52 protein-coding genes and 2 tRNA genes (1 of these 54 running past the window's edge) are annotated in these 57671 nt (G+C 32.0%); 35 read left to right on the top strand and 19 right to left on the bottom strand.

Annotated elements, in window-relative coordinates; translation table 11 throughout:
* The 6 genes in view from Q0050_RS01005 to Q0050_RS00980 are tightly spaced (at most 17 nt apart) and all read left to right on the top strand, a layout consistent with a single transcriptional unit that may run on beyond the window.
* Window positions 1-421: the final stretch of a DUF4178 domain-containing protein gene (locus Q0050_RS01005; protein ID WP_298391769.1), read on the top strand. Its footprint begins 782 nt before the window's first position; only the last 421 of its 1203 coding nucleotides appear in the window; its start codon lies off the left edge, out of view; the stop codon is at window positions 419-421.
* A 12-nt stretch (window positions 422-433) separates the two neighbouring features.
* Window positions 434-616 (top strand): hypothetical protein, encoded by a 183-nt coding sequence (locus Q0050_RS01000; RefSeq protein WP_298391767.1) that lies wholly within the window; start codon window positions 434-436, stop codon window positions 614-616.
* 17 nt (window positions 617-633) lie between these two features.
* Window positions 634-843: a DUF350 domain-containing protein gene (locus Q0050_RS00995; protein WP_298391765.1), complete on the top strand. Its 210-nt coding sequence runs from the start codon at window positions 634-636 to the stop codon at window positions 841-843.
* Entirely contained in the window at window positions 836-2353 is a 1518-nt protein-coding gene (locus tag Q0050_RS00990; protein WP_298391763.1) for a polyamine aminopropyltransferase, read from the top strand. The genes Q0050_RS00995 and Q0050_RS00990 overlap by 8 nt, the downstream gene beginning before the upstream one ends.
* Window positions 2331-3938 (top strand): NAD(P)/FAD-dependent oxidoreductase, encoded by a 1608-nt coding sequence (locus tag Q0050_RS00985; protein ID WP_298391761.1) that lies wholly within the window; start codon window positions 2331-2333, stop codon window positions 3936-3938. Before Q0050_RS00990 ends, Q0050_RS00985 begins: the two co-directional genes overlap by 23 nt.
* Complete coding sequence (locus tag Q0050_RS00980) at window positions 3938-4951, top strand: hypothetical protein (protein ID WP_298391759.1); 1014 nt, start codon at window positions 3938-3940, stop codon at window positions 4949-4951. Before Q0050_RS00985 ends, Q0050_RS00980 begins: the two co-directional genes overlap by 1 nt.
* A 1-nt stretch (window position 4952) precedes the next feature.
* Here the strand turns inward: Q0050_RS00980 and Q0050_RS00975 are convergent, their stop codons facing one another.
* The 7 genes from Q0050_RS00975 to Q0050_RS00945 form a co-directional block, all read right to left on the bottom strand.
* Window positions 4953-5660, bottom strand: a complete 708-nt coding sequence (locus tag Q0050_RS00975; protein WP_298391757.1) for an SGNH/GDSL hydrolase family protein — start codon at window positions 5658-5660, stop codon at window positions 4953-4955.
* Window positions 5657-6559 carry a metallophosphoesterase gene (locus Q0050_RS00970; protein WP_298391755.1) on the bottom strand — a complete coding sequence of 301 codons (903 nt, stop codon included), beginning with the start codon at window positions 6557-6559 and terminating at the stop codon, window positions 5657-5659. The genes Q0050_RS00975 and Q0050_RS00970 overlap by 4 nt, the downstream gene beginning before the upstream one ends.
* Before the next feature lie 90 nt (window positions 6560-6649).
* Window positions 6650-7432: a DUF3050 domain-containing protein gene (locus tag Q0050_RS00965; RefSeq protein ID WP_298391753.1), complete on the bottom strand. Its 783-nt coding sequence runs from the start codon at window positions 7430-7432 to the stop codon at window positions 6650-6652.
* Window positions 7433-7737: 305 nt separating this feature from the next.
* Window positions 7738-8916, bottom strand: a complete 1179-nt coding sequence (locus Q0050_RS00960; protein ID WP_290832800.1) for an acyl-CoA dehydrogenase family protein — start codon at window positions 8914-8916, stop codon at window positions 7738-7740.
* Window positions 8917-9148: 232 nt separating this feature from the next.
* Window positions 9149-9811, bottom strand: coding sequence for a methyltransferase (locus Q0050_RS00955; RefSeq protein ID WP_298391749.1), 663 nt, complete (start codon window positions 9809-9811; stop codon window positions 9149-9151).
* A 114-nt stretch (window positions 9812-9925) separates the two neighbouring features.
* The gene (rimM, locus tag Q0050_RS00950) at window positions 9926-10450 is read right to left on the bottom strand and encodes a ribosome maturation factor RimM (protein WP_298391747.1); all 525 of its coding nucleotides are present in this window, start codon (window positions 10448-10450) and stop codon (window positions 9926-9928) included.
* 12 nt (window positions 10451-10462) lie between these two features.
* Window positions 10463-11026: a 30S ribosomal protein S16 gene (locus Q0050_RS00945; RefSeq protein ID WP_298391745.1), complete on the bottom strand. Its 564-nt coding sequence runs from the start codon at window positions 11024-11026 to the stop codon at window positions 10463-10465.
* A gap of 176 nt (window positions 11027-11202) precedes the next feature.
* Here Q0050_RS00945 and Q0050_RS00940 point away from each other — a divergent pair, with 176 nt between their 5' ends.
* From Q0050_RS00940 to Q0050_RS00915, 6 genes are all read left to right on the top strand, one after another.
* Window positions 11203-11949 (top strand): DUF6252 family protein, encoded by a 747-nt coding sequence (locus Q0050_RS00940; protein ID WP_298391743.1) that lies wholly within the window; start codon window positions 11203-11205, stop codon window positions 11947-11949.
* Window positions 11950-12082: 133 nt separating this feature from the next.
* A complete protein-coding gene (locus Q0050_RS00935; RefSeq protein WP_298391741.1) occupies window positions 12083-12457 on the top strand; it encodes an RNA-binding protein in 375 nt (124 codons plus the stop codon).
* Between the two features lie 374 nt (window positions 12458-12831).
* The gene (dnaE, locus tag Q0050_RS00930; protein ID WP_298391739.1) at window positions 12832-17394 is read left to right on the top strand and encodes a DNA polymerase III subunit alpha; all 4563 of its coding nucleotides are present in this window, start codon (window positions 12832-12834) and stop codon (window positions 17392-17394) included.
* Between the two features lie 109 nt (window positions 17395-17503).
* On the top strand, window positions 17504-17821 hold the full coding sequence (gene trxA / locus Q0050_RS00925; protein WP_035128033.1) for a thioredoxin: 318 nt from the start codon (window positions 17504-17506) through the stop codon (window positions 17819-17821).
* Window positions 17822-18073: 252 nt separating this feature from the next.
* Complete coding sequence (locus Q0050_RS00920; protein ID WP_298391737.1) at window positions 18074-19000, top strand: DUF58 domain-containing protein; 927 nt, start codon at window positions 18074-18076, stop codon at window positions 18998-19000.
* Window positions 19001-19129: 129 nt separating this feature from the next.
* Window positions 19130-19203, top strand: a tRNA-Asp gene (locus Q0050_RS00915).
* 196 nt (window positions 19204-19399) lie between these two features.
* On the opposite strand, the gene Q0050_RS00910 is transcribed toward Q0050_RS00915, so the two are convergent.
* Complete coding sequence (locus tag Q0050_RS00910; protein WP_298391735.1) at window positions 19400-19891, bottom strand: DUF456 domain-containing protein; 492 nt, start codon at window positions 19889-19891, stop codon at window positions 19400-19402.
* A gap of 32 nt (window positions 19892-19923) precedes the next feature.
* On the opposite strand from Q0050_RS00910, the gene Q0050_RS00905 reads away from it, so the two are divergent.
* Both Q0050_RS00905 and Q0050_RS00900 read left to right on the top strand, forming a co-directional pair.
* Complete coding sequence (locus tag Q0050_RS00905) at window positions 19924-20295, top strand: hypothetical protein (protein ID WP_298391733.1); 372 nt, start codon at window positions 19924-19926, stop codon at window positions 20293-20295.
* Between the two features lie 70 nt (window positions 20296-20365).
* Window positions 20366-20779, top strand: a complete 414-nt coding sequence (locus Q0050_RS00900; protein ID WP_298391867.1) for a hypothetical protein — start codon at window positions 20366-20368, stop codon at window positions 20777-20779.
* Window positions 20780-20950: 171 nt separating this feature from the next.
* Here Q0050_RS00900 and Q0050_RS00895 read toward each other — a convergent pair whose 3' ends face one another.
* Entirely contained in the window at window positions 20951-22078 is a 1128-nt protein-coding gene (locus Q0050_RS00895; RefSeq protein WP_367277137.1) for a glycosyltransferase, read from the bottom strand.
* 226 nt (window positions 22079-22304) lie between these two features.
* Window positions 22305-23255 (bottom strand): hypothetical protein, encoded by a 951-nt coding sequence (locus Q0050_RS00890; RefSeq protein ID WP_298391732.1) that lies wholly within the window; start codon window positions 23253-23255, stop codon window positions 22305-22307.
* Window positions 23256-23337: 82 nt separating this feature from the next.
* Between Q0050_RS00890 and ruvC the strand changes: the two genes are divergently transcribed.
* From ruvC to Q0050_RS00825, 13 genes are all read left to right on the top strand, one after another.
* Window positions 23338-23892 (top strand): crossover junction endodeoxyribonuclease RuvC, encoded by a 555-nt coding sequence (gene ruvC / locus Q0050_RS00885; protein ID WP_298391730.1) that lies wholly within the window; start codon window positions 23338-23340, stop codon window positions 23890-23892.
* Window positions 23893-24290: 398 nt separating this feature from the next.
* On the top strand, window positions 24291-25418 hold the full coding sequence (hemW, locus tag Q0050_RS00880; protein WP_298391728.1) for a radical SAM family heme chaperone HemW: 1128 nt from the start codon (window positions 24291-24293) through the stop codon (window positions 25416-25418).
* A gap of 74 nt (window positions 25419-25492) precedes the next feature.
* The gene (locus Q0050_RS00875; RefSeq protein ID WP_298391726.1) at window positions 25493-25777 is read left to right on the top strand and encodes a GIY-YIG nuclease family protein; all 285 of its coding nucleotides are present in this window, start codon (window positions 25493-25495) and stop codon (window positions 25775-25777) included.
* Between the two features lie 62 nt (window positions 25778-25839).
* Window positions 25840-26628, top strand: a complete 789-nt coding sequence (locus Q0050_RS00870; protein WP_298391724.1) for a cyclase family protein — start codon at window positions 25840-25842, stop codon at window positions 26626-26628.
* 56 nt (window positions 26629-26684) lie between these two features.
* Window positions 26685-27095 carry a GNAT family N-acetyltransferase gene (locus tag Q0050_RS00865; RefSeq protein WP_298391723.1) on the top strand — a complete coding sequence of 137 codons (411 nt, stop codon included), beginning with the start codon at window positions 26685-26687 and terminating at the stop codon, window positions 27093-27095.
* A 55-nt stretch (window positions 27096-27150) separates the two neighbouring features.
* Window positions 27151-27513 carry an MmcQ/YjbR family DNA-binding protein gene (locus Q0050_RS00860; RefSeq protein WP_298391721.1) on the top strand — a complete coding sequence of 121 codons (363 nt, stop codon included), beginning with the start codon at window positions 27151-27153 and terminating at the stop codon, window positions 27511-27513.
* A 297-nt stretch (window positions 27514-27810) separates the two neighbouring features.
* Window positions 27811-28224 carry a response regulator gene (locus Q0050_RS00855; RefSeq protein ID WP_298391718.1) on the top strand — a complete coding sequence of 138 codons (414 nt, stop codon included), beginning with the start codon at window positions 27811-27813 and terminating at the stop codon, window positions 28222-28224.
* A gap of 1 nt (window position 28225) precedes the next feature.
* The gene (locus Q0050_RS00850) at window positions 28226-28768 is read left to right on the top strand and encodes a heme NO-binding domain-containing protein (protein ID WP_298391716.1); all 543 of its coding nucleotides are present in this window, start codon (window positions 28226-28228) and stop codon (window positions 28766-28768) included.
* 1 nt (window position 28769) lies between these two features.
* Window positions 28770-31067: a PAS domain S-box protein gene (locus tag Q0050_RS00845; RefSeq protein WP_298391715.1), complete on the top strand. Its 2298-nt coding sequence runs from the start codon at window positions 28770-28772 to the stop codon at window positions 31065-31067.
* Window positions 31068-31077: 10 nt separating this feature from the next.
* Entirely contained in the window at window positions 31078-32211 is a 1134-nt protein-coding gene (locus Q0050_RS00840; protein ID WP_298391713.1) for an FIST signal transduction protein, read from the top strand.
* A complete protein-coding gene (locus tag Q0050_RS00835; protein WP_298391711.1) occupies window positions 32211-33236 on the top strand; it encodes an ATP-binding protein in 1026 nt (341 codons plus the stop codon). Before Q0050_RS00840 ends, Q0050_RS00835 begins: the two co-directional genes overlap by 1 nt.
* Window positions 33236-33553, top strand: a complete 318-nt coding sequence (locus Q0050_RS00830) for an Hpt domain-containing protein (protein ID WP_298391709.1) — start codon at window positions 33236-33238, stop codon at window positions 33551-33553. Before Q0050_RS00835 ends, Q0050_RS00830 begins: the two co-directional genes overlap by 1 nt.
* A 14-nt stretch (window positions 33554-33567) precedes the next feature.
* The gene (locus Q0050_RS00825; protein WP_298391708.1) at window positions 33568-34281 is read left to right on the top strand and encodes a LytTR family DNA-binding domain-containing protein; all 714 of its coding nucleotides are present in this window, start codon (window positions 33568-33570) and stop codon (window positions 34279-34281) included.
* On the opposite strand, the gene Q0050_RS00820 is transcribed toward Q0050_RS00825, so the two are convergent.
* Window positions 34273-36339: a tetratricopeptide repeat protein gene (locus Q0050_RS00820; protein ID WP_298391707.1), complete on the bottom strand. Its 2067-nt coding sequence runs from the start codon at window positions 36337-36339 to the stop codon at window positions 34273-34275. The two genes, Q0050_RS00825 and Q0050_RS00820, sit on opposite strands and share 9 nt — an antisense overlap.
* A gap of 162 nt (window positions 36340-36501) precedes the next feature.
* Between Q0050_RS00820 and Q0050_RS00815 the strand changes: the two genes are divergently transcribed.
* The 3 genes from Q0050_RS00815 (at window position 36502) to Q0050_RS00805 (ending at window position 39399) form a co-directional block, all read left to right on the top strand.
* Complete coding sequence (locus Q0050_RS00815) at window positions 36502-36804, top strand: STAS domain-containing protein (protein WP_298391706.1); 303 nt, start codon at window positions 36502-36504, stop codon at window positions 36802-36804.
* A gap of 18 nt (window positions 36805-36822) precedes the next feature.
* Window positions 36823-38109 carry a sugar isomerase gene (locus Q0050_RS00810; RefSeq protein WP_298391705.1) on the top strand — a complete coding sequence of 429 codons (1287 nt, stop codon included), beginning with the start codon at window positions 36823-36825 and terminating at the stop codon, window positions 38107-38109.
* 87 nt (window positions 38110-38196) lie between these two features.
* Window positions 38197-39399 carry a glycosyltransferase gene (locus tag Q0050_RS00805; RefSeq protein WP_298391704.1) on the top strand — a complete coding sequence of 401 codons (1203 nt, stop codon included), beginning with the start codon at window positions 38197-38199 and terminating at the stop codon, window positions 39397-39399.
* Here the strand turns inward: Q0050_RS00805 and Q0050_RS00800 are convergent.
* The 3 genes from Q0050_RS00800 to Q0050_RS00790 are packed head-to-tail and all read right to left on the bottom strand — an operon-like array spanning window position 39382 to window position 45243.
* The gene (locus Q0050_RS00800; RefSeq protein WP_298391703.1) at window positions 39382-40935 is read right to left on the bottom strand and encodes a glycoside hydrolase family 2 TIM barrel-domain containing protein; all 1554 of its coding nucleotides are present in this window, start codon (window positions 40933-40935) and stop codon (window positions 39382-39384) included. The genes Q0050_RS00805 and Q0050_RS00800 overlap by 18 nt on opposite strands.
* A complete protein-coding gene (locus tag Q0050_RS00795) occupies window positions 40919-42154 on the bottom strand; it encodes a hypothetical protein (RefSeq protein ID WP_298391702.1) in 1236 nt (411 codons plus the stop codon). The genes Q0050_RS00800 and Q0050_RS00795 overlap by 17 nt, the downstream gene beginning before the upstream one ends.
* Window positions 42154-45243: a hypothetical protein gene (locus tag Q0050_RS00790; protein WP_298391701.1), complete on the bottom strand. Its 3090-nt coding sequence runs from the start codon at window positions 45241-45243 to the stop codon at window positions 42154-42156. Before Q0050_RS00790 ends, Q0050_RS00795 begins: the two co-directional genes overlap by 1 nt.
* Window positions 45244-45424: 181 nt before the next feature.
* Between Q0050_RS00790 and Q0050_RS00785 the strand changes: the two genes are divergently transcribed.
* Together Q0050_RS00785 and Q0050_RS00780 are read left to right on the top strand one after the other, a co-directional pair.
* Window positions 45425-46603 (top strand): glycosyltransferase, encoded by a 1179-nt coding sequence (locus tag Q0050_RS00785; protein WP_298391700.1) that lies wholly within the window; start codon window positions 45425-45427, stop codon window positions 46601-46603.
* 123 nt (window positions 46604-46726) lie between these two features.
* The gene (locus tag Q0050_RS00780) at window positions 46727-47434 is read left to right on the top strand and encodes a PH domain-containing protein (RefSeq protein ID WP_298391699.1); all 708 of its coding nucleotides are present in this window, start codon (window positions 46727-46729) and stop codon (window positions 47432-47434) included.
* A gap of 136 nt (window positions 47435-47570) precedes the next feature.
* Here Q0050_RS00780 and Q0050_RS00775 read toward each other — a convergent pair whose 3' ends face one another.
* The 4 genes from Q0050_RS00775 to Q0050_RS00760 all read right to left on the bottom strand — a co-directional run bounded on the left by Q0050_RS00775 (window position 47571) and on the right by Q0050_RS00760 (window position 53012).
* Complete coding sequence (locus Q0050_RS00775; RefSeq protein ID WP_298391698.1) at window positions 47571-48671, bottom strand: DUF4407 domain-containing protein; 1101 nt, start codon at window positions 48669-48671, stop codon at window positions 47571-47573.
* A gap of 168 nt (window positions 48672-48839) precedes the next feature.
* On the bottom strand, window positions 48840-50870 hold the full coding sequence (locus Q0050_RS00770) for an N-acetylmuramoyl-L-alanine amidase (protein WP_298391697.1): 2031 nt from the start codon (window positions 50868-50870) through the stop codon (window positions 48840-48842).
* Window positions 50867-51238 carry a BlaI/MecI/CopY family transcriptional regulator gene (locus Q0050_RS00765; protein ID WP_298391696.1) on the bottom strand — a complete coding sequence of 124 codons (372 nt, stop codon included), beginning with the start codon at window positions 51236-51238 and terminating at the stop codon, window positions 50867-50869. The genes Q0050_RS00770 and Q0050_RS00765 overlap by 4 nt, the downstream gene beginning before the upstream one ends.
* Window positions 51239-51623: 385 nt before the next feature.
* The gene (locus Q0050_RS00760) at window positions 51624-53012 is read right to left on the bottom strand and encodes a dipeptidase (RefSeq protein ID WP_298391695.1); all 1389 of its coding nucleotides are present in this window, start codon (window positions 53010-53012) and stop codon (window positions 51624-51626) included.
* 156 nt (window positions 53013-53168) lie between these two features.
* Here Q0050_RS00760 and Q0050_RS00755 point away from each other — a divergent pair.
* Together Q0050_RS00755 and Q0050_RS00750 are read left to right on the top strand one after the other, a co-directional pair.
* Window positions 53169-53250 (top strand) — tRNA-Leu (locus Q0050_RS00755).
* Between the two features lie 169 nt (window positions 53251-53419).
* Window positions 53420-54169: a hypothetical protein gene (locus tag Q0050_RS00750; protein ID WP_298391694.1), complete on the top strand. Its 750-nt coding sequence runs from the start codon at window positions 53420-53422 to the stop codon at window positions 54167-54169.
* A gap of 44 nt (window positions 54170-54213) precedes the next feature.
* Here Q0050_RS00750 and Q0050_RS00745 read toward each other — a convergent pair whose 3' ends face one another.
* On the bottom strand, window positions 54214-55110 hold the full coding sequence (locus Q0050_RS00745; RefSeq protein WP_298391693.1) for a NifU family protein: 897 nt from the start codon (window positions 55108-55110) through the stop codon (window positions 54214-54216).
* A gap of 123 nt (window positions 55111-55233) precedes the next feature.
* Here Q0050_RS00745 and Q0050_RS00740 point away from each other — a divergent pair.
* Window positions 55234-57671: choice-of-anchor L domain-containing protein (locus Q0050_RS00740; protein WP_298391692.1), on the top strand; the 2438-nt coding region annotated here is incomplete at its 3' end.

The following is a 57671-nucleotide window of genomic DNA, read 5'->3' as shown; positions in this document are numbered from 1 at the left end:
TGTAAGTCCTTCTTTTGAATTAAAAGGCAGTTCAGCACCATTAAATATTACTGTTTCCTCTAATGTTGATAATTCTTGGGCAAATGTTCAAGTAGCATTAATCAATGAAAAAACTAATGAAGAGGTTTATGCATCTAAAGATGTTGAATATTATCACGGTTATACCGATGGAGAAAGTTGGTCAGAAGGTAGTACATCCGAAGATTTTAATATTTGCGGAGTAGCGGCCGGAAAATATCATTTTACGATAACACCGTTAAAAGCGCCTGAAGATCTTTCAAATAGTTTTGTTAACGTCAGCGCCACTTGGAATAAACCATCCTTAAGAAACTTCTTTATGACTCTTGTATTTATGGCTGTTTTTGTTGTAATAGTTTATTATGGCTCAAAATACTTCGAAGAAAAAAGATGGAACGGATAAATTAAATTGACTATGGAGAAAGTACTAAATTTTATTAAAGAAAATTATATTGCCTTAGCAATTGGTTTGTGTTTCTATGGATTATTTCTTTACTATACAACGCAAGGAAATAGTTTGTGCGACTGTGAATCAACAGAGAACTATAAACCTACCAATTCAGGGCGCAATTCTGTAAATCGTTTTTATCATAAATAATTAAAAAATATAATATCATGCATATATCACAACTTGTTATCAATTCATTAATATTTTCAGGTGTTGGAATAGCCATACTTTTCATTGCTTACTTCATAATAGAGAAAATCACACCCGAAAATACTTGGAAAAAAATTACTCAAGAAAATAATACAGCTGTTGCCATAGTTTTTGGTGCCTTAATTATTGGAATTTCAATGATTATTAGCGCTGCAATTCATGGGTAAAAAGTTTTTAAAATTCGAATATTTATTACTTTTTGCAGTTTTTACTATTGCAACTTGTGGTTTAATTTACGAATTAGTCGCAGGAACTTTAGCGAGTTATCTTTTGGGCGACTCTGTAAAACAGTTTTCTTTTATTATCGGAGTGTACCTTTTTTCAATGGGTATTGGTTCGTATTTTTCAAAGTTTTTAACCAAAGATTTGCTAAATACTTTTGTCGAAATTGAAATCCTTGTCGGATTAATTGGCGGTTTAAGTTCGGTTGTCCTTTTTTTACTCTTTGAAACTGCTTTTGCTTTTCAATTCATACTATATTTTTTAGTTTTCGTAACCGGATGTTTAGTGGGTTTAGAAATTCCGCTATTGATGAATATTCTAAAAGACAAAGTAGAGTTTAAAGATTTGGTTTCTAATGTATTTACGTTTGATTACATCGGTGCTTTACTTGCTTCAATTCTTTTTCCATTACTTTTAGTTCCAAAATTAGGAATCATCGGAACATCATTGTTTTTCGGAATGATTAATATTTCAATCGCAATTGTGCTTTGTTATTTGCTTAAAGCGGAACTTAAAAAAGTAAAATTATTGCGTGCAAAAGCTATTTTTTCATTTCTTATTTTGGTAGTGACTTTCTACTTTTCCGAAAATATTCTCGCGTTTTCTGAAGGAAAATTGTATGGTGAAAATATTATTTATACACATTCAACTCCTTACCAACGCATCGTTTTAACACACAATAAGAATGATTATCGATTGTATTTGAATAATAATTTACAATTTAGCTCTGCCGATGAATACCGCTATCACGAAGCTTTAGTTCATCCTGCTATGTCAATGGCAAAAAAAGTGGATAATGTTCTAGTTCTTGGCGGTGGTGACGGATTGGCCGTAAGAGAAATTTTGAAATATAAAGAAGTCAAAAAAATTACCTTAGTCGATCTTGACGAAGGAATGACAAGGTTGTTTAAAACTAATCAAGTTCTAACAGGTTTCAATAAAAATTCGTTAAATAACCCAAAAGTTACGGTTTTAAATAAAGATGCTTATGTGTGGGCAAAGGAATCTAGAGAAAAATATGATGTGGTAGTAATCGATTTTCCCGATCCGTCAAATTACAGTTTAGGAAAATTATATTCTCTTAATTTTTATAACACACTTCAAAAGATTCTTACTACTGATGCTGTTGTTGTAGTTCAAACTACTTCACCTTATTTTGCTCCAAAATCATTTTGGTGTATTAACAAAACCATCGGGCAAGTTTTACCGCAGGTCGATGCTTATCACGCTTATGTTCCGTCGTTTGGAGAATGGGGTTACACTATTGCAATCAACGGTTTCGGAACTAGTTTTGCTAAAGTAAACCGAACTATTAATGACTTAAAGTTTTATAATTACAACTATAAAAAGTTCAATTATTTTTCAAATGATATGATTTCGAATGACATCGAGATTAATCGATTAGACAACCAAATTTTAGTACGTTACTTCGATGAAGAATGGGGAAAATTATAATCATTCGAGAAGAAATTTCTTCAAATCGGTAGCGGCAACTTTATTGATTGTACCGCTAGTAAACGCTTGTAAAGAAAAAATTATAACCTTATTGATTCGTTTATCAGGTACAAATCATATTTTAGGACATAAACTTCGTATCAAAAATTTTCCGAAACCATCTAAGCAAATTCAAATTCCTTATTTAATTGTTGGTGGCGGAATTACTGGTTTGAGTGCCGCAAGACAGCTTTCAAAAAAAGGACTTAATGATTTTTTGATTGTAGAATTAGAAAATGAATTGGGCGGAAATTCTTCTAATGGAGAAAATCAATATTCTAAATTTCCGTTAGGTGCACATTATTTACCCTTACCAAATTTGGAGGATAAAGAGTTGTTGCAATTTCTAGAGGAAGAAAAAATCATTCTAGGTTACGACGAAAACGGATTCCCAAAATTCGATGAAATGCAACTAACTTTTGCCCCAGATGAACGATTGTTTTACAAAAATAATTGGCAAGAAGGTGTTGTTCCTAGGATTGGAAACAGCAAGGAAGAAGATGATGAGTTGAATCGTTTTTTTATCTTAATGGATGATTTCAGACAGAAAAAGGATACCTCTGGTTTGTATTGGTTTAGTATTCCAATGAATTTGTCATCTCACAGCGTTGAGGTTAAAAATTTGGATGATGTAACTATGTTGCAGTGGTTACATCAAAATAATTTTAAGTCTAAACCTTTATTGACTTATATTGATTATTGTTGCAGAGATGATTTTGGATTAGGAATTGCTTTTGTTTCGGCATATGCTGGAATTCATTATTTTGCCGCACGAAAACAAAATGCAACCAAAGACAAACTTGATACTGTGCTAACTTGGCCCGAAGGAAACGCAAGATTATCATCGCATTTAAAAAAATATACTAAAAATAAAGCGCTTAAAAATCATTTGGTTTATGAAGTTAGTATTCGAGATAATAAACCAACAGCATTGGTTTTTGATGATAAATCTAAAACTTCAATTGAAATTATTGCCGATAAAATTATTATGGCAACACCACAGTTTGTAAACCAATATTTAATTGAAAACAGAAAGGAATTTACCAAAAACTTTCATTATGCTCCTTGGCTTTTGGCTACCTTGGTTGTTTCTGATTTAACTGATAATTCCAGTTTTCCTTTGTGCTGGGATAATGTGACGCACGGTGCAAAAGGATTGGGTTATATTTACAATCAGCATCAATCAATACAACAAGTTCAGAATAAAAAAGTAATCACTTATTATTACAGTTTTTCTACAAATGATTGTGCAAAAACAAGAAGAGAAATTTATAAAAAATCAAAAGAATTTTGGAAACAATTTGTTTTGGAAGATTTAAAAATAGCACATCCAAATATTGAAGAATTTACAGAAAGTATTGATATCCATATTTTAGGTCACGGAATGATAAGTCCGAAACAAGGATTTATTTTTAGTGAAAATCGCAAAGAAGCTGCACAATCTATTGAGGATAAAATATTCTTTGCACATTCAGATTTATCCGGAATTTCTATTTTTGAAGAAGCTTTTCACCACGGAATTAACGTTGTAAATAAAATTTTATAATGACGCAACCTTGGATACATAAAGCAAAAACCGATAGCATTTTTATACTTGCACCTTCTTTTATAGTAGTTGCCATTGTTTTTATAGGTCAAAAATGGTTAACGACTATTGAAGAAAATTATTCGTTTTATACTTGGCTTTTTTTAATTGTTTTTATCGATGTTGCTCACGTTTATGCCACGTTATTTAAAACCTATTTTGTAAAATCAGCGTTTGAACAAAGAAAGAAATTACTAATTGCTTTACCCATTTTATGTTTTGTCATCGGAATGATTTTGTTTTCATTTGGAAGCGCTGTTTTTTGGTCAGTTTTGGCATATGTAGCTGTTTTTCATTTTGTTAGACAACAATATGGCTTTATGCGATTGTATTCTAGATTTGAAAATAAAACACATGCTTGGATAGACAACTTAATTATTTATACGGCAACCCTTTATCCAATGATTTATTGGTTTTTATCTTCCAAAAGAAAGTTTAATTGGTTTGTCGAAAATGAATTTCTTAGATTAGAAAGTCCGAAAGCGCTGCACGTTTTGACGTATGCTTACTTTTTTATTATTGGTTTTTACATTATTCGATTAGTATATTTTGCAATTAAAACAAAAAGCTTCAATATTCCAAAGAACGCTATAATTATAGGCACAATTTTATCGTGGTATTTCGGAATTGTATATTTTAATAACGATTTAGTTTTTACTTTACTTAATGTCGTTTCACACGGAATTCCTTATATGGCATTAATTTATTTAAATGAAATAGATAAAAAACCTGTGGAAGAATTAGGAGCTTTACGATATTTGAAACACTTTAAAGGTATCGTGATTTTTATCCTAATTTTAGTACTTATTGCTTTTGCTGAAGAATATCTATGGGAAATATTAGTATGGAACGAACAGTTTTCTATTGCAAATTTGGCAGATGCTAAATGGCAGTTTTTATGGGTTCCTTTACTGACTATTCCACAATTTACCCATTATTTATTAGATGGTTTTATCTGGAAATCTAAAAAGTAATTTAGAATCCTAATTTAATTTTTACCGCAGGATAAATGCGCTCTACAAATTTTTTGTAAGCTAATTGTGAAGGATGCAAACCATCATTTGCCACTAAGTTTGGTTGTTGCAAGCCCAATCTAGTGATGTCTGTAATGTTTATAAATGTAATATTGTTTTGCGTGCAGTAATTTTGGGCAAAGGTGTTATAAGCATCAATTTGTGTTGAAATAGTAGTGTTTCCGTTTCCAAATGGCGTGTAGGCATAGTCAGGAATTGAAACTACAATTACACGGTTTTTTACACCTTTAGCCTTTTCAATCGCTATATTTACCAATTCAGGAAATTCTTGTTCGTAGATGCTGAAAGGTCTGTTTTGAAATTGATTGTTCACACCAATTAAAAGAGTAACTAAATCATAATCATTTGAAGGATTTTGAGAGGCAATTGCAGCTTTTAAATTGGCAGTTGTCCAGCCAGTTTGTGCAATTATATTGGTTATAAAAACATCATTAGGTTGAAAACTCTTCTTAATACTATCTTGCAATTGAATTGGGAATCGACAACTTTCGCAAACACTTTGACCAATGGTATAACTATCTCCGAGTGCCAAATATTTAATGGTTTTAGTAGTTGGATTTTGCCCGGAAACTTTATCTTCACTAACCGAGCAGCTCGTTAGGAATAAACCATAAAACAAAAGAAGTATTATTTTGAAATATTTTATCATTTTTTTATATAAGAAATTAAAGGAACAGGAGTTTCAATATATTCTTTCACAATTTGTAAAACGCCATCATCATTAGTGTCTATCAGCCATTTTATTAAAGCAATTTTACCGTTTTCAATTTCAATACCGGTAATATTTCTTGGATGAACACAACTTCCATCATTAAAAAAATTCAACAAATTATCCTGCGGTTTTGGAAAATGTGGACGATGCGTGTGACCAACAATAGTCATTTTATTTCCATTTTCAGCAATCCATTTTTTTATTCTGCGTTCGACTTTTATCGATTCTAGATAATTTTTTGCCGGACTTGTTGGGTCTTTTATTCCCCAAACCTGCAAAGGTTTCCATAAAACTCGCACAAAAAAACGATTGAATTTCCAACCCACATAATTAAAAAAATCAGCCTGATGTCCGTGTGTTAAAAACAACTCTTGACCGGTTTCAGAGTTTTCTAAAACGATAGCTTCATGAAATTCTAAACTTGGCATTAAAGGCAGGTTTTTTCCTTCGCCAGTATCAAAATATTCTGCAAAATTCTTTTTTACAATCGACGGATTTCTATAAACCATATCATGATTGCCATAAATCATGTGCAGTTTGTTTTGCAAATAAAATTTTTTGAGCAATAAGAAAACGTTTTTGTTTGCTTCAAGAACATCTTTAAAAGATAGATTTTCCCAAAGTTCGTCGCCGTCACCTAATTCAATATACTGGAAATCATTTTTGTAATAATGATTTAATGCGTGCATATAAATATTGCGGTTGTTGGCAAAATCATCTGCAAAACTTCCATCGCCACGATGACAGTCACTAAACAAAATAAACTTATCTTGATTAGTAAATGAAATTCTTTTTGCTTGATTGTAAGCGCGCGTTAATCTTGTTTGAGATGACATAAGGTTCAAATTCCATTAGTGTAAATTCCAAAATTCAAATGGTATTCTTGGAAATCAAAAGTAATGAAATTTAATTTATCCATAGTATTCTTAAGCCATTTCAAGTCTTAGTTCCAATTGTTCCTCAATAGCATTCCATAGTCCGATTCGTTTTTCTAATGCTTGTACCGATACTTCTTCAACTTCTTTCCATTTTTGCTCTGAGTCGCCACACAATTCTGTAATCATTTGCATTGCCATTGGTCCGTGTTCATCAGCATCTAATTCGATGTGTCTTTCGAAATAATAAATAAGCTTTGATAAATCAGTTTCCGGAAAGTTTTGTTGAAAATTTTTCAAGATTTCTGTGAACATATTCGGAATTAAGTCTTCTCTTCCAAAGGTGAAAGCAGCAGCTATTTCGTGTGGTTTGCCTTGTTCAATAACTCTAAAAGTAAAATCTAAGAAGGCTTTTACATTAGGATGTAAATCACTTTGCTTAATTGACACAAAGATGTTCTTGGTAGCTTCAACATTCGCTAAAAAAGCATCAATTTGTGCTGTAGAAGCGCCGCTTTGTTGCATAGCATCAATATACATTTCAAAATGACTTGAACGTTTGCCGTCGATGGTCATATCAGTTTCTTCGGCAACCACAATTTCGTTGATTAAATAACGAATTGCTGGATTTCCGATCGGCAACCAAGGTGTTGTTGTGCACGTTAATTTATTTTGCAAAGCTTTCAATAAAGACATAAAGTCCCAAACTGCAAAAATGTGATTTTCTAAAAAACAATGCAAATCATCAATTGTTCGCACTTTTTCATAAAGTGAGTGTGACAATAACTGGTTTTTATGTTCTTGAATTTTGTTATTAATTATTTGAATAGTCATAGCAAGTGTTTTTTATGATATACGTATTTTGAAATACAAAGGTTTTTTAAATATACTTTCAAAAGTAAAAAAGCTCCTCGAAAATGAGAAGCTTTTTATATCAATTTTATTTATTGTTTAATCTGTATTGTGCAATGAAACCAAAAGAAAATTCTTTAGCCCCGATTGTAGAGAAAATGCTTGCTTTTTAGCAAGTATTGTAACGAAAAGCGGGAAAATGGTTTGCTAAAATGCCCAAGCCACCTACCTACTGGCAGGCAGGTTCGCTCCAAAACAATTGGAATTTGAAATTTTATTATTGGAATTTATTTAAAAGCAGGAATTCCAGTGATATCTGCACCTGTGATTAACAAGTGGATATCGTGTGTTCCTTCATAAGTAATTACTGATTCCAAGTTCATGCTGTGACGCATAATTGAATATTCTCCAGTAATTCCCATTCCACCAAGAATTTGACGTGCTTCGCGAGCGATGTTAATAGCCATATCAACATTATTTCTTTTAGCCATCGAAATTTGTGCTGTTGTAGCTTTTCCTTCGTTTCTAAGAACACCTAATCTCCAAGTAAGTAATTGTGCTTTAGTGATTTCAGTAATCATTTCGGCCAATTTCTTTTGTTGTAATTGTGTGCCTGCGATTGGTTTGTCGAATTGAATTCTCTCTTTTGCATAACGCAACGCTGTGTCGTAACAATCCATTGCAGCACCAATTGCACCCCAAGCAATTCCGTATCTTGCTGAATCCAAACACATCATTGGAGCACCGAGACCCGATTTTCCTGGCAATAAATTTTCTTTTGGAACTTTTACGTTATCAAAAATCAATTCACCTGTAGCACTTGCACGAAGCGACCATTTGTTGTGCGTTTCTGGAGTTGTAAAACCTTCCATACCACGTTCAACAATCAATCCGTGAATTCTTCCTGATTCATCTTTTGCCCAAACTACAGCAACATCTGCAAACGGAGCATTGGATATCCACATTTTGGCCCCATTCAATAAATAATGGTCGCCCATATCTTTAAAATTTGTGGTCATACCGCTTGGATTCGATCCGTGATCAGGTTCAGTTAATCCAAAACAACCCATAAATTCACCTGTAGATAACTTAGGTAAATATTTCATTCGTTGTTCTTCAGTTCCAAATTTCCAAATAGGATACATTACTAATGAAGATTGAACTGACGAAGTAGAACGAACACCAGAATCACCTCTTTCAATTTCTTGCATAATTAATCCATAAGAAATTTGGTCTAATCCTGCACCACCATATTCTTCTGGAATATAAGGTCCAAAACCACCAATTTCTCCTAAACCTTTAATAATTTGTTTTGGGAATTCAGCACGTTGAGCATAATCTTCAATAATCGGAGAAACTTCGCGTTTCACCCAAGCACGAGCAGAATCACGTACTAATTTATGTTCTTCAGTTAGCAAATCGTCTAACAAGTAATAATCTGGAGCTTGAAATAAATCTGGTTTCATATTATTGTATATTGTAATGTTTTATGATATATATCGATTTCACGAAAACGTTTGCAAAGTTATGAAAACATATTTGAGTAATTGTTCAACGTTTGTTATTTTTTGAAGCTATTTCCAGCTATTCGCTTTATCTTTTTCTTTTTAAAGAAAAAAGAAAAAGGATGCCGCTTCAAACGAAGTTCACTGAACTCAAATGAAAAATAAATACAATGTGAAGTAATCTGGGCGAGGGTTACATCTTTAAGTAAAAATCTCTAGTAAGATTGATGTAATCATCAGTATACTCGTGACGGTTGATTTCAATAACCAATTCGTCGGCTGTTAAAACAGAAAGTTCGTATCTTTTAAAAGCTAATAAACTTCTAACAATAGGTGTGGTGTGTGAACCTTTTACGCGAGTAACTTTCACAGGAAAAAGTTCTACTTCGGCACATAAATCAATAAATCGTTCTTCTTCTTTAAAAGGAATGATCACAGCAAAAATTCCGTTTTCAGATAATAACAAATCAGCTGCTTCAACTAAATCTTCAAAAGGCATTGCGTCTTGAAATCTTGCTAAATCTCTTTGAGCAGAATTAGTTTTAAAATCTTCCGAATAAAACGGTGGATTTGAAATTATGATGTCGTATTCATCTTCAGGTTCGTCAATAAATTCATCTAAACCTGCGTGAAAACAAAATAAGCGATCACTCCAAGGAGAGCTTTCATAGTTTTCTACACATTGTTCGTAGGCTTCTTCATCAATTTCTAACGAATCAATTTGTTCGGCATTGCTTCTTTGTGCCAACATTAAAGAAAGAATTCCGGTACCAGCTCCAATATCTAAAACCGAAAACGGATTGTTATCAATCGGACACCAAGCACCAAGCAAAACACTGTCTGTGCCAATTTTCATAGCGCATTTGTCTTGCTGAACAGTAAATTGTTTGAATGTAAACAAAATGATTAACGATTGAAGATTAACGATTGTTGATTTAAGAATTCTGAAAACTGTGACTACGATTGAAAACTACAAGTACATTTCCACCAAGCCTTCTGGCAAATCCATTATAACTTTTTTGTTATCTCTGTCGATTTGAACCAAAAACTGATCAATCATCGGAACAAGAATTTCTACATTTCCGTTAACAACTTCAAATAATGGTTGTGCTGAGGTGTCGTTTATAGAAACGATTTTTCCAAAAACGCCTAATCGTTGGTCTTCTATTTCAAAACCTATAACTTCGTGAAAATAAAATTTGTTGCCTTCAAGTTTTGGCAACATCGTTAGCGGAAGGTAAATGTCACAATTGATAATTTCGTCCGCTTGTTCTTCATTATCCACATCTTCAAACTTAACTCTAAGGAAATCGCCTTTATGTAAATTAGAATTTTCAATAAAAAATGGAATCAAGTTTTTGTTGAAGTCAACAAAAACCGATTCCATATCTTCATATAGCTCAGGTTCATCAGTATCTAAATAAATCAGAACTTCGCCTTTGAAACTAAATTTTTTAGCGATTTTGCCTAAATAGAAACAATCTTCTTTTTGCATTATCGCATTAAATTAAGCTTCTGTTTGTTCGCTAGCTTCATCAGTAGCTGGAGCTTCTTCTACAGCTGGAGTTTCCTCAACTGCAACTTCTTCTTCAGCAGCAGCTTCTGCTTCTAATGCTTTTGCAGCTTCAGCAGCAGCATTTGCACGTTTTTCATTAGCAGCAACTTCAGCTTTTAATGCTTTAGCTTTAGCTTCAGCTTGCTTTTTAGACAATCCGTCTTTTTTAGCATCAACTTTTCCAGCTTTTTCTTCAATCCAAGCAGCTAATTTTGCATCAGCTTGTTCTTGAGTTAAAGCACCTTTACGAATTCCACCATCTAGGTGATGCTTCAATAAAGCACCTTTGTAAGAAAGAATTGCTCTTGCAGTATCTGTTGGTTGAGCACCATTGTGTAACCATTGAACAGCTTTGTCAAGGTTTAAATCAATAGTAGCAGGATTGGTGTTTGGATTGTAAGTTCCTAATTTTTCAAGGAATCTACCATCTCTTTTAGCGCGAGCATCAGCCGCAACGATCCAGTAAAATGGTTTTTGTTTTTTACCGTGTCTTTGTAATCTAATTTTTACTGACATAATCTTTTTGATTAATTTGAGGTTCTCGACCTCGGTTATTTAAGGGTGCAAAGATATAAAACTTTTTCATTCAAACTAATACAAGAAATAAAAATTAGTTTCAAATGAATTTTAGTTAAAAAATGTAGGTCATTTGATGAAAAAAGTTATTTTTGTGGTTGTAATATATATTTAAAATGAAAAAAATAATTTCAATATTTTTAGTTGCGATTCTTCTGATTTCGTGTAGCGAAGAAATTAAATTTAGTAATCCGGCGTTACAGGCTTATCGTGATGATGTCTTTTTTAACGGAATCGACGTCAAAGCCTATAAAAATGCTAATGGTTCTATCACTTTAGTTGCACTTGCTCAAGATGAAGAAGTTGAAATTGATATTGCAAGTTCGGCCAAAGGAACCTATTTTTTTGGAACAACAAATCAAAATACCGTAGCAACTTACTCTTCTTCTTTTGACGATGTTGAGTTGTATTACGAGACCAAAATCGTTAATGGTCCAGTTGCAAACATTAGCAATCAAATTATAGCTGGCGGAACAGGTTATACGTCAGATTGTGTGTTGTTAGATGGTGGTTATGCTTGCAATAGTTCGCATGCAACAACTGGAGGAACAGGTTCTGGATTAACACTTAGTTTAATTACAAATGCTAGTGGCGTTGTAACTTCTGTAAAAGTAGCTTCACCAGGAAACGGATATAAAGCTGGAGATGTAATAACAATAACTGGTGGAGGAAATAACGCTAAAGTTAGAGTACTTAATGTTGAAGGAAGTAATGGAGAAGTAATAATAACCGAAATCGGTGATACAATAACAGGAACATTCAAGTTCAATGCTGTAAATGCTAATAACAATCCTCTTGGTGGAGAATTAGTTAATTTCAGAAACGGAACGTTTTATAGAATTCCAATTATTCCAGCACCCTAAATAATTAAAATATTTTATACAAAGCCATTTGATTTTTCGGATGGCTTTTTTGTTAAAATAATAATTAATATCTAATTAGTAGTAGATTACATTTTATTTAGTGTACCTTTGACAGGAATTTTAAAATAAAATTATGAACATTTTTGTTGGAAGTCTTCCTTGGAGTATTGAGGAAGCAGATTTAAGAGAGTCTTTTGAAGTGTACGGATCGGTTAGTTCTGTTAAAATTATTACTGATAAATTTACTGGAAGAAGTAAAGGTTTCGGTTTTGTTGAAATGGAAAACGATGAAGAAGCTGAAAAAGCAATTACTGAATTGAACGGTGCTTCTGTTGAAGGTCGTACAATTGTAGTAAACAAATCAGAACCAAAACCAGAAGGAGAAAGAAAATCTTTTTCTAACAACCGTCCAAGTGGTGGTGGTTACAACGGTGGTGGTAATTCTCGTGGTGGTGGTTCAAGCTACAACGATAGAAACAGTGGTGGCGGTAACAGAGGAAGATACTAGTTTTTCAAACTTATTATACTACAAAAACCATTCGAGAATTCGAATGGTTTTTTTTTACTCTGAACTTGTTTCAGAATCTCAATTAGAACTTTGTTCAGATTCTCCATTAAAATTTGTTTCAAGAGCGGATTGTTTGGGTTTTATCTGTAATCCTTTTTCCTGCTACCTTTCCAAAGCTACTTTTGTTGCCTGAGGTTCTCGTAAGCAACAATAGTAGGATTTTCCCTTGCATCAGGGCTAAATAGCAAACCATTTTTCTTTTTGTTAATAACTAAAATTGACAATCTCTTCCTTAAAATGTACTTTTGAAAATGTAATTATTAATTAGTTTTTTTCTTGCTAATTACTATTCACTTATCACTAATTACTTTCAGATGTATTTAATCTTCGATACCGAAACCACAGGTTTACCTAAAAGTTGGGCCGCACCAATTACCGATACCAACAATTGGCCAAGATGTATCCAAATCGCTTGGCAATTGCACGACGAGATGGGAAACCTTGTCGAACATCAAGATTATTTAATCAACCCTGATGGGTTTAATATTCCATATGATGCCGAACGCATTCACGGAATATCAACCGAATTAGCACAACAAAACGGTATCCAACTTAAAGAAATGTTGGAGAAATTTAATATCGCTTTATCCAAAGCTAAATTTATTGTTGGGCAAAACGTCGGTTTTGACGTAAACATTATGGGATGTGAATTCTACAGAATGGGAATCCAATCTCCAATGGCTTCAATGCCAATTTTAGATACTTGTACCGAAGTAACGGCATCATTGTTAAAACTCCCAGGCGGACGCGGAGGAAAATTTAAATTACCCACATTAACCGAATTACATCAATATCTTTTTAACGAACCATTTGCAGAAGCCCACAACGCAACTGCCGATGTTGAAGCAACCACACGTTGTTTTTTTGAATTAATTCGTAACGAAACTTTTACCAAACAAGAACTTGAAGTTGAACAGGAATATTTTGAAGATTTTCAACTTAAAAACCCAAGATCAATTCAGTTAATTGGTCTCAAACACATCAATTTAAAAGAAGCTTCTGACCAGATAAGACAGAAACTTCAAAAAGTTGAAAACGAAACGGTTCAAACAAAAATTTCTGACGAAGACAAAAAAGATTTTAAGCATTCCAAATTTGCTCATCTTCACAATCATTCTCAGTTTTCTGTATTACAATCTACCATCGCAATTCCTGCTTTGGTTGCTGCTGCTGCTAAACATAAAATGCCAGCAGTGAGTATGACCGATACCGGAAATATGATGGGAGCATTTCATTTTGTGAGTGCCGTTATGAATCATAACAAAGCGGTTAAGCCCAAAATTGAAGCGGCAATTGAAGCAGGTGAAGAACCAACCGATTGCGAAATCAAACCCATTGTAGGATGCGAATTCAACATCTGCGACAACCATAAGGATAAAACCAAAAAAGACAACGGATATCAAGTAGTTTTACTTGCTAAAAATAAAAAAGGCTATCACAATTTAGCCAAAATGGCATCAATAGCATATATCGATGGATTTTACTATGTGCCAAGAATTGATAAAACGGTAGTCGAACAATACAAAGAAGATATTATTGTTTTATCAGGAAATTTATATGGTGAAATTCCAAGTAAGATTCTAAACATCGGTGAAAACCAAGCCGAAGAAGCACTAGTTTGGTGGAAATCTCAATTTGGCGATGATTTTTACCTAGAGATAATGCGTCACAATCAAGAAGATGAAAACCGAGTGAATAAAACCTTGATTGAATTTGCACAAAAACACAATGTTAAATTAGTTGCAACTAACAATACTTACTACGTAAACAAAGAAGACGCCAACGCACATGATATTTTGTTATGTGTAAAAGATGGTGAAAAACAAGCTACGCCAATAGGTCGAGGACGAGGTTATCGTTATGGATTGCCAAATCAGGAATATTATTTCAAATCGGAGGAAGAGATGAAAAAATTATTTCAAGATTTACCTGAGGCAATTATTACGATTCAAGAAATTATTGATAAAGTTGAAACCTATTCGCTTTACCGTGATGTTTTATTGCCAAAATACGCCATTCCAGATGAATTTATAAATACCGAAGATGAAGTTGATGGTGGTGTTCGTGGTGAGAATGCTTATCTCCGTCACTTAACAATGTTAGGAGCAGAAAAACGTTATGGCGAAATAACTCCAGCAATTCAAGAACGACTTGATTTTGAGTTATTAACGATATCCAATTCGGGTTATCCTGGTTATTTCTTAATTGTGCAAGATTTCATTGCCGAAGCACGAAAAATGGATGTTTCCGTCGGACCAGGTCGTGGTTCTGCTGCAGGTTCTGCAGTGGCATATTGTTTAGGAATTACCAATATTGATCCAATCAAATACGATTTGCTTTTTGAGAGATTTTTAAATCCTGACAGGGTTTCGATGCCCGATATTGATATCGATTTTGATGATGAAGGTCGTGGTCGTGTGATGGATTATGTAATCAAAAAATATGGTTCTAATCAAGTTGCTCAAATTATTACTTATGGTAAAATGGCAACTAAATCGGCTATTCGTGACACCGCTCGTGTATTAGATTTACCTCTTTTTGAAGCTGATAGAATTGCAAAGCTAATTCCAGGTATGATGCCTTCTAAATGGAATTTGGCACGATTCATTTCCGAAAAAGAAGAAGATGTTAAAAAAGCATTACGTTCTGATGAATTTGATAGAGTAAAAGAATTAATTGCAATTGCAAACGACGGAGAATTATCAGGTGAAACCATTCAACAAGCTAAAGTTTTAGAAGGTTCACTTCGTAATACCGGAATTCACGCTTGTGGTGTAATTATTACGCCAAGTGATATTACCAATTTCGTTCCAGTTACAACAGCCAAAGATTCTGATTTATATGTAACCCAATTTGACAACTCAGTTGCAGAAAGTGCCGGATTACTAAAAATGGACTTCTTGGGTTTGAAAACCCTTACCTTAATAAAAGATACCGTCAAATTAGTAAAGTACAGAACCGGAATTCAATTAGATCCAGATACTTTTCCAATTGATGATGTTAAAACTTATGAATTGTTCCAAAGAGGTGAAACCGTGGGAATTTTTCAATACGAATCACCTGGAATGCAAAAATATCTTCGCGATTTAAAGCCAACTGTTTTTGGTGATTTGATTGCGATGAACGCCCTATATCGTCCTGGACCATTAGAATATATTCCTTCATTTGTCCGAAGAAAAAATGGCGAAGAAGAAATAAAATATGATTTAGATGCTTGTGCAGAATATTTGGGCGAAACTTATGGAATTACCGTTTATCAAGAGCAAGTAATGCTTTTGTCACAATCGTTAGCCGATTTCTCTAAAGGTGATGCCGACGTTTTACGTAAAGCAATGGGTAAAAAAGACCGTGCTACGTTGGACAAAATGAAACCTAAATTTATAGAACAAGCTGCAGCCAAAGGTCACGATGCTACTGTTTTAGAAAAGATTTGGAAAGATTGGGAAGCTTTTGCAAGTTACGCCTTCAATAAATCGCATTCCACTTGTTACGCTTGGATTGCTTATCAAACGGCTTATCTAAAAGCGCATTATCCTGCGGAATATATGGCTGCGGTTTTGTCAAATAATATGAACGACATCAAGCAGGTTTCCTTTTTTATGGAAGAATGTAAACGTATGGGCTTGCAAGTTTTAGGTCCAGATGTAAACGAATCGTTTTATAAATTTACGGTAAACGAAAACAATGCTGTTCGGTTCGGAATGGGCGCTGTTAAAGGAGTTGGAGCTAATGCAGTGGATACTATAGTTCAAAATAGAAAAGAAGCTCGTTATAAATCCATTTTCGATTTGGCTAAAAAAATTGATTTGCGTTCTGCTAATAAAAAAGCGTTTGAAAGTTTGGCTTTTGCCGGTGGTTTTGATTGTTTTACAGATACTCATCGAGCGCAATATTTCCATATTGAAGGTGAAGGAATTACATTTTTAGAAAAAGCCATCCGATTTGGCTCTAAGTTTCAAGAAAACGAAAATTCATCGCAAGTAAGTTTATTTGGTGAAGCCAGCGATGTTCAAATTGCCGAACCAATTGTACCACCTTGCGAAGAATGGAGTACAATGGAAAAATTAGCCAAAGAAAAAGAAGTGGTTGGAATTTACATTTCGGGTCATCCGCTTGACGATTATCGATTTGAAATGAACTATTTCTGCAATGTTAAGTTGACGCATTTAAAGGGTTTAGGAAATTTAATTGGAAAAAATCTAACCTTTGGCGGAATTGTTACTAATGTGCAATATCGAACAGGTAAAAACGGAAAGGATTGGGCGATGTTCACGCTAGAAGGCTATGACGAAAGTCACGATTTTAGAATTTTTAATGAAGAATATTTAAAGTTCCGTCATTTTTTGGTTAATAATCAATTCATTTATTTCAAAATCCACGTCAAAGATGGTTGGGTAAATCGTGAAACTGGAAAAAAATCTGATCCACAAATAAATTTTATCGATGCCAAGTTATTAGCCGATGTTTTACCAACTTTCGCAAAAAAATTAGCAATTCAACTGAATATATCCGATTTAAAAGAAAATTTGATGCAACAATTAAGTGCGGTTTTTAAAGCGAATGAAGGTGATAAACAAGTAGATTTTGAAGTAGTAGAAACTGAAATAGTAAAACGAACCATCGAAACAATTCCAGCCAAAACCGAAATTATTTCAACTGAATCTGACGAAGATTCTGAAATTGAAATGGATGAAATGGAACTAGAATCTGATGGAGAACATTTAGACGAATTACCAATTCAAAGCGTTAAAACCGAAGTCGAAGAACTACGAAAAGTAACTTCATTAGAAATGAAAAGCAGAAAGCTCAAAGTCAAAATTTCTAAAGAATTATTAGAGGAATTAGAGAAGATGAATTTGAATTTTAAATTAAACTAATCAATTCTTTCAATTAAAAAATAGCTAAAAGTAATATAAGTTACATTTCATTACAAAAATGTTTCTTTATCTTTGCAGTATAAATTTAGAAACTTAAAAATATAAAAATATGGCATTAGCAATAACAGATGCTACTTTTGATGAAGTAGTATTAAAATCAGACAAACCTGTAGTAGTAGATTTTTGGGCAGCTTGGTGTGGACCGTGTAGAATGGTTGGACCAGTTATTGATGAGGTTTCTGCAGAGTATGAAGGAAAAGCTGTAGTAGGAAAAGTAGATGTAGACGCTAATCAAGAGTTCGCTGCAAAATATGGCGTAAGAAACATTCCAACAGTTTTAATTTTCCAAAACGGAGAAGTTGTTGGTCGTCAAGTTGGTGTAGCACCAAAAAAGACCTACACTGATGCAATCGACGCATTGTTGTAGTATAAAATTGATATACTAAAAAGTTCAATTGAGTTTCAAAACTTGATTGGACTTTTTTTTGAGCGAATGTTTTGGTCATTTTTGTGCACCATATTCCTGCTATCCGAAGTAGTCTCGTAAAAACGAGAGCTACATTCTCCTATCAGGGCTAAATGGTAATCTATTTTTGTGAAGTAAGTATTATCAACAACATTTGGTAACTTTAACAACCCTAAACTTTTAAACTCCTAAACTTTTATTTACATTTGAACTATGAAGATAGAAGAACAAAAAGAAATAATTTCAGGATTCAAGCATCTTGAACTTTTGGCCAATCAAGTAGTCGAAGGTTTTATTTCAGGAATGCACAAATCGCCATTTCACGGGTTTTCAGCGGAGTTTGCCGAACATAAAATTTATAATCCGGGCGAAAGCACCAAACACATCGATTGGAAACTATTTGCAAAAACAGATAGACTGTACACCAAACGATTCGAAGAAGAAACCAATTTGAGATGTCATTTAATTATTGACAATTCTTCGTCAATGCATTTTCCAAAACTAAAAAGCGATCAATCATTTTACGAAAGTAAAATCGGATTTTCAGTTTTAGCCTCAGCAGTTTTGATGAATTTGTTAAAGAAACAACGCGATGCGGTAGGGTTAAGCGTTTTTTCAGATAAATATGAATACTATGCACCAGAAAAAGGTAGCGACAGGCAACACAGAATGCTTTTAAATCAATTAGACAATCTGCTTGAAAATTCTAAAACACCCAAAAACACCGATACGATAACGTACTTGCATTTAATAGCCGAAAAAATGCACCGTCGTTCGATGATTGTGTTGTTTACAGATATGTTTCAAGACGGCGATCACGAGCAGCTTTTAAATGCATTACAACACTTAAAGCACAACAAGCATAAAGTAGTCGTTTTTCATGTTATTGACGAAAAAACAGAGCTAAATTTCAACTTTGATAACACACCAAGAAAGTTTATCGATGTTGAATCTGGTGAAATTGTAAATCTTTATTCTGAAAACATTAAAGAAGAATACGAAAAAAAGGTTTCAGACTACTTTAAAAAACTGTCTTTAACCTGTGCTCAGAACAAAATAAAGTACGTTCCAGTAAATGTTGGAGCAAATTTTGAAAAAATTCTCACAACTTACTTGGTTGAAAAACAAAACTTTGGTTGATTTCATTGAAAAAAAATCAAAAAAAAGTAAAAAAATAGTTGCAGAAATAAAAAACGTGTGTATATTTGCAACCGCAAACAAGTTCACGGAAGGCCACTGAAATAAGCAATAAGTGAATAAGTAAAGCAAGGTTTGGTAGTTCAGTTGGTTAGAATACATGCCTGTCACGCATGGGGTCGCGGGTTCGAGTCCCGTCCAGACCGCTTAATTGGGAAAGCACTTCAGAAATGAAGTGCTTTTTTGCCCAAAGAAGTAAATGAAATGAGTTGTTAGTAAATAAACAAATCATTCACAATAGTTGTGTTGTTTCGCTACGACTTTGTAACTCGTAGCAAAAAGGTTTAGTAGTTAGACCAATGAAAAGCTTTCTCGTTTATTCGAGATGGCTTTTTTATTTTTTTACCAAGATAAGTTTTTGATAGATACAATTAAAAATAAAATCAAGAACGACAAGCACAACATAAATTTCATAAAACTGGAAACCAAAAATCCAAGAAATGCTCCAGTTGCAGCTTTCAATGCGCCTTTTTTATCCTCAAAGTTGTAAATTAACTCCCCGATAAAAGCACCTACAAACAATCCAATTATAAAGCCAATTGGCGGAAAAAATAGTCCAATTACTAATCCAATGTTGGTTCCCCAAATTCCGTATTTTGTGCCACCAAATTTCTTGGCGCCTTTTGCAGGAATAACATAGTCTAAAATTGAAATAATAACCGTTAGCAGTAACGTTATCCCCAAAACCCAATAATTATTTTCTACATAATTGGTTAAATACAAAAACAATAAACCCAACCAACTAATTGGTGGTCCAGGCAAAGCCGGTAAAAAACTCCCAAAAAGGCCAACAATACAGCAAATTAAACCAAGAATAACTAATATAATATCCATTAAACTATTTTTTTAGTATTTTTGAGACCAATATGAGAAAAATAATTCAAATAACAGTTTTTTACTTCCTAATTTTTTGTGCAGTAAGCAATGCTTTCGGACAAGAAAAACCAGTTGTTGATCCCGATATTGCAGTCAAAGAGGCAATTTACACCAAATATAAAAAAGAAGTCCAAGCCTACAGTAAAAAAGACTTCGACACCTTATTCTTTGAGTTTTTCCAAAAACAAAGTGATTCCAAAATCGTTTTAACTAAAGAAGAATTTTATACTTACACTATTAAAATTGCAATTTACTCTGAAAAACTCGGACTATTATACAAAGATCAAAAAGAAGAAGCCCAAAAATCCAAACAAGAATGGTTCAACAGAAGTTATTCTGAATATTTAAATTCCAAAAAATAGTCCATTGAAAAAGGTTTTATTCTTTACAGCACTTTTTGTTTTACAATCTTGTCAATATTTTGAGAAGCCAATGCCTTCTGAACAAGAATTGCTTGAAAAAGAACTAAAAGAAATCAATTGGAAAGAAGTAGACCAATATCCTTCAATTGTAGATTGTGAGGCAATTACTGACGATGCTCAACGAAAGCAATGTTTTTTTGAGGTTTTATCCAGCACAATTCAAGAAAAATTAAGCGTTGATACTTTAAGAATTCTTTTCCCAAAGCTTGATACCATCGAAGTTAAAGTAACCGTAAATCCTGATGCGTCAATGCAATTCGAACCACAATTTCCAAAAGATACGGTTGCTTACGACACCATTAAAATTGATAGTATTCTCAAAATTAAACTAGTTGATTTTCCTAAAGTAAATCCGGCTATAAAACGTGGAATTCCGGTAAAAACGCAATTCATTTTACCAGTAATTATCAAAACCGAAAAGTAATTTTTTGAAGCTAATTCCAGCTATACATTACAAGTTTTTATTAAAAAATAAGTTTTTCTACGATAAAAAAAGAGCTTCCGTTGGTCGCTTTTTTTCATCAAGAAAAATTATATTTTTTCAATAAAAAGCTTTTCATTTCCATCTGGGCTAGGGCAATCGTTTTCAATAAAACTATTTCTTAAAACTTCTACCTTTCCAAGAAAAACTACCAAAAAGCGAATAAATCCCAACCAAACTACAAAAGAAAGGATATACCAAACTACTCGCCAACGGAAAAATAAATTTGCCTTTTCTCAAATAGTGATTCGATTTCAACAACAATAAATAATCCACAAAATATTTAATTGAAAACACAATAAGTAACGTTTTCCAAGACAACAAATCACAAACTACAAACCATAAACAACAAACCAATCCAAAATTCATAGCCAAAACCACAACCGCCAAACTTTTAGAATAATATCCAGAATATCCAGTTGTTTTACTTGCCCAACGAACGCGTTGCATAAACAATTTATACAAATCGTTTTCAGGTTTTGTTTTTACAATGGTATCAGTATTCTTTAAATATTGCACTTTATCCGAATGGTTTTTCAGTGCTTTTTGCAATAAGAAAACATCGTCGCCACTTGCCATTTTGTTGTTTCCTCCAAAACCTCCAATTTCATTAAAAAGCTTTTTGGTGTAAGCAAAATTTGCTCCGTTACACATAAATGGTTTTCCAATTCCAAAACTTCCAATCGTAGTTCCTTGCAAACTCAATAAATCCAATTGCTGAAACTGATGAAACCAGTTGTTTTTTGTTTTATAAACCACAGCACCAACAACCATTTCGGCGTTATTTTTTTGAATAAAATTGTCCAAAGTCAGCAGCCAATCTTTTTTCACAACACAATCGGCATCAGTGGTAACAACCCAATCGTGTTTCAAAATCGGTATAGCTCGTGAAATCGCATCTTTTTTTGGTGAATTGGATAATCGTAAGTTTTCTAAAAGTGTAGTTTCAATCAATCCATTTTCCATACGCCATTTGATATAAACGCGCTCCGAAGCATCGGTAGAAAAATCATCTACCATTATAATTTCAAATAAATCCTTCGGATAATTTAGCTTAGAAATCGACTTTAAAAGTTTCGGTAAATTCTTCTCTTCATTCCTAAAAGGAACAATTATCGAGAATTTAGTAACAGGTTTTTCATCCGGTCTTACAAATGATTTTATTTTATCAAAACCAATTATTAGTTGCAAAAGAAACACAACATAAATTACTAAAACAACGAATAATACAATTTCAATCATAAGTAACGATTTTACACGAATTGCACGAATTTACACAAATTAAAGGATTTCACAAACTTACAATTGGCAAGGATAAATGTATTTCAACTTTTTTAAACACATAGAATCATAGAGATCATATTGTTTTTAAAGAAATGAAAAAGACATTTTATTTTTCACATAGCTATGTTAACTTTAAAAAATCGAAGATTCTTTTAGGATATTTTTAATCTATGTTTCTATGTGTTTAATTTTTTTCGGAAATGCTTAGGTTTACTGGTTTAGAAACCTTAAAAATCATTACATAATAACTACCAAAAATCACAGGCAAAACCACATTTAAAAACCACATCAGCATCGTTACAAAAACCACAATCCATTCGTTAACACCAAGCAATCCAAAGAAATAAATTGCCAAACTTCCTTTCAAAGCAAAGTCCAAAAACTGAAAACTAGGAACAATCGAAGCTAAAAAATAAACCGTTGTAATAGTTGCCATTAAAGTTGAATAAGGCAAATCGACATCAAATGCTAAAAACAAAAAATAGTATTGATGCGAAAAAACTAAGTATCGACAAAATCCTAAAATCAAGTTTTTACGATGAATTTTCTTCGGAATTTCATTGATTTTTTCAATCAAATCTTCAATAGAATAGCCTTTAATTTTGATTTTTTTTGTGAAATAAGAAAACAGAAAAAATGCAATTGTAATTGCTATTATTCCGAAACTCCAAAGCCAATAACCTAAAATCATCAACCCAAGAATGCCAAAAATTCCTGTGGCAACAATTTGAACACCATTACAAATTAAGTTCAGAAAAATAATTTTCTTGGTATCTTTTTTCTCAAAATACAATGCTTTCCCAGCATATTCACCAACGCCAACTGGAGTAAAAACACCCAAAGTTAGAGCTGCAAGAACTTGTTTCGTAGCTTCATTAAGAGAAATAGGTTTTACAACTTGCGCCAGATTTTGCCATTTCAGAATTTCAAAAAATCGATTCAAAAAACTAAAAAGTAAAATAAACGAAATTCCTGCAAACGATTGATTTTTATAAAATAGAACCAAAAATTTATCCCAATCCAATTTGTCATTGGAAGCCAACTGGTTGTAAATAAAATAAAATGCACCAACAACAATCAAAAGTTTGACTGAAAAAACCAAGAATTGTTTAGCTTTGTGAGGAATTGTAATCATTGTTACAAATGTACTATTTTGAGAGTGAATATTACTCACTAAAAGCAACTGATAACTGTCAACTGAACACTGACAACTGAAAATGGCAAACGAAAGAATAATTTTAGGAATCGACCCAGGAACAACCATTATGGGTTTTGGATTGATAAAAGTAGTCAACAAGAAAATGGAATTTCTGCAGTTGAATGAGTTGATATTGAGTAAATACGACAACCATTATCAAAAATTAAAAGTCATTTTTGAACGAACAATCGAATTAATCGACACGCATCATCCAGACGAAATTGCTATTGAAGCACCATTTTTTGGCAAAAACGTGCAATCAATGTTGAAGTTGGGAAGAGCACAAGGCGTTGCAATGGCAGCCGGACTTTCAAGAGATATTCCAATTACAGAATACGAACCCAAAAAAATAAAAATGGCAATAACCGGAAACGGAAACGCCAGCAAAGAACAAGTAGCCAAAATGCTACAACAACTTTTAGGCTTAAAAACATTACCAAAAAACCTAGATTCAACCGATGGATTAGCAGCCGCTGTTTGTCATTTTTTCAATTCCGGAAAAGTCGTGGGCGAAAAAAGTTATTCGGGTTGGGATGCTTTTGTTAAAGAAAATGAATCTCGAGTTAAAAAATAGTTTATGAGTAAATTTTTTGAGGAGTTTTCATTCATTGCAATAATTCTTATCCCAACAATATTTTTTATAAGTAGGAAGGCATTAAGGGAAAAAAAGTCATTTATGATACTCTTTTTAATTACAATCATTTTTGCTTTCATCACAACTTATAAAATTAGTGTAAATGAATTCTCAAAACCCAATTTTTTGTTGTTTTGGTACAGTCCTTTATATTCTTTGTTGTTATATAGATTAATGTTAATACCTTTTTGGAAAAGAAAAAAAAGAGATCCAAAAATTCCTCCTAGAGAATTATTTTATTCAGGCGATGTAAGTTTATTTGCTGATAATTTATTTGGATTTATTTTCTTTCTTTTAAGTATTTTATTGCCTATGATTTTAATATTCAATTACTAAAAATGTCCGGAATTTACATACACATACCTTTTTGCAAGCAAGCTTGTCACTACTGCGACTTTCATTTTTCTACTTCATTGAAGAAAAAGGACGAGATGGTTTTGGCGTTGGCTAAAGAAATTGAAATGCGTAAAAGTGAGTTTCAAAACGAAGTGGTAGAAACCATTTATTTTGGTGGAGGAACTCCATCTATATTAGCGATTGAGGATTTACGATTTTTGATTAATGAAGTATATAAGAATTTTGAAGTAACTGAAAATCCTGAAATTACGGTTGAAGCCAATCCAGATGATTTATCGAAAGAACGAATAATAGAATTGTCAGACAATAAAATAAATCGTTTGTCTATCGGAATTCAATCGTTTTTTGAAGATGACTTAAAAATGATGAATCGCGCTCATAATTCTGCGGAAGCGAAAGAATGTCTCGAATTTGCCACACAATATTTTGATAATATTTCAGTCGATTTAATTTACGGAATTCCAGAAATGAGCAACGAAAAATGGCTTCAGAATATCGAAACTGCTTTGTCTTTTAATATTCCACACATTTCAAGCTATGCTTTGACGGTTGAACCAAAAACCGCTTTGCATTCGTTTATCCAAAAAGGAATTATTCCGCAACCAGATGATGAAGTAGCTCAAGAGCATTTTCAGATTTTGGTTGATAAATTATCTGAAAATGATTTTATTCACTACGAATTATCCAATTTCGGAAAAGAAAATTATTTCTCTAAAAACAATTCGAGTTATTGGTTAGGCAAAAAATACATCGGAATTGGTCCTTCAGCTCACAGTTATGATGGAGAAAAACGTAGTTGGAATGTGTCAAATAATACTTTGTATTTGAAATCCATTCAAGAAAATAAACTACCATCAGAAACCGAAATGTTATCCAAAACCGATAGATATAATGAATATGTTATGACTGGCTTGCGAACCATTTGGGGAATTTCTTTAGATAGAATTCAAACTGAATTTGGCACAACTTTTTTAGACTATCTCAACCAACAAGCAGCAAAATATATTGAAGATCACTTACTTTTTGTAGACGAAAATGTTTTGCGAACAACCAAAAAAGGAAAGTTTTTAAGCGATGGAATTGCAAGTGATTTGTTTATGCTGAACTAGTTTCAGCATCTGTTGAATAGTAAGAAAAATGTGTGAACTAGTTTCAGCATCTGTTGAACGTAAGAAAACTAAATATGATCAAAGGATACACTTATATAACGACAAACAAAAACTTTTCGGTTTTATATATTGGTGCTACGAAAGATTTGAAATACAGGATAGAATGTCATAAAGATGGAACTGGAGCTGTTTTTACAAAAAAATATAGTGCTTCTATTTTAATATATTTTGAGGAATTTGATGATTATAGAGATGCATTTGCAAGAGAAAAACAATTAAAGAATTGGCATAAAGATTGGAAATGGAATTTAGCAAAAGGTTCAAATCCTGAATTAAAAGATTTATATTTGGAGTTATAAATTAGTGTCTTTTTAACAGATTTACGTAAAGTTGAAAAGATGCTGAAACAAGTTCAGCATAAATGATAGCAAAAATCCAAAATTTCCAAATCGACTTATCAAAACCAATTGATATTTCCATTCCATTATCCAATACTGATAAAAACCCAATTGCGTGGTACATCAAAAAGCCCGAAATTGAACCAGTAGTTTTTGGCGATTGGATAGGAAAAGTTTCTGAAGGAAGTTCGACCAATTTCAACAATATTTTCTTCAATCCACACGGACACGGAACGCATACCGAATGTCTCGGACACATTACGCGAGAGTTTTATTCGATAAATCAATGTTTGAAACAGTTTTTCTTCACAGCCGAATTGATTTCGATTACACCAGAAAATATAAATGGTGATTTGGTAATTACAAAGAAACAAATTCAAAGTCATTTTGTCATTTCGACGCAGGAGAAATTACACGCGCAAATCGACAATCCACAAGCACTTATTATTCGAACATTACCAAATTCAGAATCGAAAAAACATAAAAATTATTCCAAAACCAATCCGCCATATTTATCAGAAGAAGCAGCAATTTACATCCGAGAAATCGGAATTCAACATTTATTAATCGATTTGCCGAGTGTTGATAGAGAAGAAGATGAAGGAAAATTATTAGCACATAAAGCATTTTGGAATGTTAAAGATGTAAATAATTTAAACGATGATGCACGCTTGAATTGCACCATAACCGAAATGATTTTTGTAGAAGATACTGTTCAAGATGGAAGTTATATTTTAAATTTACAAATTGCTTCGTTTGAAAATGATGCTTCGCCATCAAAACCAATATTATTTAAGATTTCTGAATTTTGATTTCAGATTTCAGAACTTCAAAAATCAACAATCGTTAATCAACAATCGTTAATCAAATGATATCCGTTTCAACAGACAAATCCAAACTCGACATTCCATTTATTCAAAACTTTTTGAAAGATGTTTATTGGGCTGCAGGACGAACGATAGAAGAAGTTCAAACCACAATTGATAGTTCGTTTTGCTTTGGAATTTATTTGGATGAAAAGCAAATTGGCTTTTGCAGAGTAATCACCGATTATGTAGTTTTTGCTTACGTAATGGATGTTTTTATTGATCAAAATCACAGAGGAAAAGGCTATTCATCAATTTTAATAAACGCAATGATGACCGAACCCAAATTACAACAAGTCAAAATTTGGAGATTAGCAACTTCTGACGCTCATTTTTTATATGAAAAATTCGGATTTAATTCATTAGCGCATCCTGAAAAAATGATGGAGAAAATAATAACAAGTAAATATTAATTAGTGAATAGTCAAAAGCTAATCACTAATTACTCATCACTAATCACTTTAAAAAATGAACATTCAACAACTCTACGAATTCTGTCTTTCCAAAAAAGGTGTAACCGAACATTTTCCGTTTGACGAAGATACTTTGGTGTTTAAAGTTGGTGGAAAGATGTTTTGTCTTACTTCTTTAAAAGAATGGGAAAAAGGAACACCTTCTTTAAATTTGAAATGTGATCCAGAAAAGGCATTAGAACTTCGTGCCGAATATGAAGCCATAAATCCAGGTTATCACATGAGTAAAATTCATTGGAATACTATCGATTTTAATGGTGATGTTTCCAATAAAATGATGTTGGAACTAATAAATCATTCTTATGATTTGGTGTTTGCAAGTTTGACAAAAAAAGTACAAAGTGAATTAATACAATAAATTTTTAAATAAGATAATTCTTATATTTTTAAATAGAATAGGTTTATAGACGTATTTTTTTGCTTTTCATCAAATTTCTTTAAAGTGTTGTTTTTACTAATGTAGACATAATTCGACAAAATTTATTATTTCAAATTTGTTATTAATATTAGTTTTAAAGCAAATTAACTTTTAAAAACCGTTCGTCTACACTTTTTTACCATTCGTCTACACTTATAGTTAGACTAACGAAATAATAAGCAAATCGCTGTGATTTAAATTATTTTTGAAATTGGATAAATACACTAAAAAGTAAAGATGACTAAATCATTAAACATTCTTTTAATAGAAGATGATACTATCGAAGTAATGAAATTCAATCGAGTTATAAAAACACTTGGTTTGAATCATAAAATTATTGAGGCTAATAATGGTGAAGAAGCTCTATCAATATTAAAAGATAAAGAGATCATTCCTGATATTATTATTTTAGATTTAAATATGCCAAAAATAAACGGTATTGAATTTTTGCAAATACTTAAAGCTGATGACTATTTAAAATACATTCCAGCTATTATATTAACAACATCTAATAATCACAAAGATGTGTTAGAATGCTATAAAATTGGCATTGCTGGTTATGTTTTAAAACCATTAAAATATGACGATTACGTAGAAAGAATTAAAAAAATGCTCGAATATTGGAGTACAAACGAATTAATTTCTCAATAATATGTACGGAATAGTAAATAAAGCGATTGAAGATTTAGTAATTACCAATTTTGGTGAAGAAAAATGGGACGCAATCAAAGAACGAAGCGGAGTTGATATTGATTTTTTTATCAGTAGCGAGCCATATGATGACGACGTGACTTTTAAATTGGCTATAGCGGTTTCTGAAGAAATGAATATGTCTTTAAGTGATGTGCTAATTGCTTTTGGTGAATGGTGGGTTATTAAAACTACAACCGAAAAATATCCGGGATTAATGAATTCAGGCGGCGATAATTTAAGGGATTTTTTAGTAAATTTACCTAATTTTCATAATCGTGTGATGTTGATTTATCCAAAATTAACACCACCAGAATTTAAAGTAAGTGATGTTACAGAACACGGTTTGAATTTGCATTATTTTTCTAAAAGACAAGGCTTGCAAGAGTTTGTTCGTGGGTTACTTCAAGGTTTAGGCAAAATGTTTAATTCTCCGGTTTCACTAGAATTAATTCAAAGTCGCGATGAAGGTAGTACTCACGAAATTTTCAAAATAAATTGGTAATATGGAAGCATTAGAATTTAAATTTAGCGAAGATAATTTCAATCGATTATTCCCTTTTTATATTCTAATTGATACTACTCTAAAAATAAAAAGTTTTGGAAAAAGCATAGCCAAAATTTGCCCCGAAATTCAAAACTCCTTTTCATTTGTTGATTGTTTTGAAGTAAGCAGACCAAGATTTGAAAATCCAACTTTTAACGAATTGGTCTTAAATAGTAATCAACTTACTGTTGTTAAATGTAAAAAAAGTGAATTATCACTTCGAGGACAATTTGAACTAGTTGGAGATTCATTGTTATTTGTTGGTTCGCCTTGGTTCAATTCGATGAATGAGGTGGTTGAAAAAAAACTGACGTTGCACGATTTTGCTTTACACGATCCGCTTTTAGACTTGCTTCACGTATTAAACAACCAGGAAAATATTTCTAACGAATTGAAAGAATTGTTGACTACAATTAACAATCAAAAAAATAAATTAAAAAAAGATAAAGAAGAGTTAAACCGACTTTCCTTAGTAGCAAGTTCCAATGAGAACGGAATTGTATTTACTGAACCAGACGGAAAAATATTTTGGTGTAACGAATCTTACATTAAACATTCTGGATATTCTAAAGAAGAAATTCTTGGCAAAACACCAATTGAAATTGGGTTTATTGAAGAAACCGATAGAGGCGAACTAAAGAAAATGACAAGTTCATTTTTTAAAGGTCAACCTTTTGATGTTGAGTTAAAACACGGAAGAAAAGACGGAAGTAACTTTTGGGCAAAAACCAAAGGACAACCAATCTTAAATCCAGACGGACAAGTGCTTCAATTTTTTGCTATGATTGAAGATATTTCGTTAAAAAAGCGCTACGACGAGAGTCTGCAAATCGAAAAAGAGAAATACCGAAGTATTATTGCCAATATGAATCTAGGACTTTTAGAGGTTGATAAAAATGATGTAATTACCTTAGCAAATCAAAGTTTTACAGAGATAAGTGGTTACACTTCTGACGAATTAATTGGTAAAAAGGCTGCCGATTTACTGCTTACAAATGATAGTAGAGAAACAGTTAAAAGTAAGGAAGTTCTTCGTGAAGAAGGTAAAACAGATTCCTATGAAGTGAAAGTCATTGATAAATCAGGGAAAAATCGTAATTGGTTGATTAGTGGCGCGCCAAATTATGACATTAACGGAAAAGTTGTTGGTTCCATCGGAATTCATCTTGATATTACCGAACAAAAAGAACAAGAAGAGCAACTTTATTTATTGTCATTAATTGCCGAAAAAAATATAAATGCGGTTATTATTTCTGATGCTGATGGTAAAATTGAATGGGCAAATAAAAGCTTTTTGGATATGTCAGGTTATCAAATGGAAGAAATTCTTGGCAAAAAACCCGGACATTTATTGCAAGGAAAAGAAACCAATCCAGATACTGTCAATTATATGAAAGATGCTATTGCAAAAGGATTGCCTTTTAATTGTGAAGTTGTTAATTATTCAAAACACGGAAAAAAATATTGGGTGAGTATTCAAGGTCAAGCATTATACAATAAAAATGGCGAAATTGTAAAATATTTTGCTATAGAAGAAAATGTTACCAAGAAAAAAGAATTGGAACAACAACGCGAGTTTTTAGTAGAAAGTTTAGCAAAAAGTAACAAAGAACTTGAAGACTATGCAGCCATTGTTTCGCACGATTTAAAATCGCCTTTGCGAAGCATTCATTCATTAATTTCGTGGATTAAAGAAGATAACGACAAAGAACTTAACGAACAAACAACTCAGTATCTTTCAATGATTGAAGGTAAAGTTGAAAAAATGGATCACTTAATTGAAGGTATTTTGACTTATGCAAAAATTGACAAAGTTGATGTGGTTTGCGAAAAAGTGAATACTCAAGAAATCATTCAAAACATCATTAATATTATTCATATTCCTAGCCATATTTCAGTAACGATAACTAATGTTTTGCCTATTATTGACGCCGATCGATTTAGAGTGCAACAATTGTTTCAGAATATAATAAGTAATGCTGTAAATTATATTGATAAACCAATCGGAATTGTAGAAGTAAGTTGTTCGGAAGATTCAAAACATTTCATTTTTTCAATTAAAGATAACGGTCCAGGAATTGCAAAAGAGAACCAGGAAAAAATATTTAAAATATTTCAATCGTTAGAAAAATCTGAAAAATCTACTGGATTAGGACTTTCGATAGTAAAAAAAATAGTCGATAATTATAATGGAAAAATTTGGATTGAAAGTGAAAACGGAAAAGGAACCACATTTTTCATACAATTAAACAAATAAAAATTTCGAGATGAAAATAGTTCAAGCCTCAAAACTAGAAAATCAAGATTGGAAATTCTTACAAGATAAAATCGAATTAAAAAACCCATTAGTATTAGTTTTTGCGAATCGTTATTTGTTAGAAGATGAAACGGTTATTGCCGATATTCGAAACCAATTTCCTTACGAACATATTGTTTTTGGTTCTACATCAGGTGAAATTATTCGTTGTAATGTAAATGATAATTCCATTTCTGTAACCGCAATCGAATTTGAAAAAAGCACATTTATTGTAAAAAGTGACAACATTTTAAAGTACGATAAAAAAGCAAAACCACTTGGCGAAGCTTTATTTAATGAAATGCCAAAAGAAAATTTAAAACACCTATTTGTAGTTTCTGAAGGCAGTTTTGTAAACGGAAGTTCTTTAATAAATGGATTAGAATTTAATAAAAATTCATCAATTTCATTAACAGGCGGAATGTGTGGAGATGATGCCCGATTTGAAAAAACCGTAGCTTCATACAAAGAAAATCCAAAAGAAGGCGAAGTAGTTTTAATCGGATTTTATGGTGAAACTTTAGACATTTCTTTTGCTAGTTTTGGCGGTTGGATTCCGTTTGGTCCTGAACGAAAAATTACAAGTTCTAAAGCCAATATTCTTTTTGAAATTGATGATATGCCAGCTTTAGATTTATACAAAAAATACCTTGGTGATAAAGCAAGCGAATTGCCGCAAGCATCGTTATTATATCCATTAAATGTAACTCCTGAAGGAAAAAATGAACCTGTTGTTCGAACTATTTTAAGTATTAATAATGAAAATAATTCTATGGTTTTAGCTGGTGATGTTCCAGTTAATTCGAGAGTGCAATTAATGATGGCATCCATTGACGGTATTGCTGATGGCGCACAACACGCAGCCGAAATCGCAATGAAAGATCGTAAAAATCCGCCGCAAATTGCTTTAATTGTGAGTTGCGTTGGTCGAAAGCTAGTGATGAACCAAAGAGTAGAAGAAGAAATAGAGCAAGTTCAAGAAATTATAGGCGAAAATGTAGCCATTACAGGATTTTACTCTTACGGAGAAATGGCGCCATTTAACGGCGATTCTTCTTGCGAATTACACAATCAAACAATGACTTTAACTTTGATAAGCGAATAATGAATTCACTTTTAAAACGACAAATTGAAAAAAAATTAAAGAACGGATTGAACGATATCGATCAATTTTTTAATGCGGTAGACGATTCTTACAACAACTTTGAAAGCCAAATTTCTTTGTTGCAACGCGCAATGAAGATAAGTTCTGATGAGTTGTTTGAAGCCAATCAAAAACTACGTGACGAAGCTAAAAGTTTAAAGGAAATAAATAAAAATTTAGAAACTATTCTGAATTCGATGAATTTAGAAAACAATTTTTTAGCCAATTCAACGCAATTAAATTCGGCCGATTACGTGAAAGAGCAATCTTTAGAAATTGTACGAATCAACAAACAACGTGAGGAATTACTTCAAAATCTAGAAAAGCAAAACCAAGCGTTGAATGAATATGCGCACGTAGTTTCACACGATTTAAAAGCGCCTTTGCGAAGTATTGACACGCTAATTAATTGGTTCAAAGAAGATAACGCCGAAATTTTAGATGAAAAAAATCAAAAATCACTTGATTTAATTTTGTCAAATGTTGAAAAAATGGATTTGTTAATCAAAGGAATTTTAGATTATTCGTCTATTGATAAACAGGAAACCGAAGACAGAACCATTGATTTGAATATTTTAATTGATGAGGTTATCAGAACTATTACGGTTCCAAATCACATTGAAATAATCTTTAAAAATGAAATGCCAAAAGTGTTTGGAAACGATTTTAGATTCAAGCAATTGTTTCAAAATTTGATTCAAAATGCCATAAAATACAACGATAAAGAAAACGGATTTGTTGAAATTGGAAGTAAGGAGAACGAAACTGAAATCGAATTTTATATAAAAGACAACGGAATCGGAATTAAAGAACGTTACCAAGCCAAAATATTCGATTTGTTTTCCAAATTAGAAAATAACGATCAATCATCAGGAATTGGACTTTCAATTGTGAAAAAAATCATCGATTTATATGAAGGTAAAATTTGGTTAGAAAGCCAACAAGCAATTGGAACTACGTTTTATTTTACAATACCAAAAAACTAATGGAACAACCAAACTCAAATTATATCAATCAGTTATCAGGCGATAACGAAGAATTTAAAGCCAAAATTATCGGAATCTTAAAAAGAGAATTGCCTGAAGAAGTGGCTTTATATCAAAACCAAATTAAAACTAAAAACTATAAATTGGCTGCAGAAAGCGTTCACAAACTGAAACATAAAGTTTCTATTCTTGGTCTAGAAAAAAGTTACTATATTGCCGAAGAATATGAAGATAATTTAAAAGAACAATCTACCATATTGCAATCTGAATTTGAATCAATTTTAAAAATGATGCAAGATTTTGTAGATAAATTATAAACCCTTTTTGGCTTATGAATTGCATTATTATAGATGATGAAGAAATGGCTAGAGCAATTATTGCTCAGATGATTTCTACCCATAAAGAACTTAATTTAGTTCAGGAATTTTCAAATGCTATGCAAGCCATTAAATATTTGAATCAAAATGATGTTGATTTGATATTTTTAGACATTCATATGCCAGATTTTACAGGATTTGATTTTATTCAAACCATAAAAAATCCACCAAAAGTCGTTTTAATAACTTCCGATAAAAACTTCGCCATCGAAGCTTTTGAATACGAATGTATTGTTGATTATTTAGTAAAACCTATTACTGAAGAACGTTTTCAAAAAGCTATTGTTAAAGCAAATGCAGCTCAAATTCCTAGTTCAACTTCGACTAAAGAAGTTAAGTTAACTACAGAAGATAACAGCAAAGAATTCTATGTAAATATTGACCGACGTTTAATTAAAATCGAATTCGATTCGGTAAGTGTTGTTGAAGCCAAAGGCGATTATATTCACATAAAAACCGATGTCAAAAACTACGTGGTACATTCTACTTTAAAGAAAATAGAAGATAAATTACCTAAAGATTTGTTTCTAAAAGTACATCGTTCGTTCATTATCAATACCAAAAAAATCATTGATATTGAAGACAATTCGGTACTTATTGCCAAAGAAGTAATTCCGGTAAGTCGCGCCAATCGTCCTGAATTGATGAAACGATTGAACTTATTGTAAATTGGTTTTAAAAATTGGTTTGCTTAAAAACAACCATTTTAAACGAAATCCAAATTCGGTATAGGTAAATCCAGAAACAGCAGCCGAAGCAATATTACTTTTCAATCCGTAAACGTTAGCTAACAATCGGTCTGAAAATTTATAACCTAATTTTGCTTGAATTCTATAAGTTGATTGCTTGTCTAATTTTTCGATGTATTGAAATCCAGTTGCAGCGTTCAAATTATAAAAGAAGGAACCTTTTTCTGCAATTTTTTCATCTTTCAATAATTCTACAAAAACTTCGTAAGCGTTAAATTGACTCGGACTAAAGTAAACCGTTGGCACTTGGTCTTTAAACGAAATGAATTGGTAATTGAATCCACCTTTTAAAACAGGTTTCGATAAAAAGCTATAATACAGTGAGGTAAACAATAAATTTCTAGTATTATTATCTGATTGAGTTGTATAAAAATATTGTGTAAACCAACCCAATTTAAAGTTTGATCCAATATTATAATTAAAATAATAGTTGTCAGCCGAAATCTGTTTGTCAATCAAATCAGTATTAAAATTTTGCAAGTCGCGCTTATATCCAATTTCTAAATCTTGTAATTTCATTGGTTTAATTTTGAAGTATGAATTCAGCAATAAAGAAGTATAGCTTGCTGTTGGTGAACTTGCTGAGGTAATTCCACCATCAACATTAAAACTAATTTTAGGATGAAATTTATAAGATGCTCCAACTAGAAAATCGTTAGCATCAGCACTAATATTGGTAACAGAATTGTCTGTTTTTCTATATTGATAAGTAGTGTTTAAAGACCATTTGGTAGAAAGCGGAAACGTTATTAATGTTCTCGAAGTTATGGCAGTATTGTTACCATTATCAAATGAGTAACTTATTTTTTCTTCAACAGATGGCGTATGTTCTTCGTTTAATTTCTTCAAAAAATTCGTAGCATCGTTCTGATTTTTGAAGATTTCTAACGTTTGATAAACGGCTTTAAAAGCTTTATCAGTTTCTCCCGAAGCATAATAAGCATTGGCAACTCCAAGATTTCCGTCGAATGATTTAGAATCGTTTACCAAAATACTTTCGTAATATTTAATACTATCTTTAAAATCACTTTTGTAAATCGCTAATGTTGCTGATAAAGCTAATAACCAATTTTCGTTTGCATAAAGTTTGTTTAATTCTAAAATTTTAGATTCTGCTAATTTGTATTTTTTGTTCCAAATAAGCGCTTGAACATAGCGTTCTTGTGTTTGCTTGATTAGTTTTTCATCTTTGGTTTCACCAATTTTAGACATTGCTTGTTCAGAAATCTCAAGAGCTTTGCTTTCTTTTCCTGCGATATGTTCTACTAATGATAAACCATTTAATGCTAAAATAGGATCTGATGTAGATAATAAATTATAAGTTTCTCTTCCTTTCACACTATTTTTAGTAATCAAATACAAATTGGCTTTATTCAATAACGTTTCTTTATCATTTGGAAAATCAGTTAGAATTTCATTGTAAAAAGTTTCGGCTTCAGTATATTTTTTTGCAGAAACCATTTCGTTAGCATAACCCAGTTTTATGTATTTTCTAGAAACCAAAGCTCCGCCATTTCCTGGAGATAGTTCCAAAGCTTTATTTACATATGACAAAGCATCTTTAAATTCTTTTAAATTGGATAACGTATTAGCAAAACCAAGATGAGCAACAAAGTTGGTTGGATTGTCAGCAACTAATTTAGTGTAGTAGATTTTAGCATCATCAAACTTTTTATTCCATAATAAGGATTCAGCATAATTCAATTTTATTTCTAAATCATCAGGATATTCACTTTTTAATGTTGTGAATAATGTTAAAGCTTTTTCAGGTTGTTTATTCAACCCAACTGCACGAGCATAACAAAGTCTTGCCGTTTTATTTTGAGGATAGTCCTTTAATATAGTAGTAAAGAAAACTTCAGCTTTATCAAATTCTCCTTTTTCAAGATTACTAAATCCTTCAATCATGTTTTGAGCTTGACCTATAAAACTATAAGTGAAAAGGAAAATTAGAGTTATTTTTTTAAATAATGTCATTCGTCGATAGTGTAATTATTAATGAGTGCAAGTTAGACATAAACCTTTGATATTTCATCTACAGCAACTTACCATTCGTCGAATAATAATGATGTCTCGTAGTTAATCATCAGATATTTGCATCAGAAAAATAAAATAAAACAATAAAAATAAATCAAAATCATGGCATTACAAATTACAAACAACGCAGGAATTTTTGAAATCAACGGAAGTTTAAATTCTCAAAACACCAATTCATTAAAAAATTATTTTGAAGCATTAATTAATGAATCCGGTTTTATAATGATTTCACTTAATAATACAATTGATATTGACAAAACAGCTTTTCAAACAATTATTAATTTATACAAAAAAGCACTTTCAAAAAACAAAGCATTTTATATAGTTGGACATCAAAATCAAAAAGTAGTTGAATTATTTAAAGAAGAAAAGTTAAGTTTTTTATTAAACAATAATGTAGCTTAATTTTAAGTAATTTCTAAAATGATAAACGACTTTAAGATGTTAAAATCAGCACAGTTTAGAATGCCATTTGTTTCAAAACAGTTCAGCGCTGAACAAATGTTTATGCTTACCATGTTGTTGGTAAATGGCGGAAATTATCTTTACAATTTAATTTTAGGACGAGTTTTAGGTCCAGAAGCTTTTGCCGATGCTGCTATTTTAATTACATTTTTATTGATTCTTTCCTTTATTGGAATGACGTTTCAAATTGTAACTACTAAATATGTAGTGATCTACAATTTTAGAAAACGTATTGCTTTTATTCGATTAATGACTACATCCGCTCTTTTGTCTGGAATTGGTTTAGGATTAATCATCATGGCTTCTTGTAACCTACTACAAAAAGTCTTTCATACACAATCTGCATTAATGTTTGTTTTGTTTGGTGCCGGAATTCCGCTTTACTTTTTAATGAGTGTGAATCGAGGTGTTTACCAAGGGAAAAACAACCTTTTCAATCTGTCGAAAACCTACACTTCAGAAATGATTAGTCGCTTATTGTTAACTATCGTCGCCATCCTTTTTGTCCCAAATCTACCTATTACTATTATTGTTGCTTCCGGAATTACATTGTCTTTTGTTTTTGGATTACAACCGTTTCAAAAAATCTTTTTCAAGAAACCTACGCTTGAAAAAAGAGAAATGTTGAGTGTTCAAAACATCGCCACCTTTTTTGCCCTTACAGCTTTTTACGAGCTTACCCAAATCATTATCAACAATAGCGATGTAATTCTTGTGAAGCACTATTTTAACAACCAAGAAGCTGGATTGTATGCTTCTCTTGCCTTGATTGGAAGAGTAGTTTATTTTGTAGCTTGGATGTTTGTAATGCTACTTTTGCCCAAAGTACTTACACTTCAAAAAGAAGGAAAAAACACGCAACCTATTTTGATTAAATATGTTGGTTATATTGTTTCATTGTCTGTAATAATTGTTGCAACTACTTATTTTTTTCCAAATTTAGTTGTCAATTTAATGTTTGGTGAAGACTATCTTTCAATAGCTCCTTTATTGTGGAAATACGCTTTATCAACATCAATTTTTGCTATTGCCAATATCTTTGCTTACTATTTTCTTTCTATTAATAAGTATACTCCAGTTGTAATTTCAGCACTTTTAGGATTAACCCAAATAATCTTAATTGTGATGTTTCATAAATCACTAGAACAAGTGGTTGAAATGCAAATTATTTCAATGGTAATCTTATTGTTTTTTCAATTAGCTTATTTCTTTTATCAGAATAAAAAGAATGTTCGTCTAAACTAAATTTCCATTCGTCGAATTTAAAAATTTGACTACTGATTTTATTGGACTTTTGTCATGAAAAATAAAATGAATCTAAAAAATAAAAAAATGAAAATAGCAGTTGTAACAGCATTTCCACCTAGTAAAGTTACGTTAAACGAATATGGTTACCATTTAGTAAAAAACTTTGTTCAAAAAGAAGAAGTTTCAGAATTGGTTTTAATTACGGATAGAACATCAGAACCAAAACAATTGGATTTTGAAAACAGCAATAAAGTTTCCGTTAACGAATGTTGGGAATTTAATAGCTATGCTAACATTTTCACCATAGTAAAAGCGGTTTTAAAAGAAAAACCAGATGCTGTTTTGTTCAATTTACAATTTGTAAAATTTGGCGATAAAAAAATTCCTGCTGCTTTAGGATTGTTGTTGCCAATGATTTTAAAAATATTAGGATGCAACACAGTAGTTTTATTGCACAATATTATGGAACAAGTAGATTTAGCAAATGCTGGATTTACATCAAATAAAATTGCTCAAAAAATATATAATTTCATCGGAACTACTCTTACAAGTTGTATTTTGAAAGCTGATACTGTTGCAGTAACTATCAATAAATATGTTGATGTTTTAAATGCAAAATATAAAACTAATAATGTTGCGTTAATTCCACATGGTTCGTTTGAAACTCCAAAGAATGTTAGTTTTGATTTACCAGCTGGACCAAAAAAAGTAATGGCTTTTGGAAAGTTTGGAACGTACAAAAAAGTTGATATTCTAATTGACGCAGTTGAATTAATTCGCAAGACTAATAATGAAGAAATCGAAATTGTAATTGCTGGAACTGATAGTCCAAATACACCAGGATATTTACAATCGGTTAAAGAAAAATACTCACATGTTGAAGGAATTACTTTTACTGGATATGTAGAAGAAAATGATGTAGAACGTATCTTTACTGAAAGCACAATAGTTGCATTTCCTTATACATCAACTACAGGAAGTTCTGGAGTTTTACATCAAGCAGGAAGTTACGGAAAAGCAGTTGTTATGCCTGATTTAGGTGATCTAGCTTTATTAGTTGAAGATGAAGGTTACAAAGGTGAATTCTTTAATCCAGAAAGTGCTTCTTCATTAGCAAAAGCTATCAGTACTATTCTTGAAGATGATAATTACAGAAGACGCATTGCAAAAACTAATTACAAAGCTGCTTGCGCACTTTCAATGGATAAAATTGTTGAAATGTACCTTCAAAAATTTAAAGAAATTGAAATTAATAAAATGGTAAATACTTTAGTTAGAAATGTATAAAAAGGCAGGTTTTTCTTTTCCTTTTTCATCAATAAAACCAAATTTTTTCTGTCTGTTTTTCTGCCAAGGCCATTTTCCGGCAACTTGATTTGGCACAGCAGGAAAATCATACAAAGTCCACGACATAAATGCAAGATTGTTCTTTTTGAATAATTCTTGCATTTTTTTGTGGTATTCGGCTTGACCATCTTTAGTTGTTCCTGTCCAATTCCAAATTCCGCGATACGATGGAACTCCGAATTCCTGAATAACAATAGGTTTTTTAGTCACTTTATCTAATATTCCGTATTCTGTTTCAAAATCGTCAATGGCGTTGTAAAAATGATAGGAAACAATATCAACTTTATCTTCTAAATTGGTTGCTTCATAAGAATTCGACCAACCAATTGTAACCAAATGATTCGGGTCATTTTCTTTAATTACAGTAATCATTTGTTGCAACCAATTTATTACATTGTTTTTGTCGCGATTTTCAAAATCTAAATTCGGTTCGTTTTTAATATCCCAAGCCAAAATAGCTTTATGATCTTTAAAGGCAGTAACAATTTTTTCGGCGTGTCGACTAGTCAATGTCCAACTTTCTAAAGTATAATCACTATAAAAGTCAAATAAAGTCACCACAACTTTTAGGTTTTTTGTTTCTGCTAAATCCAATAAAGTTTTAAGTTTCTCCAGTTTTTCTGGTTTAATATCTGCTTTGCCAAAATCCTCATATTGAATAAAAATACGAATCGAATTGAGCTTTGCTATTTTAATAATATCAAAATCTTTTGCAATGGTATCTTTGTTAAATAATTCGCCAAAAGTATCCCAAGCCGAATTTTTAGGATAATAATTAATTCCTTTACTTATAAAATCGGCATTGTTGTATTTTATCTTTTTTCCAACAACTTTAAATTCCGGATTGGCTTTCAAAGTGTCTTTTGCAAAAGGTTCAGGTTTCATTTTTTGAATGTGACGAATGCGCCAAAAACCATCTTCCAACAACATCATAACTTTGTAGGTTGCCGTATCTTGAACTTCTGAAATTAATTTTTTGTCTTTATAAACTTTTTGAAATTCGATAACATTTTTATCAGTAAAAACCACTTGTTGTCCGTCTTCACTATAAAATTCTAATTTCGGATTGTGTTTTAAAGTAGTACTTTCAATGGTGATTTTGTTTTTCAAATTATAATCAATGCTGTTGTACAAATTCACTCGAGCATTTTGTGTGTAATAATCTTCTATGCCTTGTTTTTTATTGTTTTCTAGCGATTTATTTTTGATGTACCATGAAAATAAATAGTCTTTTTCAATAGTTTTTAAGGTATTTGGTTCCATTTCTCTACCCACATTATTCAATTCTTCCCAAATAACTTTTGGTAAATAAGTATTTACAGTTTCTTTTTCCAAATGCAACATCGAAGTTCTATCGGCGCCAGTATTTAAATATTCTAAAATGCTACTTAATCCAAAAAGCAACAGCACATTTAGTAAAATAAATGAGCTAATCAAGACGGTACGAATCGTGTTTTTATTATTTATGAAGCTCATAGTTTAGTGTTTCTGTTTGTTTGCTAATGCCTAATGTTGTAATTTCAAAACGATAGTTTTTCTCTTTATAAAAATCTTCTGAAAGTTCAAAAATTGCCAATCCTTTGGAAGTGTCTTCTTGCAAAGTTGCCACTAATTTATCTTTATGGAAAACCTTTACAATTACTTTTATTCCATCAGGAACCAATTGATTCATAAAACTTGTTATTGGTCCAACTTTTACCGTTCTATTTTTATTTGAAAACGAATAATTAAAAGTCGAAATAATAGGTTTGTAATTGATGGTGATTGAATTACTTTCGGCAATTCCGGTTACAAATCCTTTCACAGAATATACTTCTTGATGATCTGGATGCAATAATTGAGCTGAAGCAATTCCGTTTATGGTTGTTCCAAAAGTTTTCAATACCAAATTGTTTTTAGTTTTGATAAGGAACGAAACCAAAGTGCCATCGCTAACCACATTTCCGTACTGGTCTTTTATGCTAGATGTTGTAAAATGCGTAATCTGATTTCCATCGGCAAACTCGTGATTTCTTTTGTAATCTATAGTGAAATTGGTTGCAATATTTGGATAGATTTCGGTTTCAATTTCTTTGGTTGCGATTTTGTCACATTCTGTTGAGACCAACATTTTTCCTGATTTATTTGGAGAATAGATATCGTAACAAGCAATAAAGTTTTTAGTTTTTAAATTGAGATTGGTTACGTTTTGCAAAAATTGATGTTTCAAAATCACATTAGTGTTTTCTTTTTTTGGATTGTCAAAACCATCAGTTGGAACCGTTACCATCATGGTGAATTCTTTTCCGCCAGCTAGAATGGTTCGTGGACCAAGATAATTTTCAACAACAGTTTTAGTTGTATCATTTGGCACAATTTCAAAAGTTCCTGAATTTTTAGTTTCATTTTCGTTGATTAAAAACCAAGAAACTTCACCTGTTTTTTTACAATAATTTTCAGGAATTTTAAAAATGTAATTTCCTTTTTCAATGGTTGCATCAAGTAATGTTTTTCCATACGAATGAATGATGAAAAGTTGCGGTTTTTCACTGTCAGCATTAGGATGAAATTCTAGTTCAATTCTGTTTCCAGCGATGAAAGTTTTAGTATTCGAAACCAATTCAAACGACGCTTTTTTATCCGAAACCAAAGCAGTTCCGAATGCCAAAAGGAGCAAAGCGCTTAATAAAAACAATAGGTAAATTGCTTTTTTCATTATCTTGGATTTCCTATATAATTATTAATTTCGATTTTGATGTAATCAAATCCGTTACCTTTTACTTTTTGCAATTGTTCCTCATTTTGAGAAGCTTTTCGATTTGGAACCACTGCATTAGAAATTGATTCATTGGCCAAACCATTCACAAAACAATTTTCTAACGATGATTTTAGTGTTTTGCATTTTTTTAAATTCAGCAATTCGTAATCAAAATAATTCTTGCGTTGCACACGAACACCTTCACGCATAAAGAAATGATCTACATAAATCAGTTCTTTCTTGTCATTATAATACGACACTAAAATTTCTGGAATTGTACTTTCTTGAATTCCGAAATTAAACAAAGTTCCTTTTATGTGATTGTTTTCGATAGCAAAATCAGAAAGTGCTACTTGTGTATACAAATCGGTTATGGCAACATTTCCGGCGCATTGAATGTCAAATGTTACAGGATTTTCAATAATTTCTAATGGAGAAAATTCGTTTGGATTGAATGTTTTTGGTTTTACATCGGTATTTTTTGCCCAAGCAATGTCTTCAAAATTGACTTTAAAACTGGTGATTTCTTTGGGCATCAATTTATGCTTTATTTCATATTTTGCGTTGAACGATGCTAATTTCTTATCGTTTTTATCATATAAAGTAGCCTTCAAAACTACGTCGGCCGGAACATTATCGACATTTTGAACTTCTCCAATTATAATGTATTGTTTATTGTATTGAATGAGTTTTGCCGACAAGATTTCTAAAACAGGTTGTTTCAAAACATCATCATGATAAGTCATTTGGGTAGAAACAGCGCGTCTTCCGTGTTTGAAATATTCGGTTCCGTTATTGGAAACAAACTGATCAGGCGGAATATCCAAATCTATTTTATTTGGAACTATAAACCATTTGCCTTTTTCTTTAATAACTTCATGCGTGTAGTTTTTTTCAATGATTTCCAGAGGTGTTACCCATTTGGTTTTGGCAATGATTTTGGCTGAATTTTCGGTTTGATTTATAATTTGAATGTCAATAGCATCCATTTTGGCATACGAATTTAAAATACCGTCTTGCACCGCAGTTTCCAACATAAATTGCGATAACGATTTGTTTCCTTTTGGATCTAAATAGGAATGTGCTTTTTCAAATTCTTTAAAATCAATTGCATCATAATAAGCTTTTACAACATTTTTCGGACTTAATTGCGACGAATTGTTGACATAAAATTGATAGACAAAATAAAATATAATTAACAAAACAATTCCAGTCCAAATGTGAAGTAGCGTAACCAGTTTTCTTGGAAATTTTTTATAATCAATAGTGAATTTGAAAAAATCGGGTTGCGTAATTGGTTTCAGTTTTAAAGCTTGATATAAAATCATTTGTACGTTCAAAACAAAAGCAATAACCACAGTTAAAATAGGAATAATTCCCCACATCAATTTTTGATATAGCGGAACATCTTCAAATGGAAGAATTTTGGATAATGGTGGCACGTTGAGTTTTTCCCAAACCATAATTCCGTTTTCCAGTTGCGTTAATCGATGCCAACCGCAGAAATATAATATTGGATCGTAGAATTTATCATTAGAAAAAACATACTTCAGGTTGTATTTTTCTGGAACCGTTAAAAATTGTTGCAGCGAACCAATACCTTCCAAACCTCTAAATTTTGAATTTTCCAAACGTTCAACTGCTCGCGAAGTTAGTTCAGGTAATCGTCGTGCCGAATGATAATTTCCATCAACAGTCAAAGCTTTTGTTTGATAAGACAACGTTGCCATTTGATCGCCAAAACCCAAAGGCAAATAGCGCCATTGATCGTGTTGGTCTTGGTTTAAGAAATTGATAATAGGTAACGTATTGATTTTTTGTGGTTGAAACGGACGAAAATAACCTAATGTTATCGTAAAAATCGCCATGAATAAAAACGAACCAGCAAACAAACCAGAAATGATTTTGTAATACACCGAACCAAATCGTTTTTGCAAGTTAGTTCGTAAATCGCCTTCAACTAATCGGTAGGCAAATTCGCCAAACATTGGTAAACTCATTATTGCAGCCCAAAGTGTAAATCTGTCGAGCGTTAAAATATTAAATGCATTTTCACCTAAAACCTTTAACGGAATTGGAGTTGTTCCGCCAGTTCCTAAAACGCTTAATAATGTTATTGATAATCCAAAGAAAATGTAGCGTTTGCTGTAATATCTATAAAATATATAAGGTAACAAAAACAATAAAATTCCCCAAGGAATAACAAAAAACATCAATCCAGACGAAGTTACTTCGAGAAAATTATCACGACTTCCGTGTGGAATTGGCACTTGTGTAATTGGATTGTTTTTCGAATTAATCCAATAAGGGAAAATGCAAAAAACAATTAAAAAGACAGAAGTAAATCCAAATGCAATGATTCTTTTTAGCAATGAAATAGTAGTTTGTACAAATAATTTCATTGTTACTTCTTTGTACGAATTCACTTTTTCGCGAGCCACATCCATAACCGTCATTCCGATTAACGGAAATATGAAGAATATCATTCCGAATAATGGCGTAACATGATGCGAACAAACGGTTACAGCAATTAATGAAATAGATGTGAAGTAATATTTCTTTTGTCCGGTTTTTATCCAAAGATAAATTTCTGGCAACGCATGCATTAAAATAGAAATCCCAACAATACTTGGCAACTGACCAAAAATATGAAGTGTTTCAACAAATGAAGAAGAAAAAACAGCTAATAAAGCAGCATATCCAGCAACATTTCGATTGCCTGTAAGTAAAAGTGAAAATCTAAAAACACCTGTAATAAAAAGAAGAATTGCAATGATGGCAACGGTAAATAATCCGAATTTTAATCCACCAATAAATGACAATAATCCAATACATTGATGCACTAATGGTGGATAACCCATAACGGTAAATCCAGTATACCAACTGTAATTCCATGGTTCAAACCAACTAGTAGCATAATGATTACCATAGAATAAATGAATTAAAGCATCATAAGTGTTTTCTAAAGTGAAAAAAATAGCACTTCCATGGAAAACCAATCCAATTAATAACGCAGCCAGTAAATATTTATTCGATTTTTCTCTCACAAACTATAAGTGCTTTCTTGATGATGTAAATATAGTAATAATCATCCTATCGTTGAATTTTATATATCTACAGAAAAAAACCATTCGTCGACACTTCTTTATTCTTTGGTCTAAAATAAAAATTGACCTTGTAGTTTCGAAGTACTTTTGTCATGAAAAATAACAATAAAAAATAAAAAAAATGAAAATTTTAATCGTAGACGATCAAGAGTTAGTATTGATATCGTTAGAAAAATGTTTAACCGATTTAGGTTATGAAGTTATGACTTCAAACTCTGTAAATGATGCAAAAGAAAAGTACGATAGTTACATGCCAAATTTGGTTATTGCTGATATCAATATGCCAGAATATACAGGAGAAGTTGTTTTGAATAATCATGAATATTCAATAAACACTAGCTCAGGTCTTGATGTTGTTCATTATATAAAAGTTGAAAAGAATCATGATATACCAGTTATGATTTTATCAGGAAATAATAACGAAGATGTGATTGAAAAAGGCTTTGCTTTAGGTGCAACAGATTATATGAAAAAGCCATTAAGTTTAAATGAAATTGGTATAAGAGTAAAAAGACTAATTGGAGCGAGTAATATTTCGTATTCAGTGAATAAAAATAAATTCATTCAGAATAAAGTTATTGGGGTAGTTATTCCTTGCTACAACGAAGAAAAACGATTGATGAGTGAAGAGTTTAAAAAATTTGTGAATTCAAATTTAAGTTATCATTTATGTTTTGTGAATGATGGAAGTAAAGACAATACTTTAGATGTTTTATACGATTTAAAAAAGCAAAACGAAGGAAGAATTAGTGTTTACAATTGCGAACAAAATGGAGGAAAAGCAGAAGCTGTTCGTTTAGGAATGTTGCATTTGGCAAAACAACAACAATTTGATTATATAGGTTTTTTAGATGCCGATTTATCTACCAATTTTGAAGATTTTGATGCTTTAGTTGACACTATTAAAGATTCAAATTTTAAAATTGTAAGCGGTTCTAGAATAACAAGAATGGGTGCTGATATTGAAAAAGAATCAGCAAGAGCAATAATTAGTAAAACTATAAATTTTATTATTAGAAAAACATTAGGAATGGATTTTAAGGACACACAATGTGGTGCAAAAATCATGACTAAAGATGTTGTAGAAGATACGTTTCAAACAAAATTTTTGACCAAATGGTTATTTGATGTTGAAATTTTTATGAGAATGAGACAGAAATATGGTTTAGAAACGGCCAAAACTTTATTGTGTGAAAAACCTTTAGATAGATGGGTTCATATGGATGGTTCAAAATTATCATTCAAAGATTCTTTTAAAATATTAGGGCAAATAGGCCAAATAGCATTGCATTATAAGTGATTTTTATTTTTATTTTTATTTTTCAAAGAAAGAGAGGTTGATTTGTCAGCCTCTTTTTTATTTTTGTATTAATTTAGGCATTACTTTTGTGAAACAATTAGAATAAAATTCAAAACAACTATCATGATTGATAATTTAAAGAAAATATTAAACGAAGACCAAGATCCAAAAGCGATTGAGAAAATTACTTCTAAATTGAGTAATTTATTAATGTCTAATGAAGAAATTGGATATATTGCTGTACAAAAAAAACCAGCTGTGACAATTTTGCCAGATAGTATTGTGGTTACCAATAAAAGAATAATTCTATGTAAACCAAAAAATCTTGGTTTATCAATGGAATTTGTAGATTATGATTGGGATGATATTGCAGGAAGTTTTGTAAAAGAAGGAATTCTTGGTGCAGATTTTACTTTCAATACTAAATCAGATTTAACGCATACAGTTGATTATTTGCCAAAAAATCAAGCACGAAAATTATATACTTATGCTAAAGAGCAATTGGATTTATTGAAAAATCCAGTTGTAAATACAACTACAAGTAATCCTGTAATTGCAGAAGAAATAACTTTTGAAGAAGTTGCTGAGGTTGAAGAAATGGAAACAGAAGAAGTAACTAATTTTGCCGAAATTATTCCCGTGGAACAATCTGGATACAGAGATGAAAAACAATTTCCTGATGAAAAATTAAATGCTGAAAGTGGTTTAGCAAGTTTAACGCAAGATCAGTTATTTGAAAAACTTCAGAATTACAAAAAATTATTAGATAATGGTTTAATTCTGCAAGGAGAATATGACAAATTGAAAAATGAAATTTTAAGTTATTTGTAAAAGATTAACCGCAAAGTCCGCGAAGAATTGCGCAAGGTTCTCTAAGTTTAAAAAATATAAAACCCAACATTATGGTGTTGGGTTTTTCTTTTCGTTCTTTTGCGAAAACAACTTTGCTTCTTTGCGGTTAAAAAATCTACATTGACTTCTTCTGCTTTTCAACAAAACCATCTGCTTGTAGCTTCAATAATTCCAAAGCACCTTTTTTCTTATAATTGTATAATTCTTTGTCGTCTTTGATGTCAGCATACACTTTGTCGTAAATTTCTGCATCGGTTTTTCGTTGTAAATCACTTTGATAACGGTTTTGTGCGATCACATTTTTAATTCCCATTTCGGCATCTTCCTGTTTGAAATCGTATTCACCTCTTGGAGAAAGTAATTTGGCAATTATAGGTGAAGTTTCAATAGCTAAAAACAACAACATTATGAAAAACGATGGCAACCACGGTAATTTATTCAACGCATTAATTCTTGCCATTAATCCGTCAAAACCATCGATAATAGGTTGCGAATCGGTTACTTTTTTATCTAAATCGGCTTGAAGTGTTTTGGCTTTAGCTTCTTTTTCTTTAATTTTTATAGCATTAGCAGCTTTCATTGAATCCAATTGCTTTAATGCCATATCGTGTTTTTGACGTTTCTCTTTATAGACCGGACCTTTTCCTAATTTTTTTGTTCCTGCAGTTCCTTCAGCTTCTGTGATGAAAACTGAGTATAAATCGTTTACTTCTTTTTCTTTTTTAGTGATATCACTTTTCAAGCTATCAATTTCGGCTTTGTTTTTATCGACATCGCTTTGAAAATAATTGGTCACTTGTTTTTTGTTTGCCATTGCCATTTCGTTTTTCTCTTTTAACAAAACGGTCTCAATTTCTTTCTGAAAAATTTTGATTTCTAATGGTTTTGAGATTACAATTGCAATAATAATCGCTAAAGCAATTCGTGGAGTTGCTTGAATAAACTCGTCAAGAAAATTATCACGTTTTTTGATAGTCGATACAATAAATCTATCGAGATTGAAAATTAAAAATCCCCAAACTAACCCGAAGAAAACTGCGGTATAGACATTGTCAAAAACCGTAAAAAGTGCGTAACTACTGGCTACAAAAGCCATAATTGCTGTGAAGAAAACTGTGGCTCCAATTCCGGCATATTTGTTTTGTTCGCCGTTGGAACAACCGTTCACAATGTCAGTATCGACACCTGAACAAAGAATAAAAAAACGTTTTAACATAATGATTGATTTTGATTGATGATGATTATACAAATTTAACGCCAAAAATTTTATAATGTTGTAAAATGATGAAAATTAGTTTGTTTAGCCATTGATTTACAGATTGTTTTTAAAATTAAAATCCGCTTGATTAGAGCGGATTTTTTGATGATGACTAATGATATAAAATCATTTTACTTCAGATATGAAGTCCAAAATATATTTTGCGATTTCGGTTTGACCTTTTTCACTTGTAATAAATTTTCTGTCGTTTTCATTTGAAATAAATCCAAGTTCAACAACCATCGAAGGACAAGGTGAATTTTTTAAAATCATAAATGGGGCAAATTTTAGTCCTCTATTTCTTAGTGGTGTTTTAGATAATTTTGTTGAGAGTTTTTCTGCAAAAACTTTTGATTCTGCGATTAAATTATTTTTATCACTTATAAATATTTCAAATCCATTTGCATCTGTATTCTTATTTTGATTGACGTGTAAAGAAATTACTAAATCTGCGTTTAAATTATTTATGAAATCACCTCTTTTTTTCAAATCAATAAACTCATCATCAGTTCTAGTGAAATGAATTTCTAAGTCAGAATTGGAATGCATTTCTTTGATCTTTTTTGCTATCAGTGAAGTTAAGTTTTTTTCATTCCATTCGTTATTTGTAGCACCAAAATCAGTTCCGCCATGACCAGCATCAATTACAATGATTTTCTTTTGTTTTTTCTTATTTCTATGTATCGTAATACCTTCTTCATTTTTTGAATACCATTCCGTTTCAGCCTTAACATCTTTCGTCTTTGTTTTTAGTATTTTATCAAGTTTTTCCCATTCAGTATTCATTTCAGAAAATGTTACTATTAAAGTGTCATTATCATATTTAAGATGATTATTTTTTAAATTTTTATCAAAATATTCATTCGTATACAATGTATACTGATATTCTTGAGGAAATTGTTTTAATCGCACTCTTTTATCAATAAATCTATTTGTATAATAACTGAAATCAGATGGTTTGTATTTTTTTAAATCAGAGTTTTTCACAGCTTTTCCATCAATCCAAACGGCTTCATTATTTGAGTTGCTAAGTTTTATAAATAATTCTTTGCTAACTTTTTTTGGATTTATCTTATCAGGAATCCAACTTAAGTAGTTTCTCTTTTCTGTTAAAGTTAAATCTTCATACATTTTATTAATTTTAAATGTAGTGTCTTTTCTGATATCTTTAGCAATTATTCTAACATTTGCGTAGTATCTATCTCGTTTGATATCATCTTTTGTCAAATTACTTTCAGTTTTGATCGTTGTATCTGGAACTAGTTTTTCTTGAGCCACAACTTCAATACAGAAAAAATATATTAATCCGGCAAGGATTGGAACAATTGCAATCTTTTTTAAAACTGCAATTTTTTGTGATGTGCTTTTGGTCATCATAAGTAGTCGTTTTTTGGTTACTAAATAATTCAAATTACTGGCCAAGTAAATCGTTTTTTGTCCGCTGCCTTTTTGCAAAAGCAAGTTTTGGTAAAACGGAACATTGTTGTAAGTTTTCACAATTTCTTCGTCGGCAAGAAATTCGTGATTGAGTTGAATAGCTTTTTTGTAGAAAATAAACAGCGGATTGAACCAAAAAATTACTTTTAAGAATTCAATAAATAAAATATCTAAAGTATGTTTTTGAGTTACGTGAACCAATTCGTGTGCGTACAATTCATCTTCAATATTTCGATTATTATAATCTTCAAAATTGATAAATATTGAATTTAAAAAGGTGTGAGGAAGCGTCTTTTCTTCTACCAAAACCAAATTAGCTTTTTTGTATTTTACTTTCGGATTGGAGCTAGATTTTGAGATTAAAAGCCAAATGTTTTTTCCGAATCGAAGTAGCATTAGAAAGCTAATTAACCCATACAAACTCCATAAAACGTAGGGAGTGAAATTGATTTTTTCTTCTATTGGTGCACTAGTTCCTTGAATTTCATTTTCTGGAAGTACTGATGAAGTTATTACCGTATTTAAAGGTTCAAAAGTTTGAACAACAGGAACAATTTTAATGATTTCAAATGTTAGAAACGGAATCACTAACGAAATTACAATCGAAAGCAAAAGATAAAATCGATTGAATTGATGTATTTTTTCTCGTTCTAAAACTAGATGATAGAAGCCAAGAAAAACGGTTAAACTGATGGTTGATTTTAATAGAAAGTCGATCATTTTTTCTTTTTTTGAAGTTCAACATCAATGATTTTTTTTAGTTCTTCCAATTCTTTTTCGGTTAGATTGGTTTCTCTTGTGAAGAAAGAAGCAAATTGTGAAGCCGAATCGTTGAAGAAATTTTTAATCAATCCGTTAACGTGCTTGGAGAAATAATCTTCTTTTTTTACTAACGGATAATATTCTCGTGAATTTCCAAATTCGTTGTAAGCCACAAATTTTTTATCAATCATTCGTTTTAACAATGTGGCAACTGTTGTTGTAGCAGGTTTTGGTTCAGGAAAAGCTTCAAGCAAATCTTTCATAAAAGCTTTTTTGAGTTTCCATAAATATTCCATTAACTGTTCTTCTGAATTGGATAATTGCATAGTTCTACGTTTTTAGAATTAACTCTACAAATGTAGAATAAAATTTTATTTCTACAAGTGTAGAATTAAAATTTAACATTTGCTTCGGTTTTACTGGGTTTACTTCGTCTGTTCGCTGCGCTCGAGTGCGTTAGGGATTTCTTCACTTTACATTTATTTAATTTGGTGTTCAGAGAACTTCGTTTGAAGTGGAAATCCTTTTTGTTCGTTGCCTGAGGTTCTCGAAGGTAACGAACAAAAAGATTGGGAACGGAAAGCCCGACCTTGTTGCTTATGAAGTATTGTTGTGTAAGAAGATGTGGTGCAACAAGGTAACGCCAAATAGAAAAATCCGTTTACTCAATTAAGAATAAACGGATTTAAAATTTGCGAATTTGCGGTAAAACTATTTAGATAACTCCACAAAATACTTATAAAATAATGGAATAGTTTCAATACCTTTTAAGTAATTAAAAATTCCAAAATGTTCGTTTGGAGAGTGAATGGCATCAGAATCCAATCCGAATCCCATTAATATAGTTTTAGATTTTAATTCTTTTTCGAATAAAGCAACAATCGGAATACTTCCGCCAGAACGAACAGGAATTGCTGGAACACCAAAAGTTTCAGTATAAGCTTTGTTGGCTGCTTGATATCCAATACTGTCAATTGGGGTTACATATCCTTGTCCGCCGTGATGTGGTGTAACTTTTACTTTAACTGATTTTGGAGCAATACTTTCGAAGTGATTTTTGAACAATTCTGTAATTTCTTCCCAATCTTGATTTGGAACCAAGCGCATTGATATTTTAGCGTAAGCCTTGCTTGCAATAACCGTTTTTGCACCTTCACCAGTATATCCGCCCCAAATTCCGTTCACGTCTAATGTTGGGCGAATGGAGTTTCTTTCGTTAGTAACATAACCTGTTTCGCCATGCACGTCATCGATTTCTAAGGCTTTTTTGTAGTTGTCTAAATTGAAAGGTGCTTTTGCCATTTCGGCTCGTTCGGCAGCAGAAAGTTCTTCTACTTTATCATAAAATCCTGGAATGGTAATGTGATTTTTTTCGTCATGCAACGAAGCAATCATTTTAGTCAATACATTTATCGGATTGGCAACTGCGCCACCATAAAGTCCAGAATGTAAATCGCGATTTGGACCTGTTACTTCAACTTCAACATAACTTAAACCACGTAATCCAGTTGTAATTGACGGTTGTTGATTAGAAATCATTCCAGTATCTGAAATTAAAATGACATCGTTAGCTAGTTTTTCTTGATTTTGTGTAACAAACCATGATAAACTTTTAGAACCGACTTCTTCTTCACCTTCAATCATAAATTTTACGTTGCAAGGCAAACAGTTATTTTGAATCATATATTCAAAAGCTTTCACGTGCATGTACATTTGACCTTTGTCGTCGCACGCACCACGAGCGAAAATGGCACCTTCAGGATGAATTTCTGTGGTTTTTATTACCGGTTCAAATGGAGGTGAGGTCCAAAGCTCCATCGGATCTGGCGGTTGCACGTCATAATGTCCATAAACCAAAACAGTTGGAAGATTTTTATCAATAATATGTTCTCCAAAAACAATTGGGTAACCTGGAGTTTCACAAATTTCAACGTGATGGCAACCTGCTTTTTCTAATGATGCTTTCACAGCATTGGCAGTGTCAATAACATCTTGAGAGTAAGCTGTATCGGCGCTTACTGAAGGAATTTTTAATAGTTCAATTAATTCGTTTAGAAAACGCTCTTTGTTTTCTTGAACGTATTGTTTTATATTATTCATTTTTAATTGTTTGATTATAATGTCAAATATACGAATACAAATTCCAATTTTTAAATTCAAAATTCCAATTTTTAAAGAAGTTTTAATTTTTTTTTGGAATTTGTTCTTTCAGTATTGGAAATTACAAAGTAATGTTTATCTTTGCACCCACAATTCGCGGATATGGTGAAATTGGTAGACATGCCAGACTTAGGATCTGGTGCCGCAAGGCGTGTAGGTTCGAGTCCTATTATCCGCACAAAAAGTCCAAATGAAAGTTTGGACTTTTTTATTTCTACACTATTGGTTAATTTCTATGTTAAGAACTTATTTTATTAACTACTAGTGATCCCTTTTCAATCAGTATTTTTGTAGCATCTCTGAGTTTGAGATTTAACCAATTTATTGGAATGAAAAAGAATCCGTCTATGACTGCACTTATTTTAGCTTTTATTGGTTTTGCATTAATTACTGGTGCATTGTTTTCGTTATATCGTTCTAGTAACGAAGCGATTTCTATAGATGAAAAAAGCGAAACTGAAATTGATATTACGAATAAAAAAATTGATGTTTTAAGCGACGAAATTCAAGAAACCAAAGAGCAAATTGTTGAGACAGACAATAAAGATTTATCAAAACCCGAAGTGTTGTCGCAGTTTTCTGGACAAAATATTCCAATTATTGAAATTAAAGATATTGATTTAGGTGAAAGTTCTGATTTGGCAGATGATGAACCTCGAAAAAAAGGACAACGCATAACTTATGTTCATCAATTAAAATTTTCTATTGTAAATGTTGGAAAATTCTCGTTGAAGGAGGTAATTTTTTCTGTAAAAGATATTTATAACGATCCAAAAGAAGGAAAGAGCAAGAAAAAAGCCAAAGAATATAATTATATGGGAAGAACTTTTGCTAACGAAGATGTTGGTGCTTACAATAATATTGAGGTTAATACTTTAAATTTAAAATCTAAAAAGTTGGTTTATGTGAGTAATTTGCCTACCAGTTTTGGAGTAGGAGATTACTATTTTGATATCATTGTAGAATGGAATAATGGTTTCTACCAAATGCACGTAGATATTGAAGAGGTGAACGGAAAGTTGAAATACCGTTACCAATTTTATGATGTTGATGGAAAACCAATTAACTTAAAATCTTCAGAAGAAGTTACTGCATAAAAAAATGCCTTTCAATTACGAAAGGCATTTTTCTTTTTTGCTTATTATGCATTTAACGCTTCAACAATAATGTCTTGATCGTTTAACATATCTTTTAACATGTTTTCGATTCCGTTTTTCAAAGTAAATGTAGAGGAAGGACAACCATTACACGATCCTTGAAGTACCACTTTTACGCGTTTAGTGTCTTGGTCGAAGGAGTCAAACAAAATATTTCCGCCATCGGCTGCAACGGCTGGTTTTACATATTCTTCAAGAATATTTATAATTTGTTGTGATGTGGTATCAAGATTATCAAAATTATTGATTTGTTGTTTTTCTTGTTTTGCGTCTTGAACAATCATAGTTTCGTCCACAACTGTGCCAACATTTTCAATGAATTGTTTTATAAAAGTACGAACTTCAAGTGTAATTTCTTCCCAAGATGCGATGTCGAATTTGGTAATTGAAATATAATTTTCGTCAATAAAAATTTCTTTCACAAACGGAAAGCTAAACAATTCTTTAGCCAAAGGCGATGCGACTGTTTGATCGATATTTTTAAATTCAACAGCAGTTTTAGTGACTCTTTTGTTTACAACAAATTTTAATGTTGCAGGATTCGGAGTAGTTTCGCCATAAACTGTAATTGCTGATTTTTTTGGTCTAAGTGGATCTTCAATTATTATTTTTCCGCCATTTTTTACATAGTCTTCAATTTGTTCCGCTACGTCTTCTTTAACATCATTCCAATCTACAATACTAAAACGTTCAATGGCAATGAAATTTCCTGAAATGTAGACGGTTTTTACAAACGGAAGATAGAATAGTTGTTGCGCTAAAGGCGAATTTTTAGCTTCGTCAATGTTCTTGAATTCAAAGTTTTCATTTTGGGTTATAAAATCTGGGAATTCAAATTTTAAAATGGTTGGATTTTGGGTTTCTTTTATAGTGACTTTCATTGTATGATTTGTAATTTTCTACAAATTTAACAAAGTTATTTTTTTGGATTGTTTATATTTGGAGTTTTAAACAATTAATTAACATTTGTAACGTTTTTAATTGACGTTTAAGTTGCTACACATATGAAAAAAATACTACTCCTTTTTATATTTGCTTTTTTCAACACCGCTTTTGCTCAACTTGTTGTCAATAATACTACACAAACGCCGGCACAGTTAGTTCAGAATGTTTTGTTAGGAGGAGGAATTACAGTTTCGAATATTACTTTTAACGGTACGGCATTAAATGCAAATACAGTTCGTGATCAAGTAGGAAGTTTTACTGGTGGTAACACAACCAATATTGGAATTAATAATGGATTAATATTAGCAACAGGTGATGCTCAAATTGCGGTTGGGCCAAATGACCAATCAGGTGCGACTGATGCAACCGCAAATCCAATTCAAGGAGATGCTGATTTAGCAATTCTTGCTTCAGCAAATATCAGGAATAAGGCCGTTTTGGAATTTGATTTTGTTCCTGTTGGGCAAAATTTAACTTTTAATTTTGTTTTTGGTTCAGAGGAATATTTAGAATTTGTTAATGGCGGTTTTAATGATGTATTCGGCTTTTTTTTAAGCGGTCCAGGTATAACGGGCACTTTTACTGGAGGTGCTGCAAATATTGCGTTAGTGCCATCAACAACTATCCCAATTTCTATTGATAATGTCAATGATGTTTTAAATCCCACTTATTATGTAAATAATGGTGCCGGAGTAACTCCTGGAATAAATACCACCATACAATATGACGGATTTACGACTGTAATAGCTGCAACGGCAACAGTTCAGTGTGGTCAAACTTATCATATTAAATTAGCCATTGCGAATGTTGGAGACAATTCACTTGATTCTGCTGTTTTTTTGCAAGCTCAAAGTTTTAACACGGCGCAACTTAATTTTCCGCAGGATTATTTGGTTGCAAATGGTTTTGCACCTTGTCCTGGTACTTCAACTACTTTAAATAGTGGTTTAGCTGCAACTATTCCTCATACTTGGACAAGAGATGGAAATCCAATTCCTGGCGAAATTGGTCCGGTTATAAGTGTTAATCAACCCGGTGTGTATTGTGCAACTGCATATCCATATGGAATAGGTTGCCCAATATCGGATTGCGTTACGGTAGAATATTTACCCGCAATGCCTATTGATGAGCCAATAGATTTGACAATTTGTACAGGTTCAACATTTAATCTTTCAACTAATACTCCAATTATACTTGATGGTCAGAGTGCGTCAGATTATGAAATTAGTTATCATAATTCGCTTATCGATGCACAAAATATTGCATTTCCAATAACAAATTTAACAGCTTTTCCAGGTGTTAACGGTCAAGAAATATGGGTAGCAATTCAAGATTTATCTTCAGGATCAAATTGTGTTGAAATTAAGTCATTCTTATTATTTGTTACAAATACAACTATTGCACCAGTTATTACTTGTGGAGTTTCAACGTCTAATTCTGTAACTTTCGACTGGACTGCACTTTCTGGTACTATCGATTATTTGGCTTCTTATCAAGTAAATTCTAATTCTCCGATTCCAGTAGGTTCCATAGGAAATGTTACTACATATGCAGTTACAGGTTTGTCATCTGGTGATAATGTCAATTTTACACTTACACCAGTTGGAGTTGCCGGTTCCTGTTTCGTTTCTTCATCATTAGTATGTACTGCAATTACAACTTGCCCAACAATAACTAATCCATCGGCAAATCAAGCTTTATGTTTAAACGGTGATCCTGCAGTTTTCTCTGTAAATACAACTTTTACAGGAACAGACGCTATTAGTTATGTGTATTTCAATGCACAGCAAACAGGTGACGCTATGTATGCAGGAGGAATTCCTTTAGGCAATTCTACACCGGCGGCTGGTTCATCATCCTACGATGCTCCTGCTCTTGGATTAGCTGGGTCGCTTCCGAATACGGTTGGAACTTATTATGTTTATGCAATAGCAAATCCAATACCAACAGATACAACTTGTCGACCTTTTCAAGAGATTCAAGTAACTGTCAATGCTCCAGTAACCGCCGGCACAGATGGCAGTATTAATATTTGCGGAAGCAGTTTAACGTCAATAAATTTATTTAGTTTAATAACGGGCGAGAGTTCGGGAGGTGTTTGGGTTCGTAGCACTGGTAGTGGCGGAACATTTGTCGCAGCATCAGGAACATTTACTCCAACAGCTGGAACGACCTCTAGCACATTTACTTATACAGTGACTGGCGCTGCACCTTGTGGAGCAGATTCAAGTGTAGCCTCAGTAAATATTACTGCACAATTGGACGCTGGATTGGATGGATCTTTAACTGTTTGTGATTCAAGTGGTCTTGTTGATTTGTATAGTATTATAACAGGTGAACAGTTAGGAGGTTCTTGGGTAAGAACTTCAGGTTCGGGCGGTACATTTGATGCTGTTAATGGTACTTTTACTCCAGCAGTTGGAGCTACTTTAAGTACGTTTACCTATACATTAGCAGGAGTTGCGCCTTGTATTAGTGATTCTAGTGTTGCTACGAT

Origin of the sequence: Flavobacterium sp. (assembly GCF_027483985.1) — a bacterium.
In the GTDB taxonomy this organism is placed as follows: domain Bacteria; phylum Bacteroidota; class Bacteroidia; order Flavobacteriales; family Flavobacteriaceae; genus Flavobacterium.
The sequence above is the reverse complement of the archived record's forward strand: the minus strand, read 5'-3'. Positions and strand labels throughout refer to the sequence as shown.

Bases quoted from the DNA above. Each gene is read 5' to 3' on its own strand.
- Q0050_RS01000 (WP_298391767.1), top strand. From the start codon at position 434: ATGGAGAAAGTACTAAATTTTATTAAAGAAAATTATATTGCCTTAGCA.
- Q0050_RS00995 (WP_298391765.1), top strand. From the start codon at position 634: ATGCATATATCACAACTTGTTATCAATTCATTAATATTTTCAGGTGTT.
- Q0050_RS00990 (WP_298391763.1), top strand. From the start codon at position 836: ATGGGTAAAAAGTTTTTAAAATTCGAATATTTATTACTTTTTGCAGTT.
- Q0050_RS00985 (WP_298391761.1), top strand. From the start codon at position 2,331: ATGAAGAATGGGGAAAATTATAATCATTCGAGAAGAAATTTCTTCAAA.
- Q0050_RS00980 (WP_298391759.1), top strand. From the start codon at position 3,938: ATGACGCAACCTTGGATACATAAAGCAAAAACCGATAGCATTTTTATA.
- Q0050_RS00975 (WP_298391757.1), bottom strand. From the start codon at position 5,660: ATGATAAAATATTTCAAAATAATACTTCTTTTGTTTTATGGTTTATTC.
- Q0050_RS00970 (WP_298391755.1), bottom strand. From the start codon at position 6,559: ATGTCATCTCAAACAAGATTAACGCGCGCTTACAATCAAGCAAAAAGA.
- Q0050_RS00965 (WP_298391753.1), bottom strand. From the start codon at position 7,432: ATGACTATTCAAATAATTAATAACAAAATTCAAGAACATAAAAACCAG.
- Q0050_RS00960 (WP_290832800.1), bottom strand. From the start codon at position 8,916: ATGAAACCAGATTTATTTCAAGCTCCAGATTATTACTTGTTAGACGAT.
- Q0050_RS00955 (WP_298391749.1), bottom strand. From the start codon at position 9,811: ATGAAAATTGGCACAGACAGTGTTTTGCTTGGTGCTTGGTGTCCGATT.
- rimM (WP_298391747.1), bottom strand. From the start codon at position 10,450: ATGCAAAAAGAAGATTGTTTCTATTTAGGCAAAATCGCTAAAAAATTT.
- Q0050_RS00945 (WP_298391745.1), bottom strand. From the start codon at position 11,026: ATGTCAGTAAAAATTAGATTACAAAGACACGGTAAAAAACAAAAACCA.
- Q0050_RS00940 (WP_298391743.1), top strand. From the start codon at position 11,203: ATGAAAAAAATAATTTCAATATTTTTAGTTGCGATTCTTCTGATTTCG.
- Q0050_RS00935 (WP_298391741.1), top strand. From the start codon at position 12,083: ATGAACATTTTTGTTGGAAGTCTTCCTTGGAGTATTGAGGAAGCAGAT.
- dnaE (WP_298391739.1), top strand. From the start codon at position 12,832: ATGTATTTAATCTTCGATACCGAAACCACAGGTTTACCTAAAAGTTGG.
- trxA (WP_035128033.1), top strand. From the start codon at position 17,504: ATGGCATTAGCAATAACAGATGCTACTTTTGATGAAGTAGTATTAAAA.
- Q0050_RS00920 (WP_298391737.1), top strand. From the start codon at position 18,074: ATGAAGATAGAAGAACAAAAAGAAATAATTTCAGGATTCAAGCATCTT.
- Q0050_RS00910 (WP_298391735.1), bottom strand. From the start codon at position 19,891: ATGGATATTATATTAGTTATTCTTGGTTTAATTTGCTGTATTGTTGGC.
- Q0050_RS00905 (WP_298391733.1), top strand. From the start codon at position 19,924: ATGAGAAAAATAATTCAAATAACAGTTTTTTACTTCCTAATTTTTTGT.
- Q0050_RS00900 (WP_298391867.1), top strand. From the start codon at position 20,366: ATGCCTTCTGAACAAGAATTGCTTGAAAAAGAACTAAAAGAAATCAAT.
- Q0050_RS00895 (WP_367277137.1), bottom strand. From the start codon at position 22,078: ATGATTGAAATTGTATTATTCGTTGTTTTAGTAATTTATGTTGTGTTT.
- Q0050_RS00890 (WP_298391732.1), bottom strand. From the start codon at position 23,255: ATGATTACAATTCCTCACAAAGCTAAACAATTCTTGGTTTTTTCAGTC.
- ruvC (WP_298391730.1), top strand. From the start codon at position 23,338: ATGGCAAACGAAAGAATAATTTTAGGAATCGACCCAGGAACAACCATT.
- hemW (WP_298391728.1), top strand. From the start codon at position 24,291: ATGTCCGGAATTTACATACACATACCTTTTTGCAAGCAAGCTTGTCAC.
- Q0050_RS00875 (WP_298391726.1), top strand. From the start codon at position 25,493: ATGATCAAAGGATACACTTATATAACGACAAACAAAAACTTTTCGGTT.
- Q0050_RS00870 (WP_298391724.1), top strand. From the start codon at position 25,840: ATGATAGCAAAAATCCAAAATTTCCAAATCGACTTATCAAAACCAATT.
- Q0050_RS00865 (WP_298391723.1), top strand. From the start codon at position 26,685: ATGATATCCGTTTCAACAGACAAATCCAAACTCGACATTCCATTTATT.
- Q0050_RS00860 (WP_298391721.1), top strand. From the start codon at position 27,151: ATGAACATTCAACAACTCTACGAATTCTGTCTTTCCAAAAAAGGTGTA.
- Q0050_RS00855 (WP_298391718.1), top strand. From the start codon at position 27,811: ATGACTAAATCATTAAACATTCTTTTAATAGAAGATGATACTATCGAA.
- Q0050_RS00850 (WP_298391716.1), top strand. From the start codon at position 28,226: ATGTACGGAATAGTAAATAAAGCGATTGAAGATTTAGTAATTACCAAT.
- Q0050_RS00845 (WP_298391715.1), top strand. From the start codon at position 28,770: ATGGAAGCATTAGAATTTAAATTTAGCGAAGATAATTTCAATCGATTA.
- Q0050_RS00840 (WP_298391713.1), top strand. From the start codon at position 31,078: ATGAAAATAGTTCAAGCCTCAAAACTAGAAAATCAAGATTGGAAATTC.
- Q0050_RS00835 (WP_298391711.1), top strand. From the start codon at position 32,211: ATGAATTCACTTTTAAAACGACAAATTGAAAAAAAATTAAAGAACGGA.
- Q0050_RS00830 (WP_298391709.1), top strand. From the start codon at position 33,236: ATGGAACAACCAAACTCAAATTATATCAATCAGTTATCAGGCGATAAC.
- Q0050_RS00825 (WP_298391708.1), top strand. From the start codon at position 33,568: ATGAATTGCATTATTATAGATGATGAAGAAATGGCTAGAGCAATTATT.
- Q0050_RS00820 (WP_298391707.1), bottom strand. From the start codon at position 36,339: ATGACATTATTTAAAAAAATAACTCTAATTTTCCTTTTCACTTATAGT.
- Q0050_RS00815 (WP_298391706.1), top strand. From the start codon at position 36,502: ATGGCATTACAAATTACAAACAACGCAGGAATTTTTGAAATCAACGGA.
- Q0050_RS00810 (WP_298391705.1), top strand. From the start codon at position 36,823: ATGATAAACGACTTTAAGATGTTAAAATCAGCACAGTTTAGAATGCCA.
- Q0050_RS00805 (WP_298391704.1), top strand. From the start codon at position 38,197: ATGAAAATAGCAGTTGTAACAGCATTTCCACCTAGTAAAGTTACGTTA.
- Q0050_RS00800 (WP_298391703.1), bottom strand. From the start codon at position 40,935: ATGAGCTTCATAAATAATAAAAACACGATTCGTACCGTCTTGATTAGC.
- Q0050_RS00795 (WP_298391702.1), bottom strand. From the start codon at position 42,154: ATGAAAAAAGCAATTTACCTATTGTTTTTATTAAGCGCTTTGCTCCTT.
- Q0050_RS00785 (WP_298391700.1), top strand. From the start codon at position 45,425: ATGAAAATTTTAATCGTAGACGATCAAGAGTTAGTATTGATATCGTTA.
- Q0050_RS00780 (WP_298391699.1), top strand. From the start codon at position 46,727: ATGATTGATAATTTAAAGAAAATATTAAACGAAGACCAAGATCCAAAA.
- Q0050_RS00775 (WP_298391698.1), bottom strand. From the start codon at position 48,671: ATGTTAAAACGTTTTTTTATTCTTTGTTCAGGTGTCGATACTGACATT.
- Q0050_RS00770 (WP_298391697.1), bottom strand. From the start codon at position 50,870: ATGATCGACTTTCTATTAAAATCAACCATCAGTTTAACCGTTTTTCTT.
- Q0050_RS00765 (WP_298391696.1), bottom strand. From the start codon at position 51,238: ATGCAATTATCCAATTCAGAAGAACAGTTAATGGAATATTTATGGAAA.
- Q0050_RS00760 (WP_298391695.1), bottom strand. From the start codon at position 53,012: ATGAATAATATAAAACAATACGTTCAAGAAAACAAAGAGCGTTTTCTA.
- Q0050_RS00750 (WP_298391694.1), top strand. From the start codon at position 53,420: ATGACTGCACTTATTTTAGCTTTTATTGGTTTTGCATTAATTACTGGT.
- Q0050_RS00745 (WP_298391693.1), bottom strand. From the start codon at position 55,110: ATGAAAGTCACTATAAAAGAAACCCAAAATCCAACCATTTTAAAATTT.